Here is a 55,631-nt window from a genome sequence, read left to right on the forward strand (position 1 = left end):
GGGTGTATGACCCGCATGTGCCGCCCCGGCCATCGCCATTGCGCTGTGGTCCATGCCCATGTCGCGGTGATGTAACCGCGGGGCGTGATCCATGGCGGGAATCTCGGCCTGCCACTCACTGTTGGGGCTGAGTGTGGCGCAGGCGTAGCCGCTGCGATCGATACTCTGGGCAAACAAGGTGTAAGCGCGATCGGCACTGGGGCGAACCAGAACATCGTAGGTTTCCGCTGGTGCAATACGGAATTCGTCTACGGTGACCAGCTCGACATTCTGCCCGTCGGCAGCGACTACGGTCATTTCCAGGCCGGGAATGCGCAGGTCGAACAGCGTCATTGCCGCCGCATTGATAATGCGCAGGCGGACCGTTTCCCCTGCCTTGAACAGCGCGCGCCAATTGTCATCGGGGCTGTGGCCGTTGACCAGAAAGGTGTAGGCCAGACCGTTGATATCGGCGATATCGCTGTCACTCATGCGCATGCGATTCCACATCGCGCGATCCTGCCAGGTAGCACTCAAGCCCTTCTCCCGCAGGTCTTGCCACAGATCGCCCACGGTGCGCTCGCGGCGGTTGTAATAGTGACTCTGCTTTTTCAGCCGGGCATACAGGGCTTCCGGTGCCTGATCGGTCCAGTCTGACAGCACCACCACATGCTCGCGGTCAGCCTGTACCGGGTCGGGTTCTGCCGGATCGATAACAATGGCGCCGTAGACGCCCGTCTGCTCCTGAAAGCCCGAATGGCTGTGATACCAGTAGGTGCCGCTTTGCTGCACATCAAATGTGTAGTCGTAGTAGCTGCCGGGCTTTATTCCGGCGAAGCTCATACCCGGCACACCGTCCATATTGCTGGGCAAAATCATACCGTGCCAGTGAATCGAGCTGTCGGCTGCAAGATGGTTGTGTACCCGAAGATGCACGCGCTCGCCTTCTTTCCAGCGCAGGGTCGGAGCGGGAAGCGAGTTGTTGACGACGGTTGCCAGCGCGTCGCGCCCGGTAATGTTCACCGACTGGTAAGCAATATGCAGATCGAAGCGTTGACCGCGCAGCTCGGGTACCTGGCCGGGCTGGCGCTGTGGCGAGCGCGCCAGCACGCTGCCCGGAGACAGGCCAAGCAAGGCCGCGCCCGCCGCCGCGCCGGTAACAAAGCGGCGGCGGGGCAGGGGAGTCGAGAGTATCTTGCTCATGATCCCTCCTATGGCTGCAGCTCGGTAATGCGTTCGTAAACGCGGTGCTGGCCATCTTTGCTGAGCAGAATGACGGCGTAGGGATCCAGACGTTCGCCCATTTCCATGCCGGGGCTGCCAATGGGCATGCCGGGTACACTCAGCCCATACGCGCCCTCGGGCGGGGCTGCCAGAAAGCGCCCGATGGTGGCGGCAGGGACGTGACCTTCAAAGACATAGCCGTCGATCGTCCCGGTATGGCAGGACTGCAGCTCATTGGGGATACCCAGTTGCGTCTTGATGGTATGCATGTCCTGACGGTTATGCAGTTCAGTCGCAACGCCCGCACGATTGATATGTTCGGCCCAGGCCGTACAGCAGCCGCAAGTCGGACTTTTATACACGGTCATGCTGGTGGTCTCGGCCAGCGAGGTATTGGCTGCCCAAAGGCATAGCAGGGCAATGAGGAATCTCGGTAGTCGTGTCATGGTATTTCACCTGTGTTGAAGCGATATGTTGGTTTTGCGCTCAGGGCGCGGGCAATCAACCAAACAGGTGAATAGGCGGCCTCAGTCGGCGAGTCGGGGGGACATGCTTCAGGGCATCTGGCGGGCGGTTGAACTTCGCCTGAATGACCGCCTGCCCGGGAATTGTCATCGATGACAGCAAGCTCAATTGACAGCCGATACTGCACTGACAGTTGTCTTCACAGCAGCTGTTGTCCTGAGTGTGCTCTGAACTGTGGGGCGCCATAGCGTGAGACATTGTTCCATCGCAGCAATCGTGTGCGCTGGCCGCATGCGTATCGCCCATCCTCATCGCGGATGCCGGTGCCTCGTCATGGGCATGCATAACATGTGCGTGACTCGCAGGCACCAGCGCCGCCAGTAGGGGCTGGCAGAGCAGAAGCAAGATACTGAGCAGGGCGATACGAGGCATTGTGAAAGTATACGTCAGCAGCAAAAAAATAGTTGCGAATCGAGTGCCGAGTGTAGGCCTTGAGTCCACTTCAGGGTCAAGTCCTGTTTTCTACTGGTTTTTGTCGCGCAATTACGGCAGCGTTACCGCTCGTCAAAACAATAACAGATAAGGTTGATTGAGATGCGCATTTTACTGCTGATTCCCCTATTGCTACTGGTGGCGTGCTGGGAGCGACCGCGCCTGATCAGCGACTGCGAAGACGTGGGGGATCGCCTTGCGCTCTGTGGTTGGCAGAAGCCCGAAGACATGGAAGTACTGGGGGATCGTCAGACATTAATCGTGAGTGAAATGGAAGCCCACGGCAGCGGCAAGCCCGGTGCGCTGGCGCTGTTCGATACCGGGAGCGGGGAAAAGCGTCGCATCGACCTTGGACTGGCGGTGAAGACGCCCAGCGAACCCTGGGGGAGTGCGGAATGCTCCGCGCCCGATATCCATCATTTTGCCCCTCACGGTATTTCCCTCTCCGAGCGCCCTGATGGCCGACAGCAGCTGCTGGTCATCAATCATGGCGGCCGGGAATCCATTGAATTTTTCGAAATCGAGGGTAGAGGCTTGCAAAGCCAGTTGCGCTGGCAGGGCTGTGTTATTCCTCCTGAGGGCAGCAATCTCAACGATGTTGTCGCGTTGCCGGAGGGCGGTTTTATGGCCAGCCATATGTACCCCCGTGGCGACACCCCTGTGGGTGAATTGGGGTGGCAGGAAATCACCGCGCTTGCAGGCTTCAACCCGGGCCGCATTCTCCATTGGGATGGACAGGATTTCAGTGAACTGCCCAACTTCAAGGGTGACTACCCGAATGGCATACAGCTGTCAGCCGATGGCAAAAGCCTGTTCATCAACCTGTGGGCGGGCTCGCGTGTACAGAAGCTCGATCGCTTCACGGGTGAGCTTTTGGGCGAAGCGGAAGTGAAGAGCCCCGACAACAGCGAGTGGGATGCCAGCGGCAAACTGCTGATTGCCAGCCACGACCTGAGTCTATGGGACTTTGTTATCTGCCTAGGGGCCGAGCAGGGGGCTTGTCCGGCCAAGTTCCGTATTGTGCGACTTGATCCGGAAACCATGCAGACCGAGGTCGTCCTCACCCAGCAGGGCGCGCCGATGGGAGCGGGAACGGTTGCTCAGCAGGTGGGAGATCGCCTTTACATCGGCTCCTTCATCGGCGACCGGATGATGAGCGTCCCGTACGTGGCCAAGTAGCGGGCCGCATTGCTCAAATCTCGTACAAGGCGAGGATTTTTAAGCTTTTTTTAAAAAATGCGTTGACAGCAAAATGGCCCTTGAATATAGTACGCCACCTCGACGCGCTCGTAGCTCAGCTGGATAGAGTACCTGGCTACGAACCAGGCGGTCGGAGGTTCGAATCCTCCCGAGCGCGCCACTATTTAAAAACCCGGCCTTGTGCCGGGTTTTTTTATGGCTGAATACTTCTCTCTCCTTACGTCCATCCTGATGTATGACCCGCACGGACATTTCTCGCGATCGGGCCGCAATCATATTGGCAAGCCCCTGTGATTTGTCACTGTTCCCAAGTCATGATTGTTGCTTGCCGACTGTCGAATTGTGACGCATAAGAATTGACCGATTGTCGATGGCATCGGACACTAGGGTGCTTTGGGTAATTCCCATTATCTTGGAGACTAAGGATGGTATTTCTAGCAAACACGAAGACACCGTTGTCGCTGCGTCATGACGACAAAAAGACTATTTTGAAAAGTACTTTCGCGATGCGGCGGCTCGCGACAGCATCGAGAGCGGCAGTATTGGGCCTGTGTCTTGCTCAGGCGGGTATGGCAAATGCCGCAAGCAGTGGTTGGCAAGTGAACTACAGTGGTGACCTGAATGGTTCAGTCGGCGGCGGCATTGTGGTGCCCGGCGGGACACCGATGGTGTCGATGGTTCGCGGTGCCAGCATGTCGAAAGACATGAAATCAATGGGAACTGCAGAGTTATCGGCGAGTATCATGTCACTACCCGGGCAGGCGCCGTCGCTTAAGCAGCTCGATGTCACGCTTGAAGACGGTACGTCCTGTCGCTTGCAGGGAGATGGCAGCGAAGCCGTCACCGTAAACAGTTTGGACCGTAAAACTTATGACGTCGCAATGGCGGCAACGTTGTCTTGCGCTGGTGGTAAGACGGTGAAGGTCGACGTTACTGCCAGAAAGTAACAGCTTCTCAAAAAACGTCAGGGCGTGACCGAGGTTGCATCCTGACGTTCCCTAGCGGGACCTACCAATCCACACTCACACTGGCAAACACACTGCGTCCCGGATTCTGGCTGGGGTTGTAGGTGCCGGGGAACAGCGCCGTATCAATGACCTGATTCAGACGGCGTTCGTCCGTGAGATTTTTGCCACCGATAGTCAGTGCCCAGCCCTGCAGGGCATGACGCAGGGAGATATTCCCGGCGTACTGGGTGGTGTCGGGAATCTCTGTGTTGGGGTCGAGGTCGGTGTCGGTGAAGTGTTCGCTGCGGTACTGGATATTCAAGGTCGCTTTCAGTTGCAGATTGCCGAAACTGTATTCCAATGACGGGCTCAGGGTGGCGCTGACTTCCGGTGCAAAGGCGAGGGTTTTTCCGCTCAGGTCCTGCTGGGCACCCATGCCCATTGTGATCGGTGCCGGGGCTGAGTCGTAGTCTTTGTAGCGGGCGCGCAGGTAGCCAATGGAGGCATCGATGCTCAGCGGTGTGTAGGGTGTCAGCCATTGAATGTCAGTTTCCAGACCTTCTGAGTAGGCGGCAGCGGCGTTATTGACGTCGAAGAACAGGCCGTTAAAGGCGAGCACTTGCAGGTCGTCGAAATCCATGCGGTACAAGGTGGCGTTAAATTTGAGGGTGTTGTCCAGCAGTTGGCTGCGCATCCCCAGCTCGATGGAGCGCGCCTGCTCCGGCTCGTATTCCAGGCCTTCGCCGGAGAAGGAGATGGCGTTTACGCCCCCGCTTTTGAAACCCATGGAGGCGGCGGCGTAAAAGGAAATGGCATCGGTGAGGTAATAGCTGAGCGACAGCTTGGGTGACAGCTTGCTCTCTTTGCGCTCAATGGTGCCCGGTGCGTAATCCTGGCCGCCGACCAGCGTGGCCGTCAGGCAGGGCAGTAGCCCTTTATTGGTACAGACTGCGGTGCCGGTGGGCGTGGATTTCTTGGTTTCCGAGTTGTAGCGCAGCCCCGGTGTCAGTACCCACTTGTCGGTAATGTCCCAGGATACCTGACCGAACAGGGCGACAGCTTCCGTGTCCTGAAAGTAGTCGAAGCGGTAGTAGTCGGTTTCATTAATCAGGTCTGTCAGCGGCGGAACGAGGCCACCGAGCAACCCGCCCAGTGGATTGCCGGGCACATCCAGGCTGCCGGTCAGCATTTGCTGGGCGTCCTTGGTGACCAGGTAGGAGGCGATGTCCTGACCCACGATAATATCGGCGATGATATTGAAGTCGGACTGAAAGTAGTAGGCACCGGCAATAAACTCGACGCTCTGCCCGAGCCCGAACAGGCTATCGGCGCTGCCACTGAAACGCCATTCCAGCGAGGTTTGGCGGTAGTCGTCCACTTCGTCCAAATTCAGCAGATCGGCAGGGGAGACATCGAGATCCTGACTTTGCTCCACGTCCAGCCATGACACCGCCGCGATAATGGTTGTGTCCAGCGCATTCAAGCCACCGACGGGGCCGATATCCCAATTTGCTTTCAGGCTCAGAGTATCGGAGCCCTGATAGAGCGTACCGGGTTCGCTGAAACTGGTCTGGAAGTCATAGGGATCGTCTTCGATCTCGGGGTCGAAGTTCTGCAGGTAGTCCCGCGTATCCTGATCCAGCGCCATCAACTGCCGGGGCCAGAAGTTGACGTGGGTATCGGATTGCTGGGCAAGCAGCTCCAGGCTGAGATCATCGCGGGGTTGCCACTCCAGTTTCAGACGCCAGGCCTGCTGATCGCGGTCGTCTTCTTTACGGTCCAAAAAGGTGTTTTCCAGTCGCCCATCGCGCTGCCAGTCCAGCACGGCGATGCGCAGGCCGAGGCTGGGCGAGAGGCGGTAGCCGAGTGCCGCTTCAAGCCGTTGTTCGCCGTATTCTTCGTGTTTATAGGCCAGTCTGCCTTCACTGCCGACGTTGGCCGGTGCGCCGCGGCTGGCGACGTTGAAGACCCCGGCAATGGTGTTTTTGCCGAATAGCGTGCCCTGGGGGCCGCGCAACACTTCCACGCGATCGAGGTCGTACATCGATTCGCTGAAATACGAGGGACGGCCGAAGAAGACTTCGTCCTGCACCAGCCCTACGGCGGGCTCAAAGCTGGGGTTGAAGCTGTTGGTGCCGAAGCCGCGGATAAACACCTGCGGCGAGGAGGGACTGGTAAATTCCACCCGCACATTGGGCACGTAGGTGGAGACTTCCACGAGGTCTCCTATCGCATTCTCCTGCATGAAATCGCCGGACAGGGCGCTGATGGAGATGGGCACATCCTGCAGGCTCTGCTGGGATTTCTGGGCGGTCACCACCACTTCTTCGATGACGCGTGCGGGTTTATTCGGCTGTGCCAGCGCCGTGCCGGACAGCGCCAGGGTGGCAACGGCCAGACTCGCCGGCACCTGTCTCAGGCGCGAGGCGCGATGGGCGGTATTCTTAGTCATGGCGTACTCCTTATTGTTGTTATCGGCCTGCGCTTACAGCGTGGTGATGATGAGCAGGGCGCCCGTCAGTAATAGCAGGGTATAGACCAGTTGCTTGAATCGGTTCTCGTTGACCCGGTGATGCAGAAATTCGCCAATCACTACACCGGCCAGCAGCACTGGCAGCATCATGCCAATGCGGGGCAGTGCTGGTAGCAGGCTGCCATCGAGTGCAAAGACCACTGTCAGCAGGCCGTTCAGGCTCAGCCAGACGCTGATGAGCGTGGCGCGAAAGGCCGATTTCGACAGTTGCGTGCCGGTCAGCGCGTAGACCAGCAGCGGTCCGCCCGAGGCGAACAGGCCGTGGGTGATGCCCGCGATCAACATCCAGCTACGGGTCCACCCGCTGCCGTGCTGACTGACCTTTAATCCCCGGATGCTGCGCCACAGTTCTCTAGCCGCAAACCAGATAACCAAGGCGCCAAACAGGATTTGCAGGGTGTTGTCACCCAGTGCCGGGCGCAGCAGATAGCCCAGCAGTGTGCCGCCCACCATCAATGGCAGAATCATTTTCAGCAGGGTCGGCCAGTGAATATGCTGGCGGTGGCGAATGGCGAGATAGCTGGTCATACAGATGTTCAGCGGCACCAGTACCGGTAGCATGGCGTCTATTGGCAGCAGCAGGGCGCCCAGTGAAAGCGCAATGACAATGCTGCCAAAGCCGGTAATGGCCTCGATGCCAAAGGCGATAAAAATACACAGGCCCAGCCACATCCATGGGTCCATTGTGGTCTCCAAGCTCAAATCTGTTGCAATTCCACCGCAAACTTGCGGCGCATCAGGGTGTGAAACAGTCCGGGGGCCAGTCGCCACAACAGGCTTGCCAGCCAGATTCCCCGGTGCGGAAAGAGCTGAGCCTGACCGCGATCCATGGCGCGCAGAATCGCCGTCGCCAGCGGGGCGGCTTCGCCTATGCCACCGATGGTGGAGCGGGCGTGTTGCGCTTTGCCGCCATCGGCGCCCAAGGCATTCTGCTCAATGGAGGTGTTCACAAAAGCGGGGTAGACCATCAACACCTTGACGCCATTGTCTTTCTCTTCCGCGCGCAGCACTTCAAAGAACTGTCCCAGCGCCGATTTGGCGCTGCAGTACGCCGCCCGGCCCAGCACCGGCATCCAGCCCGCCATTGAACCGATATTGATAATGCAGCCGCGCTGTTGGCGCAGTGCGGGAAGCAGGCCGACCGCCAGCTCAACCGGTGCCTGCCAGTCGATGGCCATGACCTTGCGAAACACTTTGGGGTCGGTATTGCCTGCCAGTGAGCGATGGGTGATCCCCGCGTTATTGATCAGTACATCCAGTTGCGGCAGCTGCTGTGCTGCGTCGAGGGTGGCGGCAATGCCGCTGGCTTCGGACAGATCCGCCACGCAGCTCAACACCCGCGTCGGATCATTGAGTGTGGCCTCGCGCTGCGTGAGCAACGCGGCATTGCGATCGACCAGCAGCAGCCGGTCGCCCCGCGCGAAACACTGCTGCGCCAGTTCCCAGCCCAGTCCGCTGGCGGCGCCGGTAATGAGGACGGATTTCGTCGGCGCTGTCATCGAAACGGCCATCAGAGTTGTCCTCGCTGGCGGGCGTGATCTAGAAACAGTTCGAAGGTTTGCGCGGAACTCAGTTGTGGCTGGTAACCGAATTCTTCTTTGAGTCGGCGGTTACTCAGTACCGGGCGGTAGCGCAGAAACTTGACCTGCACCGCAGAATAACGGCTCAGGCGCAGTGCGTGGCCAACCGTCAGCGCGGCGCGAATCAGTCCGGCCGGTAAATTAATCAGGGGCTTGCGCAGTCGCTGAGCGACTTCGCTGATGGTCAGCGCGCCGTCGCCCGCAAGGTTGTAGATGCCCTCGCGATGTTCCCGCAGACCTTTTTCGATCACGGCGACCAGGTCTTCGTCCCAGATAAACACGAAGGGCGATCGGGAACCGCGAATGCCCAGTACCCGTTTTTTCTCGAACAGATTGGTAATCTGATTGCGGGTGTTTTTGCCGAGTACGGTGCCGGGGCGCAGCACCAGTTGCTTCAGTTCCGGATGCGCTTGGCGAACCTCGGCCAGATACTGCTCCACCAGATATTTGTGCCAGGAATAGGGGATTTCGCGATTGCCGCGCAGGGCGTCCTGTTCATCCAGCCATTCCGGTGAATCGGGGTGATAGCCGTAGGCGGCGCCGGAGCTGGTGACAATCAACTGACTGACACCATTGGCAAGACAGGCTTCGACCACATTGCGAGTGCCGTTCACGTCGATATCGTAGTCGCGCTGTTCGTCGCCACTGCTTTCCAGCACCGAGGCGAGATGAACGACCTGAGTCACACCATATTCGCGAATAATATTCGTCAGCACGGCGTCGCGAATATCGCAGCAAATGACTTTGCCATAGGCCTGTTGTGGTTCGCGGATATCCACGCCCACCACGGTGTGCGTTTTACTCAGGCGCTCGGCCAGTTTGCTGCCTATATAACCGGCGGCACCGGTAATCAAGATGACGTCAGACATGTCGCCTCCGCAGTTTTTGACCAGTAGAGCGCGAGCAGCAGGCCGACCAGCAGATGCCAGAAGCTCCAGAACCCGGCAATCAGCATCATGCCGCCAGCGTTGGGGAAGAAGGTAAATATGATCGACAGCCCCAGCGCGGAATTCTGAATGCCGACTTCCATGGTGACGGCGCGGCGCTCGTTTTGAGGCAGGCGAGCGGTGCGGCTGGCAAGATCGCCGAGCAGCAGAGCGCCGAGGTTTTGCAGGGCGACAAAGATTAGTATCTCGTCGGCGTACTCCGCCGCTGCCTGCTGATTGTTGATAAAGGCAATCGCGACAAACACCACGAAGACCATAAGCGTGACGACGCGCATCGGTTTCTCCGCACGCTCGGCCCACTGCGGGTGGCGCTTGCCCACGGCCATACCCAGCAGCATGGGAATCACCAGTACCAAGGCGACCAGCGTGAGTATGCTGAGCGGCTCGAGGGAAATATCCTGTAACAGTGGCCGGGTAAGCGGGTTGAGGTAGCCGTAAAGCGCAAAATTCAGCGGTGTCATGACGATGGCCGCCAGGCTGGAGACCGCCGTCATACTGATCGACACCGGCACACTGGCGCGGCCGATCCAGGTCATGATGTTGGAGAAGGTGCCGCCGGGACAGGAGGCGATCAGGATCATCCCCAGTGCCAGTTCCGGTTCAACCCCGAACCACCAGGTCAGGAGGCCGGTGGCTGCGGGCAACAGCAGGAATTGCGCAATCAGACCAGCGACGGGGGCTTTGGGTTTGCGAATGACCCGCAACAGGTCTTCACCTTTCAGTCCCATGGACACGCCAAAGATCATGCCGGCGAGAATGCCGTTGAGAACGATCAGGTTCTGGGTGCTGAAACTGATGGGAACCGATTCATACATAACAGCGTCTCTCGCGTCTGGGCAGGGTTAAACTGCGTTTGCCGAGCGCGATGTGCGGTTATCCAGATCTGCCCTCAGCGAGGCCGTGTGTTGCTTCAGCGCTTTGCGATAGCTGTCCTTGTGAACGTAGTAAGCCATGCGCTCCAGCTTGAGATAGTTATAGCCGCCATCCAGGCGTTCGCCACCAAACTGGCGAATGCGGCTTTGCAGCGCGGCGGCAGAGGCTTTGCCGTCGCGCAGTTGGCGAATATACAGCGCAACCATTTCCGCCTGTTCATTGCGACCTTCCCATCCGAGGCCGGTGGCTTCAATCATGCCCATCAGAAACAGATTGTCGCGCTGCGGATGAAAGCAGTTCAGGTAGAGCGACGGCGCATCGCCATCGCGCCAATTGAGCAGGGCTTTGTCGATAAACGGATAATGCAGAAGGTAGCCGGTAGCCATCAGAATCAGGTCGTAGTCCTGCTGGTGGCCGTCGCTGAAGGTGACGGTTTTGCCGTTTACGCTGTCGATGCCCGAGCGTGCCCGGATATCGCCATGACCGAGGTGGTGCAATACCAAGGAATTGATGACCGGATGAGACTCATACATTTTGTAGTCGGGGTCGGGCAGGCCGTAGTCTGAGGGCTTGCCCACCACCATGCGTACCATGGCCGCATCGACTTTCTGTTTCATGGCGCGTGGCAGCGGTGTTTTGCCGCCCAGCGTGTCGGTGGGGCGGCCCGCAATAAACTTCGGCAGGAAGTAGTAACCGCGGCGCACGGAAATATCCACGCTGCTTGCACGGTGCACCGCATCGACCGCGATATCGCAGGCGGAATTTCCGCAGCCCACCACCAGCACGCGTTTGTTCGCAAAGACGTCGGCGCTGCAATACTGCGCCGAATGCATCAGTTCGCCCTCGAACTCACCGGGTAGGCTCGGCATATTGGGCTCATGCAGCGTGCCATTGGCGATCAGCACGCCATCAAAAGTCTCGGTTTTTTCAATGCCGTCTTTTGCGGAAGTCAGCGACCAGCTGCCATCGTCGTTGGGCGCCACAGACAGGACGCGGGTGTTAAAACGGTAGTCGGCATAGAGATCAAAATGTTTGGCGTAATCGCGAAAGTACTGACGCAGCTCGCTGTGATGGGGGTAGGGTGCACCATCTCCCATGGGAAATTCCGCGTATTCCGTCATTCGCCGCGACGAGATCAAATGGGCCGATTCGTACATGGTGCTGTGGGGGTTGTCGATATCCCAGAGACCGCCCACATCGGCGTGCAGCTCAAAGCCGACAAAGGGAATATGGTATTTCTTCAGATTGCGAGCGGTGGCAAGCCCCATTGGGCCTGCGCCAATAACGGCGTACATGCTGTCGACTCCGGGCAAGTTGTTATGCTTTTATGTCTCGGTTAGCGCGAGAATAAGAATACGCATTCCCGGCAGCCCTGTGATGGCTTATTCGGGACGCAGTAAGGGCGATTCAGGACAATGTTAGAACAGACATCAGTCACTCTGTCGTATACCCAGGGCATTCTGCAGGCGGCGGAACGCAACGGGATTTGTCTGCCGTCTGACTTATGTCAGCAGGCGACGGCCCAGGGGCGAACGCCCATGCATATTCAGGACGAGGTGTGGGAGCACTACTGCGCAGCGGCCGACGACTCGCTGGCGGGACTGCGGCTGGGTCTGAATCTTCAGGTTGGCCATCTGGATCTGGTCGGCATGTTGCTGATGAGTTGCGAAACGCAGGGGGAAGCACTGGACCTGCTGCTGGAGTATCACCCCATTGTTGGTGAGGGCGGCGACTTCTCTCTTCGTCACCGCGGACAACACTGCCTGTTGAGTTACGAACCCCACTACCAGATTCGCCAACGCGAGCGCGTCGACGCCGTGCTGGCCTGTGTGCTGAATATGGCGCGTTGGGTGACGGGCGGACATTTTGAAGCCGAGGCCCTGCAGCTGACGATGCCGGAGCCGCCAGCGGAAGAGAAAGCCCTCTACGAAAATTTGCTGGAGGTGCCGGTGAAGTTCGACTAGGACGGCAACGCACTGGTATTTGCTCCCGGCTTGCAAGCCACACCGCTGATACAGGCAAATAAAGCCATGCGTGATCAACTGCGATTGCTGGCCGATCAGATGCTGGCGGAGCTGGAGCGCATCGGCCTGAGCGCACAGGTCCAGAACCTGATTCGCGAGCAGCCCCGATGGGGTAAAGAGCGCATCGCCGAGCAGTTGGGGATGAGCGGTCGCCATCTTGTGCGAAAACTGCAGGAGGAGGGCACCACCTTCAAACTGCTGCGCAGTCGCCTGCTGCAGAAGATGGCAGAGGAACAGTTACTGGCGGGAGAGCCGGTCAGCGATGTCGCGTCGGCATTGGGTTTTTCCGATGAAAGTGCCTTCAGCAAAGCCTTCAAACGCTGGGCGGGGATGACGCCTGCGCAGTTTCGCTGCTGAATGCGGGTGATGGCGCTTATCGACAATCGAAAAGGAGGCGCCGGGTTTTCCGGACACCTCCTTTCTTTCAAGCACCGCAGATGCTTACTTGACGTCGGTCAGTCTCAGGTAGGGGCGCAGTTCATCCCAGCCCTGCGGGAACAGGTCTTTCGCCTCGTCGTTGCTGATGCTGGGCGGAATGATGACCTTGCCACCTGGAGTCCAGTCTGCCGGGGTGGCAATGCGCTTGGCATCGCTCAGTTGCAGCGAGTCGATGACCCGAAGAATTTCCGTGAAGTTGCGACCGACGCTCATCGGGTAGGTCATGGTCAGGCGGATTTTCTTATTGGGGTCGATGATAAACACCGAACGCACCGCGGCAGTTTCGCTTTCACCGGGGTGGATCATTTCGTACATCTGCGCGATTTTATGATCTTTGTCGGCGACGATCGGGAAACGCAGGCTGGTGTTCTGCGTGTCGTTCACGTCTTCGATCCATTTCAGGTGTTCTTCCACTGAGTCGGTAGACAGGCCCAGCGGTTTGACATTGCGGGCTTCAAACTCGCCGGAAAGCTGCGCTGTGCGGCCCATTTCCGTGGTGCAGACCGGGGTAAAGTCGGCGGGGTGGCTGAAGAAAAATACCCAGGAATCACCGGCCCAGTCGTGGAAATCAATATCACCGCTAGTGGTGGCAATCTGGAAGTTGGGGGCGGTATCACCAAGTCGTAAGCTCATTATATTCACTCCATTGTGGGTAGCATGAGTAGTGCGTGTCTGTGTATATACTTTTACGGAATATGTTAATAACCGTAAAGAATATTATTCCTATCGAAACGATAGGCGTTTGATCGGTATCAAGCATTGTGCAATGGCTGGCGTTGCACGTTAAGGCTGTGAGGTATTCCGGTATTCAGTGAGAAGGAAACGTGGGGCGCCTGTTGCCAAGGCAAACGCTTCTCGTGTTATAGACGCTGGGTGGTGTCAGTGCAATGCGACGGAGTGGTGAAGCGCTCCCCGTAGACGGGGAGCACGATATCAGCAGGTAGTTGCCTCAGAAAGTGTAGCGCGCGCTTACGGCGACGGAGCGACCCGGTTCCAGCAGTGGTTTCACCGTGGTGAATTCCTGTCCGTAACTGGCGCGATCGGTGTACGCGCGGTCTATCAGGTTATCGACCTCCAGTCGCAGCGACAAACAGGAAAGGACGGCATAGTCGGCGTAGAGATTGACGACCGTGTAGCCCTTTTGCTTGGCGCCACTGTCGCGGGTGTCGTCATTGCCCAGTGCAACTTCTGCGCTCATTCCCAGCATCAGTTGGTCCGCCAGCAGTTTGAGTTTGCCATTCAGCGTGATCAGCTTGCCGAGCGGCGCGGTAAAGTAGTTGCCGTCGTAAGAGCTTGCCGGTTCGCCATCTTTCTCAGACTCGATGTCGGCGTATTTGAGAGAGAGCTCAGTGAGCGCAGTGTTATAGCTGAGGGCGAGGTCATAGCCGTCAATGTCGAAGTCAGCGACCAGCGCAGAGCCACCGCTGTAAGACGGTACACGGCCATTTTCGATCTTGGTGCGGTAGCGGTTGGCTTCCACCATGATATCCCCCAGCAGCAGGCGCAGGCCGACGGTATAGTTGCTGGCATCAACGGCGTTCAGATCGCGGTAATCCCAGGCGCTGTTCAGGATAAAGTTTTCGGCTAAGGCTATCCCGCCCCACACCTTGGCATACCCCGCGTTGACGCTGAGCATATTGTTGACGCGATAATCGGCAAATACATTGCCGCTGCTGCCGGAGTCACTGTGATCCGAGCCGTCAGTGCCGGTAAACGACTCTCGGTCATGCCGTAGACCATAAGACAGATCCAGTGTGCCGTCTGCCAGCGTTTGCCGAAGCTGAACAAAGGCCCCGGTGTTGTCGGCCTTCTCTTCAAGGGTAGGGGAGCCGGCGGACATGAATGCCGCGCGGTCATCGTAGTAATCCAGGCCAGCAGTGATCTCGCCAAAACGGCTGTGAAAGCGGTTTTTCACGGTTGCGGACTGGCTTTCCGTCAAACCGGTGTACACCAGTGTGGTGCTGGGGGCGGCAAGCGGGTGTTCGCGCGTTTCCAGCTCCGTCTCACTTTTGGCCAGCGTAATGCTGGGGTTCCAGAGGCCGCTGCCGGTTTCACGGCTGTAGTTAAAGGTCGTGTTCTCTCTGGTGAGATCATAGACCCGTGACTCGGGGACCGGGCGCCCCGCCGTCAGTCCGACAAAGTTGGCGCGATAGGGGCGAAGTGAGTTGTCATTGACCCGCTCATGAGACAGTTCGAAGCGGTCCTGTTGCTCGGTTTCGTAGGCAACCTTTATCAGTCGACTGAGCAAGTCGGGAGCGGTAAAGCGTACCGTGTCTCCCTCGCCATTCTCATAGCTGTTGCCATTGCTGTGATTGATGAAAGCCAGTGCTTCCAGCCCCCCGCTTTTACCGTACAGCGAGCCCGCCGTGGTGAGTTGGTCGCCGTTGGACGCATAGCGGCCATTCAGAAAGCCGCCAAGCGATTGACCGGGTGTGAGCACATCGGCGACATCGACAGTTTCATATTTCAGGCTGCCACCCAGAGCGCCGGGGCCGTCGTCGGCCGCCGAGACACCCGCGGAGGCACTCGCCGCTTTTAGCAGTGCCGGATCAATCAAGTTGGTGGCGTTGTGGTGAAAGACCTTGTTGTTCTGGCGTGCGCCATCGACCGTGACCAACATGGCACTTTCTTCCACGCCGCGGACATAGACTTTCTGATTGACGGGGATCGAGCCGCCGACGGCAACGGCAGATTGATCGCGAAATACGTCCTTAATACTTTGCGGTTGCTGTGTCTGCAGCTCCTCATAGTTATAGCCGAGGGTGGTTTGGGTGCTGGCGGGGCTGGAGGCGCTGATGGTCAGGGGCGGCAGAGTCGTCGTGCCTTCCTGCGTCTGGCGAATACTGTAACCGCTGCCATCCTGTCGGGTCGCGGTAAGTGACGTTCCCGCCAGCAGACGCATCAGCGCGGCATCCACGGTGAATTCTCCTTGCAGCCCCGCGCTCTGCTGGCCGCGGACCAGCTCACTGGGAAACATCAGAACAATGCCCGCCTGGCGTCCCAGCGCATTCAATGCCTGCTCGAGTGTGCCTGCAGGAATCTGATATCGCTGGACGACCGTTTGCGCGGACGCCGCCTGGGCGGTGATGGGCAGCGCCAGAGGGGCACTTAACGCCAGCGCGATAAGCGATGGGCGAAACAGGTGCCAGTGAGAAAATTGCGATGACATGATGTGATCCTTTCGACAATGAAATAGAGGTGCTTACCTCTACTTGTCGGATGAGCGCCGAAAATGGCTCAGCGATCTCAGTATTTTTTTAAGCGGGCAGGAGCGTGATCCAGTAACGGGTGACGCGTCGTTGCCGGATAGGCAGCGCGTCACTTAATGCTTCCAGCACCTGATCGGTTTGGCTGATCGGATAGGTGCCGGAAACCGGATAGGCGGCCAGCGATGGATCGAGGCGAAGGATACCGGGGCGGTAGCGTTGCAGCTCGGCGATAAACTCGGCCAGCGGCATGTCGCGAACCACTATCATGCCGTCAATCCAGGCGGCTTCGTCCTGACGCACTGCTGTTAAAGGGGACCACTCATGCGCGGTGAAACGGGTGGCTTGGCCTGCGCTGATCAGACAACTGCTTGAGGCTTGCGCGGGGCGTAACCGTGCTTCTCCCTCATAGACTGCCAGCCGGCAGTTATCCTTGAACTGGCGTAGCGCCAACCGGGAGCCAGGAGACAGTTGAATGTGGCCGTTCGGGCTAAGCAGGTTTATTGGCTCGTCGCCGTTTGCCTTGCTGGAGACATGGATTTCTCCCTCCAACAGTGACAGCGTCGAGTGTGAGTCGTCCAGTTGAATGGCTGTGTTGCTGTTTAATACCACCGTTGTGCCATTGTTGAGCGTCAACCTGCGTTGCTCGCCGGTCGCGGTGTAGATATCTGACTGCCATTGCCGGATCAATCCGCTTTCTCGGCTGACGTAGGCGACGGAGCTGGTGATCAGTATTGCCGAGAAGCCTTTGAGAACCGTGCGGCGTGAAGGACTTGTCGCCGTCAGCGTATCTTGAGCCAACTGGGCGTGTTCGGGGTTTGCCAGCAGGCCGAAGCGACCACTGAGCTGTTCAACCTGCTGCCATGCCTGCAGGTGCTCGGGGGAAGCCGCGCACCAGTTGGCGATGTCTGCCCGGATTTTTTGAGGTTGCTGCGCGTCCTGCAGGGCCAGAATCCACTCAACCGCTTGCTGGACAACGTCGGGCGCAAAGTCATTTCGGATATGGCGGCTCCCTGGCGATTTCTGTGCTTGCATCAGTGGTCGCTGTCCAATGCGAAATAACATTGCGTATAGGCGCGGACCAGATGGCGCTTGACGGTACTCAGTGATATTTCCAGCTCCTCGGCGATCTGGTGCTGTTTGCGCCCGCTGAGTTGTGCCAGTAAAAATGCCCGTTTGACGACGATGGGCAGGCCGGACAGACGTCGATCTATCTCTACAAGGGTTTCCAGCAACAGGTGCTTCTCTTCCGGTCCGGGAGCGTATTCGTCGGGCCGGTTTGCCAAGGCTTCCAGATAGGCTTTTTCAATGTGTTCGCGGCGCCAGTGATCAATCAAAACGCGCTTGGCAATGGTTTGTAGGTAGGCGCGTGGCTGTTTTAAAGGCGTGTATTCCCCTCGCGTCAGCAGGCGCAGGAAGGTGTCGTGCATCAGGTCGGCGGCTCTGTCGCTGCATCCCAGCTTGCCACCCAGCCAACGCTGTAACCAGTTGTGGTGGTCGCTGTATAGATCACGAACGTTGGCAGTTATGGTGGCATCGGTGCCCGGCACAGCGGCTTCCTCTGAAGATCTTTTTAGATGATAATGATAATAAGTCTCATTATATGGCTTGGGCGTGTACCGATGCAATCGCTGTCGTTTCTGCAGGGAATGGCCCGAATGCAGAAGCCCGCGGGCGAGAGCCGTTGAGGCGCGGCTAGCGCTGGGCGGTGATGGCTGCGCACTATTGGGTCTGATACAGTAAAAACAACGGTGCAGAGGGAGTCTGCGCCACAGTGTGCTGACAGGGATGTGATGATTTTGATACCGCTTCTGCGTATACCCCGCTTATTGATTCTCTGCTTTCCCTTGGGACTGTTAGCCGCTGAGACGCCTGCCAGTTGCGAGTCCTACGCGCACCCTCAAGCCCTTACCGCCACACTCCAATACACTCAGCGACTCGCCATGGATAAGCAGTTTGACGCGGCAATCGGTGAACTTGATCGCGCGGTGCAAGCCGCGGATTCGCCGAATACGGAAGCCTCGCTGCTGATGTTTGCCGGCAGTCTGTCTCGTGCATCTGGCGACTTGGCGCGGGCTCACGAGTATCTGGCTCGGGCGATGGCGCTCGCGACGCCCTCGAATATGCTGCGACACCAGATTCTGGCAGAGCAGGCTAATGTACTGCTGGACAAAGGGCAGTACGCTGCAGTGCTTGATCTGTATGAAAATGCCGCTGTTTGCGACGGGCCTTTCGTCAAACCCTCCTTCGAGTTGGGGCTGGCCAAGTTGTATCTGCAGGATTATGACGGCGTTAAGCGCATCACCCGGCAAGCCTTCAACTACTTGGAGTCGGTCATGCCGACGCTTCCCTTAGTGCTGGATGCGCCATTTGAGGAAGAGCGCAGATGGGGTGTGCTGGCCATGCATGCAGACTGCTATGGTGAGGCGAAAGCGGCCTGCGCACAGAGCTGGTGGCGTGTTTTACATCTGGTGAATCGCGGGCCGAAAAGTGAATGGGCGAGGGCGTCACTGGAAGATCATGTGCAGCGTTTGGCGTCCTGGCCAGAGGGTGATGCGGCAGTGAGGCGGGCTCGGGCAATCCAATTTTTGGATGGTGAGGGGAAACTGGTTCCAGACAAGCTGCCGCTCGTGCCCCAGACAGATTTTGACGTGAAGTCCTTCAGAATTCCGACGTTACCGCGCAGAGTGGCGAGCGGGGAGAGCTGGGGCTGGGTCGTGCTCCATGTGCTCGTGGACCATAAGGGGCAGGTGGATGACACCGAGGTGATCTTTGCTCGCCCGGCGGGAAAAGGCTTTGAGCGGCCGTCAGAGCGAGCTGCCAGAACCACCACGCTGCGTATGGTGAAGCCCGTGGCGGAGGGTGAAACGGTGCGGGTACTGATGGCGATCATCTATAACCCCGGAGGGGTTATGGTCTGGCCCGCACAGTGACTTCCCTGCTGTTTGATTCGCCGAATCAGCGAATATAGACCGCCTCAAAGCGCGCCAACGGTGCCATGCGCGCGCGGTTAAGGCTCAGTGTTTCGTCGCTGATACTGAAGTTGTCGATACTGCGGAGCATATCCATGAATGCGGCTTCAGTTTCCCGGCGGTCGGGACAGGCCATCATGGTCGATGCCAACTGGGTAAAGCGCAGTCGTGACGCGGCGGCATCCAGCTCATAGCCACCGAAGAAACGGTTGCAGCCAGCGTAGCCCGTGATCCGTCCGGTTTCACTGTCCAGCGAAAAATACGGCGTTTGGGGCGATGGTTCCAGGGCTTTGCCATTGAGTTCCACTAGAGTCCAATAGCGCCCGGTAACGCCATCGGCAAGCTTGTTCAGCGCGTATTGATTGGCAAGAGTCCCATGAATGCCTGCGCCATTCTGATTGAGGTGAAGCAGGCGATTTTCAGCCACGAAATAGCGGACGTCCTGCTCGGGCAGTGTGATGGTGTGACCGGCTTTGTTCCACTCGATGCGCCCCTGAGCCGAGAAAATGTCATCGCTCCGCCCCAGATATTTTGACTGGCTGGTGTAGTGACCGTCGCTGCGCAAAACGACGACAGTTTCTATGCCCTCACAGTCGGCGCAGGGCAGTACGCCGCGATAGACACCCATCCAGTCCAGCGCATTGCGGGCATTGTGCGCCGAGTCGGGGTATTGCTCAGGCGTATTGCTGCAGGCGCTGATCAGCAAGGTGACTGCGATGAAAAGGGATAGAAGAGAAGTGCGTGTTGTCATGGTGAAGTCAGTCTCGAAATGGAATACAGCAAAGTCTATCAATGATAAACGGCGCTTACAGTGACAATCCTGTCGCAGGCGGGTTCCTGCTGGAGCGTGCGGTTTTGATGGTGAGCGGTCGCGTACTTACAATGCGTGAACACGGTGATAGAGAGTCAGGCATAAGGTGAGCGTAATGATGTTAAACGTACTCGTTGTCGGTCTGCTTGTGATGACATCGGCCTGGAGCCAGGCCGATGAAAAGGCCACGGTCGGGTGTCCCACCACGCAGTATGTGTTTAGCTGGAATCTCAGTGGCCCCTGTTTTGACGCCCCCCGTGGCGGCACCACACAGGGAGCGCCGGTGACACTGTCAACTGAGCCAAGTGCAGCCTGGAAGGCGTTGCAGGCACCCGGCTTAAGCGATTTTGAGCGGGATCGCCGGGCCATTCTGGCAATGACAGGGGGCTATCGCGCCAGCTTCGAGTTTGTTGAAACCATGGGATTTAGTGCTGATTACACGCCGGCGCAGCCATATCAAAGCTGGGGAACAGAATATGTCTACGTTGTGGAAGATCGCGGCGACTTCATTAGCCTCCAGCACATCATGGTGATGGTGTTTCAGAATGAGGAAGGTCGTCTCAGTGAGTCGATGGTCATGAAGCACTGGCGTCAGGACTGGCAGTATGAGGGACGAGAGCTGTTGGCCTATGTGGGGAAAGCGCGCTGGCAGCGCCAGCGCCTGAGTCGCTCAGAGGCCAGGGGTCGCTGGGTGCAGAGTGTGTATCAGGTCGATGATTCACCGCGCTATGCTTCGGTGGGACGCTGGCAGCATACCGGTAGTTTTTCCGCCTGGGAGAGTGAGACGACCTGGCGGCCTCTGCCGCGTCGTGAATCGAGTGTGCGGAGTGATTACCAGGTGCTGGAGGGCGTCAACCGACATGTCATTCTGCCAAGCGGTTGGGTGCAGGAAGAAGAAAATCTGAAGCTCGTTCTGGGCGACAAGGCGCAGCCTGCCGCGTATCTCGCCAAAGAACTGGGCAATAATCGATATCAGCGAATAGTAGACTTTGATTTCAGCGAGGGTGATCGCTATTGGCGGGAAACCGGCGCCTATTGGCAGTTAGTGAGACAGCAGTGGACGCAGATGTTTGATGCACATCCGGGCTTCTCTTTGCGCAAAGTGAAAGACGGCAAGCCACTGTTTGCGGCGTTATTTGAATTGGCTGATAAGTATAAGGGCGACGCTTTTTCAGAAGCGCCAGCCCAACGAGCGGTTGCTCAAATACTGGATGATTACCGGCGGGAGTAAGTGCGAGCTATTGCGGGGGGGCTTTTTCCGGCCATCGCCACAGCCAGATTAATACGGCGGCCATACACAGCAGCGTGACGACCACACTGATGCGGTGCGACACGGTCAGCACCAGAACCAGTGCGGCGATACTCATAGTGAAGGTGGTCGCCAGTTTTACTTTGCGAGGCAAATAGCCTTGCTGCCACTGTTCGAGAATCGGACCGAATATCCGGTGCTGCGTAAGCCAATTGTGAAATCGCGGTGAGCTGCGCGCAGCAGCCCAGGCGGCAATCAGCAAAAACTCCGTGGTAGGCAGACCCGGCAAGATCACACCCAACATGGCAATACACAGGCTGACGATGGCCAGCAAGAGCAGCAGGTAGCGCAGCGGACCTTTTGCCTGGGGCGGTGTCACTTCTGGGGTAACCTCAGTTGTCATGATATCGGGCAATAGCGCTCCACGTAGGATAATACCTGAGTGAATGCCGCTTCGGCGCCATTGTTAGCGCGTTGTTGTTCTTTATCGTCCAGCTCAATGGCATCCAGTTGCTGCATAAAGGCGCGCCAGCTAGGCGCTCTTCCTTCAGGATGTGGCGCCAGATGCCGGGCGCCGAAGTCGGCGCTGAGATCCAGTTTGCCCGCCATTTTAAACAGGATGGCGCCACCGAGGTTGGAGCCTTCTTCGACATACAGCCAGCCAATAGCCGTAGGGAGATCGATTTGCTCTCCGAATACCGGGGGCATTTCCGGCTCAGGTAATGTCTGCCCGAGATCTTTCAGATCCTGTGCGACAGCGGCAAATCGTCCCCGTTCTTTGAGACCGGGTAACAGAGTGTTGAGCGAGGTGTTGTCAAACAGGGCGGCAACATCCCGGTGAAAACAGTACTGCACTTTAAGAAAAGCCGCATAGCGCTCGCGGTCCGAAAAGGGGCTGTATGCCATGATGCGCTTGTCCAGCACATCGTGAGTATCGTGGGTCAGGGCGCGGAAACGAGCACAGTGGCCCGGGCTTACAGTGGTGGTCATAGCATCTTCCTGTGATGGTGAAATAGACACTCGCCGAGATTGATTGCGGTCGTGTGTGGATAGCGGTGTCTCAAAAACAGTAAACGAGCGAGTGCGCCGTATTTTTCATCGCATGGATTGCCGTACTGCGGCAGCAGTCCGGTCAGGAGTGGCGCGCGCATCGGTCGCGAGGTACAGCACAAGGTACTGGCTGGTCCGGAGGTCTTTGGACATGGTGAATCAATAAATAGGTATAAAGGATAAAATGAGAATCAATTTCATTTTAGGGTTTGGCTTTCGCAAATGCAAACGGTTTGCGCGGTGTGAAACAGTGCTCTCGTGAAGCCTCGGCAGGCTATTGCCGGTGAGCTGGGGGTATCTCGCTGGTGAGGGGGATAAACGAAAGAAGCAGTGACTTGGCACTGCTTCCGGGAGAGAGGGGCTCTGTGGGCGTTTTCGGTGGGGATTACACCAAAAGCCCGGTCAGACGCCTTGCCTGAACAGGGCCAGTACCAGCAGCAGTGCGAGGAACAGAACGACCCACGCCACCATGCTGCCAATACTTGTGTTGCGCGCCAACAATCCGCTATCGCTGTTCAGCGTGGCAACGCGTTGCAGGAAAGCGCGGAGCCATTGCATGGCGGTGGCGCGGATTCCCTGATCCAGTTTTACGACGACGCTACCCACGCCACTGACGACTTTCGGGGCCAGGCGGCGGTACAGCCAGTCGCTGTCCAGATTTACCGAACGTATTTCCGGCGGGTACCAGCCCTTGCGTATCAGTACACAGAAGGCCAGCGCGGCAAACATCAGCAGCTGCAGCTGGGTGATGACGTGGTAGCTGGTATACGGGGCGTAATCCACCGGGTAGGGCAGAATCGCGTACAGTGGCTCCGGCCAAATGCCGATGCCAATACACAGAAAGGCGGTAATCCCCATCGCCAGCAGCATGTTGAGTGGCGCTTCTTTCACCCGGTGACCCGCATCGTGATAGAAGAAAGAGAAGAACGGCACCTTGATGCCCGAGTGGTCCAGTACCCCGGCTGAGGCAAAGAGCAGCACGCCCCATACCAGCCAATGGTGCTCGGCGGCCGCCGCCGTGAGGATCATTGATTTGGTTACAAAGCCGGAAAACAGCGGGAAGGCTGAGATCGACATGCCGCCGATAATGCAGAATACGGTAGTCCAGGGCATGGACTTGTAGAGACCGCCCAGCTCGCTTGCTTTAACGGTACCCACGCGCAGCAGCACGGCGCCCATCGACATGAACAGCAGTGCTTTGTAGAGGATGTGGGCAAAGGCGTGAGCCGCCGCACCATTCAGTGCCATCTCGGTGCCCAGTCCGACACCTACCACCATAAAGCCGAGCTGGTTGTTCAGGCTGTAGGACAGCACCCGCCGCAGGTCATTTTCGATGACGGCGAAGAAGATCGGGAAGGCGGTCATCACTGCGCCGATGGTGATCAGTATCTCTTCCCCGGCAAAGCCGCGTGCCAGTGAATACACCGCCAGTTTGGTGGTGAAGGCCGACAGCACAACCGTGCCGGTGACGGTAGCCTCAGGGTAGGCATCCTGCAGCCAGTTATGCAGCAGCGGGAAAGCGCACTTGATCCCGAAGGCCAGGAAAATCAGCCAGGCACCGGGGGCATTCAGGCCCAGATGATCGAAGGCCAGCGAACCGGTTTCCCGGTAGTAAATAATCGCCCCGGCCATCAGCAGCAGGCCGGAAATCACTTGAATAATCAGGTAGCGCAGGCCCACCTTGTAGGCGCGCGGTGTGCGATTGGCCCAGATCAGCAGCACCGAGGACAATGCGGTCAGTTCCCAGTAAAGGAACAGGGTCAGCAGATCGCCCGCCAGTACCGCACCGATGGCAGCACCCGCGTATATCAGCGCCGCAGACTGTTGCATCCGGTCTTTTACATGCCAAGCGTAAAGTCCCGCCAGCATGGCGGCAATATGGAAAATCACTCCCCAGACGAAACTCAGACCATCGACTCGCAGAGTGGTCAGGGCCATGCCGTACAGTGTTACGGCACCGTGTTCGCCCTCGGGCAATTGCCAGAGCATCAGCAGGCCCAACGCCGGCGTGACAATCGCCAGCGGTCCCAGCAGGCGCGCGGGCAGTCGAATCGCCAGCAGGCCCGCCAGCATCATCAGCAAGGCGGGGTTCATCAGCCAATCATTCACCATAGTAGTCCTCGCTGCGTTTCAGCAGGCGACGCAGCGCCTTGGCAGAGAACACGATGAAGCAGTAGGCCAGAAAGCCATAACCGGCGTAGAAACCGAACCAGCTCTCGGCCGCAAAATGGGGATGCTTTTCGTAGAAGAACTCGGCCAGTACCAGCAGGCCACAGATGATCCACACGGCATAGACAATCTTGTCGACATTGGCGGGCTTCTCGAACCAGCCCGGCCCGTTGGGCGTTTTCATCAGAGGTTCATCCCTTGCAGAAATTGCTGGATCGCGCCGGCATAGAAAAACAGCAGCAGGCAGCTCAGTGCGGTAAAGCACAGCGCCAGTAACGATGGCCACGGCGCTTCACCGCCGTGATGGTCGTCGTGCCCTGCAGCGGGTTCGCGCAAAAAGGCGCGGGCCGGCAATTCCAGCAGATACACAATGTTCAGCAGAGAACTCAAGGCCAGCACGGCGATAACGAACAGGTGACCGCTGTCCACAGCGCCGAGCATCAGTGTCCACTTGCTCCACGTACCGCCCGTGGGCGGCAGACCGATAATCGACAGCGCGGCAATGCTGAAAGCGGCAAAGGTATAGGGCATCTTTCTGCCAAGGCCGTCGAGTTCGCTGACCAGGGTTTTGTGGGCGGCGACATAAATGGCACCGGCACAGAAGAACAGGGTAATTTTGCCCGCGGCGTGCATGGCAATATGCATGGCGCTGCCGATGACGCCGGTAGCGCTGGCCAACAAGACGCCCAGCGTGATGTAGCCCAGTTGGCTGATGGTGGAGTAGGCCAGTCGCGCCTTGATATTGTCCTGCCGCATCGCGACCAGCGAGGCCAGCAAAATACCGGCGGCGGCCAGGTACAGCAGGTAGTCGGTCATTGCCAGTTCGCTGAGGGTGTCCAAACCGAACACATAGACCAGAATCTTCACGACGCTGAACACCCCGGCCTTCACGACAGCCACGGCGTGCAGCAGGGCGCTGACCGGCGTTGGTGCGACCATGGCGGCCGGCAGCCAGCGGTGGAAGGGCATCATGGCGGCTTTACCGATGCCGAATACAAACAGCGGTAACAGCAGACTTAGCAACCAGACGGGCGCGTCATCCGGCAGAATGCCGCCGGGCGTAAACGAGACAGTGCCACTGATAAAGCTGGTGATAATGATTGCGGGCAGGAAGAAGGCGATAGAGGTGCCCATCAAAATGCCCAAATATACCCGTCCGCCGTGGCGGGCTTTGTCGGTGCCCGCATGGGTGACCAGCGGATAGGTCGCTAACGACAGCACTTCGTAAAACACAAACAGCGTCAGCAGGTTTTCGGCATAGGCAATGGCCATGACGGCCGACAGCGCCAATGCAAAACAGGCGTAGAAGCGCGTCTGGTTCTGCTCGTTGTGACCGCGCATATAGCCGATGGCGTAAATCACCGTTACCGGCCACAGGGAGCTGGCGACCAGCGCAAACAGCAGGCCCAAGGTTTCCACCTCAAAGCTCAGGCCCAGGCCCGGTAGCATGTCCAGCCAATGTGCAGCGGGGGCAGGGCCCTGCTGATGGGCTTGATACAGTGCGATATTGACAGCGAGCAGCGCGATGCCGCTGAGCACCGATACGGCTTCGCGCAGGTTCGGGAAGCGCCCGGTGGCGGCGATTCCCACTGCGGCAAATACCGGCAGTGCTATAGCGAGGTTGATCAAATCTGCGGGGCTGAACATTATGGCGTTCCTCCCATCAGCGTCATCGCCGCTTCAGCCGTAATCACCACCGGCAGACGGGTATCGATACCGAAGTAAAGGTTGCCGATAATCAGCAGCCAAATCGGCAGCAAAAATGGTAGCGGCGCCTCTTTGACAGTGAGTGCGGTTTCGCTGGGCTTCTGGAAATACAGGGTTTCCACCACGCGCCAGATGTAGGCGATGGCGAGCAGCGAGCCGAATACCACCAGAAACGCGACAGGCCAGCGGCCCTCTGCTACGGCGGCGCTCACCAAATACCACTTGCTGACAAAACCGACGGTAAGGGGTACGCCGATCAGGCTCAGACCGCCCAGCACAAAGCTCATGCTGGTCCAGGGCATTTGTTTGCCCAGCCCTTTCATGTCGCTAAGCTGCGCACTGCCTACGCGATAAATCATCGCCGCCAAGGCCATAAACAGAGCCGCCTTCATTAATGCGTGATTGAACAGGTGCAGCAGCGTGGCTTGCAGTCCCATCGCGGTGCCCAGGCCAAGGCCAATAATCATGTAGCCGATTTGACCGATACTGGAGTAGGCGATGGCGCGTTTGATATTGCCCTGATAGATGGCTGCTGCAGAGGCCATAAAGACTGCCAGTACACCCAGTGCGACGAAGATGTCATACAGGGGGAAGTCCCCGGCGCGGAAGTTGGCAGGGAAGACCGTGTACGTGAAACGAATCAGCAGGTAGACCGCCACCTTGGTCGAGCTGGCCGCCAGAAAGACAGTGACAACCGAGGGGGCCTGACTGTAGGCGCCGGGCAGCCAGTTGTGCAGCGGGAACAGCGCCAGCTTCAGGCAGATGCCCACGATGATAAAGGCATACGCTGCGACGACGGTGTAGGAATCATTGATGGCCGGCAGTCGCTGGGCCAGATCGGCCATGTTCAGTGTGCCGGTCATCATGTACATGAAGCCGATGCCGATCAGGATAAACGTCGCGCCGATGGTGCCAAGAATCAGGTAGCGGAATGCGGCCCAGAGGGCTTTGCGGTCCTTGCCGAGTGATACCAGTGTGTAGGTCGACAGCGAGGAAATTTCCAGAAAAACGAATACGTTGAAGGCATCGCCAGTGGCCAGAATCCCCAATAGTCCGGCCAGGCAAAGCAGCCAGGCGACGTAGAAAAAGACCTGCTTTTCCGCGGCGATTTCCCGGCTGATGCTTGTCTGCGCAGCAAGAAGTGCCAGAGTACTGCTACCGGCAACGATTAACAGCAGCCAGGCGTTGAGCAAGTCGATGCGGTATTCAATTCCCCAGGGGGCATCCCAGCCACCGAGCGCATAGCTGATGGTTCCGGTGTCGTAGACCTGCAATAGCAGCAGTGCCGCCATGAATAGGCTCAACATGCTGACCAGCAGCGAGAATGCCCAGGCCAAACGGGCCCGGCCTAGAATAAGGCAGGCAGGTGCGCCCAGCAGGGGCACAATAACCTGAAGTATGGGTAAATGGCTTAACACGAAGGATCTCGCCGTTGAATGTCGTCTTCTTCAATACTGCCGTAGGCTTTTTTAATGCGCAGCACCAGGGACAGGCCCAGTGCGGTGGTCGCGATGCCGACGACAATGGCGGTAAGAATCAGTACATGGGGCAGGGGGTTTGAGTACAGCGCCACGCTGTCGCTGAGAATGGGAGCACTGCCCCCCGACACCTTGCCCGCACTGATATACATGATGAATACAGAGGTCTGGAAAATGTTCAGGCCAATCAGCTTCTTCACAAGATTGCCTTGTGCAATGACCACGAAGAAGCCGATCATCATCAGGGCGATCACCACCCAGTAGTTGTAATGCGTCAGAAACTGGCTCATTGCGCGGTATCTCCGCTGTCTTTATTGCTGAGCTGTCCGATGAAACTGTAGAAAATCAGCACCATCACCGAGGCAACGGTGATGCCGACACCCGCTTCAATAACGATAATCCCGAGATGCTGGCCGGCAATGGGATCTGCCAGCAGCACGTTGTAGTCGAGGAAGTTGCCGCCACTGAGCAGAGACACCACGCCCACCGAGCCATAGAGCAGCGCTCCCATTGCCGCGAGAACGCGCAAGAGGTTTTCCGACAGTACCTGACGGGCCAGGTCGATGCCGAAAAACAGGGTATAGAGAATCACCGACGCCGCGAAAATGACCCCGGCCTGGAAGCCGCCGCCCGGACCGTAATCGCCGTGAAATTGAACATAAAAAGCAAACAGCATGATGGGCGGAATCAGAATCTTGCTGACGACGCGCAGAATTGTGTGGTGCCGGGCACCGTCGTCGCGGGGGCCGCTGGCGGGTTGCGCGCCAATACTCAGCAGTGACATCACGCCAATACCCGCGGCAAACACCACCACGACTTCGCCGAAGGTATCGAAGGCCCGGTAGCTGGCCAGCACTGAGGTGACGACATTGGGAATGCCGATCTCGCCGTAAGAAGCTTCAAGGTAACGGGGGGCAACATGCTGATGAACGGGGGCATCGGCGGTGCCGAAAGCGGGCATGTCGATGGTGCCGACAATCAGCAGACCGCCGGTGATGAGTACCAGAATCAGCGCCGGCAAGCGGTAGCTGCGCTGGCAGGTTTCGTAGCGACCGACCATGGCCAGCGTCAGCAGCATCAGCAGCGGTGAAATACCGGACCCTACAGCGGCTTCGGTGAAGGCAACGTCTACGGCGTCCATCAGGACAAAGAAGCTGGCAGACAGGAAACCATAGATCCCGGTGAGCATCACTGACACCAGCAGGTCGCGACTGACGACAATGCCGATGGCGGTGGCCAGCAGCAGGCTGAGCAGTGAGATATTGATAAACAGTTCCACGTCGCTATTCCTTGTCGCCGTCGTTATGGCCGCGATGGCGCCATGCTGCTTTGGCGAGTGCGTGGCTCGCTGTCGGGCTGGTAAACAGCACGAAAATCAGAATAAACAGCAGCTTGAGCAGAACCAGTCCCCAGCCAGCCAGCAGCATCAGCCCGGCTAGCAACAGAGAGGTGGCGAGAGTTTCAGTAATACCGGCAGCGTGCATGCGACTGAATAGATCGGGGAAGCGCAGTACCCCCAGCGCACCGGTAAACATCAGAAAGCTGCCCAGGGCCAACAGAATGCCGCTGATGATAGGAATGATCTCGCTCATGAGGCGTCTTTGCCCTCGCTGTATTCCACGTAGCGCAGCAGGGCTATCACGCTGATGAAGTTCATTAGCGCATAAACCAGCGCGATATCCAGAAACTCAGGGCGACCGAATAGAAAGCCGAGTACGGAGATCAGCAATACGGTCTTGGTGCCGAACAGATTGACCGCCAGAACGCGATCGAAAAACGTTGGGCCGGCGAAGGCGCGGATCATTGCCATCAGCATGACCAGTACGAGAGTGATTGCACAAACTGCCAGCATCATTTTTCCAGCTCACAGGCCCGGCGGCTCATTTCGCCGGTTTCCAGGTCGTTGATGTTGGCCGAGGTCAGCGCATGAACCAATACCGTGTCATCGTCCAGTTCAACGGCCAGTGTTCCCGGCGTCAGATTAATCGAGTTTGCGTAGATAACCCGTCCCAAATCGGTCTTCTGTGCGACCGGCAGGGTTTTCATTTGCGGGTCGATACTCGCATTGCCGCGCCAAATGCGTTTTACCACATCGATATTGCTCAACAGGATTTGCCAGGCCAGCCAGCCGTAGTAGCGGGGAATATTGCGGGTAAGGTGCACAGGCTGTGATTCGTGATCTACCACGTCCATGCGGTGGCAGATCCACACGACAAGCGCCACTGACAAGGCACCAAGGCTGAGCAACAGACCGTTATAGTGGCCCGAATTGGCCAGCCAGATAATGCTGAGTAGTAGAGAAAGACTGATGGTGTGGCGCATTGCGGTCTCAGTTGATCCGCGCTAGCGCTGTGCTCACGCGGTCTATTCTTTATAGGTTTTTGCAGGGGTAGTGTGCTTTCAGCACCGCCTCCAACAGCGAGCTGGCATCGGCATCCCTGGCATTCTGCTCGGAATCAATAATCTGTTGGGCCAGTACCTCGGTACCCACGCCCTCGGGTAAACAGTACCGTGACATTTTCAGCGTGTCGATATCTGTTGAACCACCGGGTGCGCGAGTTCTCAAAGCGCGCTCCATAAATTCTGAGCGCGGTGCGGCAACCGATACCTTGGTGCTGCCACTCACAAACCCCTGGAGGTAGGCTTTACACACTTCGCCATAAACGTCCCCGCTTTCGTTCAGCATGCGGGTACAACTTCCGCGCAGTGTATTCGCTGACATCTCTTCAACAGCCACCGCAGGGAGCATGAGAAGTGTACAAAAAAACCCTACAAATATACGGGTTAGGCGCTTGCTTGGATCCTGCATCGCGCGGCACCTCCTTCTGGTTTGCGCCCAGCATGTTGGCATTGTCGTCGAGAAAAGTATTGTCAGATTTGTAAAAAAGTGTGGCGAGACCGCTAAGAACGACGGTTATCTGCATGCTAATAAAGCTTGTCAATGCGCAGTGCTTTTCGACAGACTATGGCAAATTTTAGGAAACCAGCCTTCTCGTATGAGTATTGAACCTCAGTCCTGTATTTTGCTTGTCGACGACAATGCCGATATCCGGCATTTGGTGTCGGAATTGTTGGAGACGGAAGGCTATCAGGTGATGACCGCCGAAGACGGCGAAGAAATGTTTGCCTGCCTGTCGCAACAGCAGGCGGATCTGATCCTGCTGGATGTAATGTTGCCCGGTCAGGACGGCTTTGCGCTGTGCAGGAAGCTGCGCTCAGACCCGGAGATGCCGCCGATTATTATGCTCAGCGCCAAGGACGAAGAGATTGATCGCGTCGTCGGTCTGGAGCTGGGGGCCGATGACTATATCGCCAAGCCCTTTGGGCGCCATGAGTTGGTCGCGCGAATTAAAGCGGTGTTGCGCCGGGTAAATGGGGTCAACAGCCGCCGCGGACAATTCGCCTATCGCTTTTCCGGCTGGCACTTCAAACCCGCCCGCATGGAGCTGCTGGATGCTGAAGGCACGGTCATACAGCTTTCCACCAGTGAGAATGACCTGTTACTGGCCTTTGTTCAGAATCCGCAGATTCCCCTTTCCCGCGACCGACTGTTGAGTCTCACCAAGGGACGCAACAGTGCCGCCTTTGACCGCAGTATCGATTCCCACGTCAGCCGCCTGCGCCGCAAACTCCGCGAGGATGCCAAGCAGCCGGAAATTATCAAAACAGCCTGGGGATCGGGGTACCTGTTTTCCTGTCCTGTCGACACGGTGTGATGCCGCGCCTGCCCGATACGCTCAAAGCCCGCAGCATGTTGCTGCTCAGTGCGGTGTTTGTACTGTCGCATCTGCTCAGTCTGTGGCTGTTTGAGCAGCACCGTAACGAGAGGGTATTGCTCGCCGAAGCGGCGGATCTTGCCCAGCGTATCAGCGGGATTGTCGATTTAGCCTACGGTTTTCCGGCTGCCGAGCGCGGCAAGATTCTGGCGGCTGCGCAAACGGGTTTTCTGGCCGCATACGATGATTTGCAGAGCACGGTCGACGACGCCTGCCTGAAAAATACCTTCGCGAACGATGTGGCGTTGAATATCGATAAGGCGTTTTCCCAGCACCCTGACTACGATATTCGCGTCTGTCTGCGGGGTGCCGACCCGGCATTGCGGGGAGAGTGGCGCGATGACATCGATATGCTGGTGAACATTCGTTTTCCCGATGGAGAAACCGCCGCTTTTCGTGCGCGCTTGCCCGAAGCGGGCTCCTTGCTGCACGAGCCCATTGCCCTCTATCTGCTATTAGTCATGGCGCTGTCTCTGCTGCTGGCCTGGTTGTTGATCCGGCGGCTGATTCGCCCCCTTGAGCAGTTTGGCGAGGCGGCTTCGCGCTTGGGGAGAAACCTGGATGCGCCGCCGCTGGTGGAGCAGGGACCAAAGGAATTGGTACAGGCATCGAAAGCGTTGAATACCATGCAGGCCCATGTGCAGCGCCTGCTGAAAAGTCAGGCAGAGATGGTGGCCGCCATTTCCCATGATCTGAAGTCGGCGCTGACCCGTCTGCAACTGCGCACGGAACTGCTCAGCAACGACCGCGAACGAGAGGGATTGGAGCGGGTGGTGGTGGATATGCGCACGATGGTGGCTGCTATTATCGATTTCGTGCGGGGCAATGCCAGCGGCGAACAGCCTCGCCGCACCCAGTTGGATAATCTGGTTGAGAGTCTCTGTGATGACTTGGCCGAGGAGGGCTTGCCGGTCAGTTATGTCAGCCGCGGCACCGGCACCGTCGAATGCCGTCCGGTAGCGCTGCGAAGGGCCCTGCAGAATCTGATTGACAATGCCTTGCGCTACGGGGGACGGGCCGTGGTCAGCCTTAGCCGCGATGATTTGTTTTTTTACCTCGATGTGGAAGATGAGGGACCGGGAATCCCCGAGGCCATGCTGGGCGAAGTCTTGCGCCCTTTTGTGCGGGTCGATGCCTCACGCAGTGAGCGCAGTGGTGGTCTGGGGCTGGGGCTGGCCATTGCGCAAGGCATTGTGCAGGGCCATGGCGGAAGTCTCACGCTCTTTAACCGTCACGGCGGCGGCTTGCGTGCACAAATTCGCCTGCCTGCCAGCGAAGGAGTCGCCCGGCCCTGAGGCCGGGCAACGATTCAGGCGCGACGTTTCTCCACGACCAGCGGCAGACCATCTTTGATCTTGGGCATGGGGATATAGGTGAACGCCACCTTGTAGTCGTCCGGCAGGCGGAATTCATATTTTCGCAGGAACTGGTGCATAAACAGCTTCGACTGCATGGCGGCGAAATGCATGCCGATACATTTGTGGGCGCCGCCACCAAAGGGCATAAAGCAGAAGGGGTGGCCTTTCTGCTCAGCGCGCTCCGGGAAGAAGCGTTCGGGGTCGAAACTGTGTGGATTTGTCCAATAATCACTCATGCGATTGGTGAACATGGGTAGCTGGAAAATCATGGTATTGGCGGGAATCCGGTGTCCGGCCAGCTCGCATTCGCGAATGCTGCGGCGTACCAGTACGGTCACCGAGGGGTTGAGGCGCTGGGCTTCATTGAAAGCGGCGTCGAGCTCCACCACATTTCCCAGATCCTCGTAGTCCAGATAGTCCTTGTGCTGCGCCGCGCCCTCGTCGCGAAGCCGCTGCTGCCAGTCCTGATGTCTCGCGAGGTAGTACATCAGATGGTTGAGTGTGCTGGTGGTGGTGTCGTGGGCGGCAAACAGCAGAAAACTGGCATGATCGACAATTTCTTCATCGCTGAAGTAGCTGCCGTCAGGTTTGGTTTCTTTGCACATATGGCTGAGCATATCCTGCCCGTCACCGGCGCGGCGAATCGGAATCAGCTTGGTGATGTAGTCGCGCAGGAAGCGCTGTCCGTTTTTGCCGGTGTGATATTTCAAGCCGGGCAGATCCAAACGAATGATGCCTTCCTGAGCATCGAGAATGTCAACAAAGGCCTGGGCCAGTTCGTCAGAGCCCTCATCGTGTTCCTCAACACCATAAAATACTTTGCAGGTCATGCGCAGCAGCAGGTTCTTGACGCTCTCGTAGAAGCGGAAGCTATCATCGAAGACCCAGGCGTCCATGCCACGCTCAAGAATCGGGTTCATGATTTCCACATAACTGCGCATGGACGGGGTTTTGAAACTGGTCTGCATAATCCGACGTTGGAACTTGTGCTCGTCGAAATCCAGGCAAAGCAGGTTGTCGCCATAGAAGGGGCGCAACGCGTAATCGTAGCCCATGCGTGTGGAAAAATTGCGATCACCGTCCAGCAACAGGGTCTGAGCCATGTCCGGACCCAGTGCCAGTACGCCGGGCTGAGGGCCAAAGTGAACCCGTGAAATGGGACCGAATTCTTTCCAGCGGGTCTCCGCCAGCTTGAAAACGTCGTTGCGCAGTTCGGGCAGTACGCCGATGATCGGCCATCCGTTTTTGCCGGGGATGTGCTTGAGTTTGCTGTTGTTGGGTTGACGAGTGTAATCCGGGCGATGGTCGCTCGCCGCTGCGCTGGCATTGCTCATGGGGCAGTCCTGTCTGGTTAATTATTATTCGACTTCTGATGGTAGCGGTTGGCCCACCTTCCGCCAACTGGCTTTACATTGCGGTTGGTTAATAATTCATACCGTTGGCACTAAGTGTCATCAAAGGCATTAACTTGTGACGAAGGTCTATCGGGTGGGAGGGAGTTGACTTCCCCATAATGGTGCATGCATTGTGTCGCGCTGTAGCGACGAGATGAGTATGACAATAAAACGGTAATACGCCCGTCGGCCGACGTACTGGCAAGTGGTCCTAAGCGCGTTATGCATCTGCAACACAATAATGAACCTGATCTCATCCAGACACTGTACAGTGCCCTCACCGATAGGGATGGTTTTCACCGATTCCTTGAGCAGCTCACTCTTTATATTGGCGGGGATGCGGCTGAGTTGCTTGTCATCAATCGCAAGCCGCTGAGAATTGAGCACGTCTGGTATTACGGCCTTTCTGAAGAGCTTCTAAGTTGGTACATCGACAGCAATATGGTGGCTGTTGATGTGGTGATTAACACCGCAATTCGGCACAAGCCCGGCACATTCCAGACGGCACTTTCGTTTGTCGAAGAATCCAATCCTGATGAGGGCTCTATTCGTTGGGAAGAAGAGCAGGGAATGCTGGATGCCGCCTGGCTTGTTGTCGAGAGTTCGGAAACCAGCAGTGTTGTGCTTACCATCCAGAGGACGGTGGAACAGGGTCCGTTCCAAGAAAGTGAAATTGCGGCTCTGGATCGCCTCGTTCCCTACATACGGCAAGCCGTTGCGTTAAATCGCCAACTGGCATCGCGCAGTGAGGCGGCATCGTCGCTGGCGGCCGTGATTGATGTGCTCCCTGACGCTACCTTGGTGCTCGATAGCTATTCCACCGTGCTGTACTCCAACAAAGCGGCGCAGTTGTTGCTCGACCGGGAGCGCAGTCTGGCGATTCGTGATGAGCGCCTGAGTTTTTCGGAGAATGAGCTGCAATCAGCCTTTTTTCTGGCATCGACTCAGGTGGTGCGCGCCAGTATCGGCCGCGAGGGCCACTACACAGAAACGCTGTTCCTTAAACGGCGGGGCCGCCAACCCCTGATCTTTGTATTGCGGCCTATCGAAAGCAGCGAGCTTTTGGCGGGTGGCGCGCTGGTGAGCATTTATGAACCGGGCAGTCGTGAATTGCCTAACGCAGAGCAGATAGCCGGGTATTTTGATTTGACCTGGGCTGAAGCGCAGGTGTGTGAGCAGTTGGTGGCGGGAATGGATTTGCAGCATATTGCCGATACGCTGGGACGCAAGATCAGCACGGTTCGATACCAGCTCAAACAGGTATTTCAGAAAACCGCCTGCACGCGGCAGGGAGAGTTGGTCAGTACCATCCTGTCAGCGCTGCTGCGCTAGATTGACCGGCCAAAAGAAAATCCCTGCAGGCAGTGGAATTGCCCACTCCCTGCAGGGTCCGGCGTTATTTAACTTGTACGACCTGGTCGGGTTCGCTCAGTTCGCTGATAAAGAACCCACTCAGGTGTTGGGTGTCACCGTCGACGTGGGAAAAGGTCACCAGCACGATATCCTTGCCGTTTCGATCCTTGAGCGGAGCAAAGACCCAGTGGCCGGTTGAGCCGTCTTCCATGGTTTCGTAGTAGTCGAGAGTGCCCGCCGTGTTCACGCGCCAGCCATTCTCGATGTTGCTCGTTTCTTCGCCGAAGAAGTCCACCGTGCCGGAGCCATCGGCGTTCAGGTTCACCTGAATGAAGCCTTCCTCCGTCGGCAGCTCGTAGCGGAAAGACGTGGCTTGGCCCTCGGCAAAACGCTCACTGGCGCTGCGCTCTACTGTGGCGGTTTTGCTGTAAATGCGCTCGCCATCGTCGTCGAACATGCGCAGTTCAACGGGGAATCGTCCGACGCGAAACAGTCTGAAATCCTCGTCGCCATCTTCACAGTTCAGTTCTCCCCATTCAACGGCGGAGCAGTTGGCCGTCATATCTGAGAGACCGCCGTCGCCGTCCGTTTCCGAGGTGATGGCCGTTACCGAGAAAACGCCATTGTCGAGCTGGTAGTCACCCCACTCCGAGGTGGCGGTGTCCTCCGTCAGCGAGGCGTCGCCCCCATCGCGGTTGTTGTGGCTGACTAGGTAAGTGCCGTCATCCATAATCACCACAACGTTGAACATCTCGTCGTCGTCGGCTTCGGCCAGATACCAGCTTCCCACTACCGCAGGATCTGTGGTTCGAATGGCGGTAAACGGCACGGTGGCATCGGCTTCGCTACCCAGATGCAGCTCGTCGTTGACCAGGCGAACGGTATCTTGGCCGCAGCCTTCGCCAAGTTCTTCGCAAAGACCGCCGTCACCGTCGGATTGTCCGACCGCACTGAAGGTGATATCGCCGGTGTTCGGGTTCCAGTCGTAGTAACCCCATTCCGCCGTTGCGGTGCCCTGATCGTCGTTACCGTACTTGTGAGCGACGATATAGCGATCACCCTCGAGGAAGGTGAGCACATTCACTTCTTCGCCGTTGGGGCCTTTGCCATTGCTGCTTTCTCCGGCCGGTTCGACGAATAGCCAGCTAACGCGCAGATCGGCCTGCCGCGAGGCGTCAAAATGGGCCTCTGCCTCTTCGGCGCTGATCAGCGTTTTCTCTGTTGGGGTGCCCACTGCTGAGGCGTACTCGGTTTCAAAAGCGGCTTGCGATTGTCCGAGCGTCAGCGTCGCACTTTCCAGTGCAGTGTGAATCCCTTCACTGATCGTGATGCCATTGTCGGGATTGCCGTCGTCATCCAGCGACTGGAGCAAGCGCAGGATATTGCTGACCTGATCAGCCTGTTCGGTGCTGGCCATATCGGCCGGTGTAATGCGTCCGGTAGCGGTGACCGCAGGCAGTGAGATGCCGCCGATACTGAATGTGACCGTATCGCCATCCAAGTAGTCGTATTCGCCCAGCGCCGTCGTTGTGCCGCTTTTGTTGCCCGGCGATGTTTCATAGCGAATGCCGGCAACCGCGCTGTCGGTAAACACGCCGACGTTGGCCGCGGCGGGTGTTTCCGAACCGCTACCTCCTGATGATGAGCCGCCGCCTCCGCAGGCGGTGAGGACCGCTGCCAGAGCCAGCGAAGAAAGTCTGTACGGGTTCATGTTTACCTCCAGTGCAACAACATAGTGTTCAAGGAGGCAAGGGGACCACAGCGCTGATGCGTCCTCATCTCCCAAATAGGGGATACTGGGGCAACGGTTCCTGACGGCGGTGAAGACTTACGTTCCGCAGAAGGTCTGGTCTACGCGTTCTTCGTCCTTTGCTGGCAGGGCATAATCACGCCATTCCGGGCGATACTCGAAGGGCTGACTCAAGACCCGATTCAGGGTAATAAAGCCTTCCATGTCGCCCTGATACGCGGCGGCGATGGCGGCTTCCACCTGGTGGTTGCGGGGAATAAAGACCGGGTTGGCCCGGCGCATTATGCTGTCGCGTTCACTCGCTGACATCGAATCTTGATCAAGGCGCTGTTGCCAGTCGGCGAGCCAGTCGTCAAAGGCAGCGGGCAGGGTAAACAGCTCGTCAATCGCATCGTTGACGGTCAGACCGCCGATCTGCGCTGCGCGATCGCGCAGGGCTCGGAAGCTGAGGGTGAAGTCGCTGTCGTGATCCTGCAGCAATTGTAAAAACGCCTGATAGCGCTGTTCGTCGGCCTCATCCGCGTGGCTCAGGCCCAGTTTGCTGGCCATATGCTGTCGATAGGCGCTGAAAAACTGCGAGGTAAAGGCATTCAGGCTGTTCTGTGCGCGCTCCACGGCGGGCTTGAGGTCGCTCTCTCCTTCACGGCGCAGTATCGGCAGTATGGCCTGTGCCAGTTGTACCAGATTCCACTGGGCAATCGCGGGTTGGTTACCAAAGGCATAGCGACCCTGATGGTCGATGGAACTGAACACGGTGCCGGGGTGGTAGGCCTCCATAAAGGCGCAGGGACCGTAGTCGATGGTTTCACCGCAGAGCAGCATATTGTCGGTATTCATGACACCGTGGATAAAGCCCAGCGACTGCCAACGGGCAATCAGCGCGGCTTGTGCCGCGCTAATGTCATCGAGAAGTTGCTCATAGGGATAATCGGCCTCGGCGGCAGCGGGATAGTGCCGGGCAATGACATAGTCGAGTAATTGGCGCAGGGCTCCCTCGTCGTTGCTGGCGGCAAAATACTGCACGGTACCCACGCGGATATGGCTGCTGGCGACCCGGCAGAGAATACCGCCGGGCAGTGCTCGCTCGCGATACACCTTGTCGCCGGTACTCATGGCTGACAGTGCTCGAGTGGTTGGTACACCCAGCCGGTGCATGGCTTCGCTGAGCAGATATTCGCGAATCACCGGCCCCAGCGGGGATTTACCATCGCCGCCACGGGAGTAGGGCGTGGGGCCAGACCCCTTGAGTTGCAGGTCACGGCGCCGGCCCTGCGTATCGATCACCTCGCCCAGCAGCAGTGCCCGGCCATCGCCGAGCTGAGGGTTGTAGTTGCCAAACTGATGGCCTGCATATACGCAGGCGATAGGGTCGCTGCCGTCGGCCACGGCATTGCCTGACAGCACCGCTACGCCTTCCGGGCTGCGCAGCCAGTCGGGATCTATCCCCAGTTCCTCTGCCAGCGCAGTATTGAGCAAAATCAGGGCCGGATCGGGAGTGCGGCTGGCGGTCTGGCGGTGATAAAAGCGCAGCGGCAATTGCAGGTAGCTGTTGTCGAAGGCGATGGGAACGGCGCTCATAGCGGGGCCTTTTGTGTTGGTGTTGGGCAAATACTTTGTCACGAAGCACCCGTAGATTGTACGCGGGGCCCTGTGCACTTGCGATGTGCGCAGAGTGAAATTGCTGCTAACAGGCGACGCGGTTGCTGTTGGCAGGGTAAAATTGCCGCGCATTGATTATTCAGACCGGGTGCTCAGCTGTTGAGACATCGGGCAAGCCACTGTGGGAAGCGACACATTCATGTCCTGGTATACCAAGCTGTTTTTCATGTTCTGCCGCCTGGTGTCAACGCCGGTACTGGCGCTGGTAAGGCCCAATATTGTGCAGGTCGACGATGGCTTGCGTGACGCGGTGGAGGGGCGTCCCGTGTGTTATGTGTTGCGCACCTATAGCTGGACGGACCGGTTTCTGCTGGAGCGGATTCTGCGCGCCGAGGGGCTCACCCCGCTGCACCGTACGCCCGGCAAACTGCCTGTGGCGGAAAAGGCGGGCTGCCTGTATTTGCCGGTAATTGCCGGAGATCGCGGTGCGGATCGCAGCACTGCGACCATGGAAACGCTGATGGCCGGGCAGGGTGAGCAGAGCTTGCAGATCGTGCCCGTGTCGGTATTTTGGGGACGTGACCCCGGCAGCGAAACCTCGTTTCTCAAACTGTTGCTGGGCGACGGTGAGCGCGCCGGTGCCCTGCGCAAGCTGCTGGTGATTATTGCCCAGCGCAAGAACGTGATGCTGCACTTTGCCTATCCCGTTAATTTCCAGAAGCTGGTGGCGCGCACGCAGGAGCCGCAGGCGGCCGCCGTGCTGCTGGCCCGCACCCTGAGTTTCTACTTCAGTCGCCGCAAAACGGCCTCTCTGGGCCCCAGTCTGCTGTCGCGGCATGAGATCATCAATCTGGTACTGCGTCGGCCCGCTGTGCGTGAAGCCATGCAGGAGGAGCAGGCCGAAGAAAAACTCAGTGCCGCAAAAATCGAGAAAAAAGCCCGCAAGATGGCCAATGAAGTGGCGGCCAATTTCGACTCGCGGATTTTGCGGGTGCTGGATCTGATTCTTAGCTGGGTATTTCGCAAGATTTTCAGCGGCATTCGCCTGCACCATGTCGAGCGTCTGAACCGCACTGCCAACGATCGGCAATTGGTGTACATGCCGAGTCACCGCAGCCACCTCGATTATCTGCTGATTTCCTACGGCCTCTACACGCAAGGGTTGGTGCCGCCACATATTGCGGCCGGGGTGAACCTGAACTTTTGGCCGGTAGGCGGTCTGCTGCGCCGGGGCGGTGCTTTTTATATTCGCCGCAGCTTTGCCGGACAGAAACTCTATAGTGCGGTGTTTCGCAGCTATCTGGATGTCATTCTGGGGCGGGGCTACCCCGTGGAGTTTTTCCCGGAGGGCGGGCGTTCCCGTACCGGTCGTCTGCTGCCACCTAAAAAGGGCATGCTGGCGATGACGGTGGAAAGCTTCCTCGCCCAGCCGGCGCGGAAGGTCGCGCTGGTGCCGGTGTATGTGGGCTACGACAAGCTGGTGGAAGGCGCGTCCTACGTGAAGGAACTGCGCGGTGCCGCCAAGCAGAGCGAATCAGCGGGCGGTCTGCTCAAGGCCACAAGGATTTTCAAGTCGTCTTACGGCAGCCCCCATGTGGCCTTTGGTGAGCCGATTGCGCTGGAAGACTGCCTGAGCCACATCGAGCCGGAGTGGCGCAGCAAGCTGCAAAGCGGCGACGAAAGCTTTATCCCTGCGGTTGTCGACCACATCGCCCAGGAAAATATGGAGCGGGTGAATTCGGCGGCTGTCATTAACCCCATCGGTCTGGTGGCGATGATTCTGTTGTCCAGCCCCCAGCGTGCCATGGCCGAAGATGAGCTGCTGAACCAGATCGACGCCTTTGTCGCGCTGCTGAAGCGCCTGCCCTACAGTGCGGATGTCACCTTGCCGGAGGGCAGCGCGCGGGAAATTCTCGACGCTGCAGCACGCACGGCGGGGCTGTCGCGCATCGATCACCTTTGGGGGCCGATTATTACCGCCACAGGTAAAGAGGCGGTGATGCTCACCTATTACCGCAACTCGGTGATGCATGTGCTGGCGATGCCCAGTCTGATCGCGCGTTTCTTCCGCCACAGTGAGCAGGTCAGCATCGATGAATTGCGCGAATCCTGCATGCAGTTGTTGCCCTTCCTCAAGCGCGAGTTGTTTTTGCGGGTCGATTTAAACAACTGCGATGATGTCGTGGACCGGCATATCGACAATCTGGTCGAGCAGGGCTTGCTGCTGCGTCGCGGCGAGTCAGTGCTGGCTCGCCCGGAAGTGGGCAGCAATGCCTACGCGGTGCTGACCGGTCTGGGGAGGATTTTGCGTGAGACCTTTGAGCGCTACACCATGAGCAGTCTCCTGCTGGTGCATGAGCCCGGAGAAACCGCCGCGCCGCGCAGTGCCGTGGAAGAAAACCTGATCGTTATGGCCCAGCGGCTGTCGATTGTCAGCGGACGGGAAGCGCCGGAATACTTTGATAAAAACCTGTTCCGGGTATACCTCGATACCCTGATTGCCCAGAATTTGCTGTATGAGGAAAATCGTGACGGCGAGCGCTGGGTACGCTGCGATGCCCGCCTGCAACTGTTCAGCCAGCGTTGGGTCGCCCTGCTGGGGCCCGATGTCCAGCAAAGTATGTTGCAGTTAATCCGCCAGCCCACCATGAACCGCGACAGCTGAACGACGCCTTGCCCACCGCCGGTTCCGGTGGGCAAGGTTGTCATAAATCTGCCTCAGAACCGTCCCGCCTTTGTCATCGTTGCGCTCTAGCCTGTCATCAATTTAACGACAGAGGCGCCCGGTGTGACCGAGCAAGTAAAACGCTACAAAACGCTATGGCTTTCCGATATCCACCTCGGCTTCAAGGATTGCCGCGCCGAGTACCTGTTGGACTGCCTGAATCACATTGAATGCGACACCATTTATCTGGTGGGCGACGTGGTCGATCTCTGGGCCATGTCCCGCACGCTGTACTGGCCTGCCAGTCACTACGAGGTGTTGCGCACCCTGTTTCGCAAGGCCAATAGCGGCACTCGGGTGGTTTACATTCCCGGTAACCACGACGAACCGTTCCGCGACTATGTCGGGCATATTTTCGGGCCTATCGAAATCCGCAAAGAAGCGGTTTACACCACCCTCAAAGGCAAGCGTCTGTTGATGTTTCACGGCGACTGCCTGGATGAACACATGCAGCTCAGCCGCTGGGAGAATCTGGTCGGCGATGCCGCTTACGATCTGCTGCTGTTTCTCAATCGCTGGGCCAATTTCTTCCGCCGCCGCTTTGGCCATCACTACTGGTCGCTGGCGACCTATATCAAGCAGCGTATCCCCAATGCCCGTCAGGTGATCGACGTGTTTGAAGCCGCGGCCGTGCAGGAAGCCAAAAAGCGCGGTCTGGATGGCGTGATCTGCGGACATATCCACCAGCCTGCACTCAAGGATATCGACGGACTGTTGTACTGCAACGATGGCGACTGGATTGAGAACTGCACGCTCTTGGCTGAGGGCGAGGACGGTGAGCTGGAATTACTGCAGTGGACCGAGACCCGCCAGATGTTGGCAAGGGTTGGTGAACCCGCTGCAAAACCCGTGGCAGACGTGCTGCCGCTGCGACGGGTCGGATAACAACGAGGTGACAATATGATTTCCGTAGATTCGGTTATCGACGAACGTTTTCCCCGTATTGCCAAGGGCAATCCCCATATTAAACGCACGCTCACTGCGCTGCTGCGTTACCTGTTTCACGAGGCCGAGTTCAAACAGTTCGAGCGGGATTACCCGCATCTGCGTGGCAGGGACTTTGTCGAGCAGGTGCTGAACTATTTTGATTTTGGCTACGCGGTCAGTGCCCTCGACAAAGAGCGTATTCCGGTCACGGGGCGCGTGGTGATCATTGCCAACCATCCTATTGGCAGCCTCGACGGACTGGCCCTACTGAAGCTGGTATCTGAAGTGCGCGGCGATGTGAAAGTCGTGGCTAACGAAGTGCTGTATGCCCTCAAGCCGCTGCGCAGCATGTTGCTGCCGGTGGACAATATGAGTGGTAAACGCAATCGCCGGGAAAATCTTCAGGCCATCCACGAGCACCTGGAAGGCGATGGCGCGGTGATTATTTTCCCGGCCGGTGAAGTCTCGCGTTTCAGCCCGTCGGGCATTCGCGATGGTCGCTGGCGGGCGGGCTTTATCAAGTTTGCCGAGCGGGCCAATGCGCCGATTCTGCCAGTGCACATGAACGCCAGGAATTCGGTGTTTTTCTATGCACTGTCGCTGCTGGCCAAGCCGCTGTCGACACTGTGGCTGATCCGCGAAATGTTCAAACAGAACAACCGCACCGTGCGCGTCAGCATCGGCCCGGCTATTGATCCTTCTCTCTACCGCGATCTGCCGCTGACCACGCAGGCCAAAGTGCGCCTGTTCAAGCGCCACCTTTACAAGATCGGCAAGCGCCGCCGTCGTGGTGAGCCCTGCTTTATGCCCGAGGCGCAGCCGGTAGCGCACCCGGAGGACCGACGGGAACTGCGCAGCGCCATTCGTGACTGCGAACACCTGGGCAGCAACCGCGATGGCATGGATATTTATCGCTACGAGTACAGCGGCGACTGCTGCATCATGCGTGAGATCGGTCGCCTGCGCGAAATCAGCTTCCGCGCGGTGGGCGAAGGCACGGGTCTGCGTCGCGACGTAGACGCCTACGATGCCTATTACGACCACATCGTGCTGTGGGACGACAACCAGCTTGAACTGGTGGGCGCCTATCGCCTGAAGCGTGTCGCGGCATTGGAGCCGGGGCAGACGCTCTACAGTGCCAGCCTGTTTGACTACCAGCCCGATGCGGCGAACGCCGTGTTTGCGCAGGGTGTGGAACTGGGCCGCAGTTTTATCCAGCCTCGCTACTGGGGGCGCAATGCCCTGGATTACCTCTGGCAGGGTGTGGGCAAATACCTGGCTCGCTACCCCGAGCTGCGTTATATGTTTGGCCCCGTCAGCCTGAGTGATGAACTGCCTCGCGCCGCCAAAGATGCCCTGTTGGAATTCTATAGCTGCTATTTTTCCAGCGAGTCCGGCGCGGTCGATCCTGACTGGGCCAGCGCAAAAATGCCTTACCGCAGCGAGTCGGCGGTTACGCGTTTCAAGGGCGACGACTACCGGCGGGAATTTGCTGAGTTAAAGGCCATGCTGGCCGAACTGGGCTGCTCGGTGCCGACGCTGTACAAGCAGTATACTGAGCTTTGTGAGCCCGGTGGTGTCAGCTTTGCCGATTTCAATATCGATCCGGATTTTGCCGACTGTATTGATGGTCTGGTGCTGGTGGATATCGAGAAAATGAAGCCAGCGCGTCGCAAGCGCTATCTCGGCCAGTAGAAGCTGTGCCCGAAGGCGGCCTGTCTGGCCGCCTGCTTATTCCTTCCCCGCAATATCTTCAAAGCGCTGGATTAGCCAATCCGGGTCATCCAGCGGCAGGTCGTGTCCGGCGCTCTGGTGCAGCGCAACAGGCGCCTGGTAGCGGTCGGCGAGTTGCTGGCTGCACTGCCAGCTCACCATGTGATCAGCGCGGCTGGCGAGAAACAGCAAGCGATCGGCGGGCAATGTGTGTGGCGCGCGAAAGCGACTGGCAGCCCAGAGTTGGCGCAGCACATTGCGGCGCTGGATGGGGTGCTGGTTGCGCAGCTCGACGTAGCGACTGAGCAGCGCGGCGTTGTTGCCGTGCCGGTTGCTGACCATTTTCAGAATGGCCTGCTCCTGAGTGCTGGCGTGTCTCGAGACCAGACCGCGAAAGACCTGGGGTAGTGCGCGGGGCTGAAGTCGCTGCCATACCGGGCAGTCACCACTGCTGCTGTTAATCAAAATAAGCTGGCGGATGCGTTGGGGTTCCGTGTGCAGCCAGTCCAAGGCGACCATGCCCCCCAGCGACAGCGCGACAATCCCGAAGGGCTCATCGTCGGGCAAGGCGAAGCGTTGCTGAAGATCGCTGCGGATCTCTGCAATGGTCAACGGGGACCTGCGTTGATGCTCACTGCCAAAGCCGGGCAAGTCCAGCGTGTGACACTGCCAGCCCAAGCGCGCAGCGCAGTCATCCACAAAGGGCTGCCAGTGGCCGCTCTCGCGGGACAGGCCGCGCAGGAACAGCCAATGCCGGGGCAGCGATAGCTCAGTCATCGAGTTGTCGATACCAAAGGCTTTGGGCGATCTGGCGAAGCTGCATTTCCTGTTCGCCCCGTGGCTGCCATTGTTCGGTATTGCGGCAGGCCGCCAGCATAAAATCCAGTAGCAACAGGTGGCCGCGCAACACCCGCGCATGGCGGTGGGGCACCGTAGGATTGAACAGCCCGGCAAAACTGAACAATTGTCGGGGGTGTTTCTTCACCCACAACCAGCTTCCCATTTCCAGTGTCAGTGGCAGCAGCTTCACACCTTGTTCGCGACAGCGCAGATAAAAGTAGTCCCACATATCGCCGTGACTGAGATAGTGCATTGCCTGGGGGCCGAAGGCGTAATTGTGGTGGGGGAAGTTGCGCTCCCAGAGCAGTTTGAGCGCCACGTAGCTGCCGATGTCGTCGATGGCTTCCTTGCGGTAGGCATGGGGAATCCACAGATGATCGCGAAAGCCGAAACCGGAGTGGAAGTCGATCGCAATCATCGTTCTGCCTGCTTGGCTGTGTCGGCGAATCAGTGATTCCAGTACCTGAAACTCCGGTTCAACCTGTCGGTCATAGCGTCCCCGATACCATGGCAGGCGGCGCCAGAGGCGCTGCCCGCCGACCAGAAACGGGACCCGGTCTTCGGCGTCAATCGGCGCGTGCCGGTTGAGATCGACGCTGTTGGCATTGCAGCGCGAGTTGCGGAGCATGCCCGCGGGGTTGACCAGGGGCAGGGCGATGATCGCCACTTCGTCTTCAAATTGTGATCGCCAGTGGCGGTCCCAGCGGCAGCGCTCCAATGCGGTTTCCAGCCAGGCGATTAATACCTGGGTACCAATGCGCTCGACGCCGTGCACACCGCCGGTGAGCAGCAGGCAGTGTTTGGCGGTTTCAGGTTTGCCCAGCGTCAGGGAGATGAGGGGGAGCTTGAAATCGTCGACGTCGATCAGGGCTTCGCAGCGGCTGCTCAGTAAGTCGCCGCCGTGCCGACAGAGCTGTTCAACATTGAGAAGCTCCGGCAGGCGCCGGTGCAGGCGACCGCGATAGGGGTCGAGAGCGCTGTGCACGTCCAGCGGTGGCGGTCCGAAAACAGCGTCTTCGTCACTGGGGGGTAAGTGATTCGTCAAGGCTTAGGCGCAGTTCAGTCGAGCGGAGGCATCGCGCTGCTGCCAGAGCGAGGCGACCAGCGCGTCCCGGTTTTGCCAATCACCTTTCAGCAACCAGTCGCAAATCGCTGCCGCGACATCGGGGTAGTTCTGGGGCGCCGGTGCGCGGCGTTGTTCCAACCAGTTTCCAACCGCTTCGCTATCGAGGTGGGTCATGATGCTGGCGAGTTCGAGTTGACGAAGAGTGGCCGCGTTACCCAGTTGTTCCGACTGGCCCGCGACGGGCTTGGCCAGTACCGGCAGGCCGATATGCAGGCATTCGCTGATCAATTCAAATCCCGCATTGCAGATCACGCCATCGGCGCTGCGCAGATCCTGCTTGAAGCCGTGCAGACTGGTTTTGCGCAGCATGACGTTGCCCTGCTGCTGATCACTGAGCGTCGGGGCATACTGAATAAAGCGTTGCCCGGGGAACTGTCGCAGCAGCCCGGTGACGCGGCTCTGGTCTTCAAAGGGCAGATACACCACCGTGTGGCCTGCAGAAGGCAGGCGGCTTTCCTCCGGGTTGATGATCGGCGGCACGATCGGGCCGTCAAAGTGGTGCCAATGCAGGCCCAGGCCATAGCGTACGGGGGCAAACAGTTTCATCACCAGACGATTGCGTAGATCAACACCGTCCTCGGGCACTCCGGGGTGACCGAAGGCATATTGGTGGCCGACCCCGACAACGGGTTTGGCTTTCAGTCGCCCCGCCCAGGCGGTGACCGGTTCGAAGTCTGTCAGCACCAGGTCGTAAGGCGTCAGGTCGAGTTGCTTAACGTCTTTGATAAATTGCAGAGGGCGCGCATCGCGCAGGGTCTGAAGGGTATTGATGCGGCCGTCGACCGTGGTGAAACTCAGGCCATGACGGATTTCGTAGCGGCCAAAACAATCCATGTCGAAGTATTGTTCGGCAGGTCGACCGCTGAATAGATAGTCCACCTCCACATTCCTGTCGGCGAAATGTTTGGCCATCATGCGGGCGCGCGAAATATGGCCGTTTCCGGTGCCTTGCACGCCGTATAAAATTTTCATCTGTCTGTGTTTGACTCGTTCAATGAGTGGAATGGGTATCCCGGTGACTACAGTGTCACCAGGTAATAGCCCAGATGTGCGATGGCGACGCCAAGTCCGGCACCCGCGACGGTATCGGTGGGGAAATGGACGCCGAGTAAGACGCGGGAGGCACCGACGGCGGCGGCCCAGACAAACAGGCCGGCGGCGACAGCGCCGAAGCTCAGCACCGCAAGGGTGGCCAGCAGAAAGGCGGCGGCGGTGTGCCCCGATGGGAAGCTGAATTCGTCGGAGGCAATGATCGACGCACTGAACTGCGGGATGGCGGCAGGTGGGCGGCGGCGACGGCAGGTGTTTTTAAGCACCCAGTACAGCGGCAGCCACACGGCAAAGGAGATTGCCACGGCGGCGGTAAAGTAGCCGCTGCCGGGCACATTCAGTGCCAGCAGGCCCAGTGGCAAAAACAACTGGGTGTAGCCGTCACCGCTTTTGGAAACGCCGAAGGCGACGCGGCAAAGCTGTTGCTGATGGCGGGTGTTGACGCAAGCCAGAAACATCCGCACATCGAACTGATTAATTGATTGAATCAGGCGCATAGTTTCATCCTCTCGAATGTCACCCTACGCCTCGGCGTTTGCAAATTCGTGACACTGTCATTGCAGAAATGCGACAGTGTGGCGGGGTCAGCGATTCTCCAGTCGCAGAACAAACCCCCGGTGATGGCGCTGGCTGCAGGCTTCGACAGGCAGCAGCTCGGCGTAAAAGTCGTCGACACAGGCTTCGGCGACGGCCAGGAAGGGCGGCCGTCCGGGATCGCTGAGCAGGATTTGTCCGCAACCTGCGTCGACGGCGCGGGCAATCATCTGATAGACCGCCTCGGCCATATCGTCCCAGAAACAGATGTCGCTGCCGATCAGGCAATCGCTCCGAGCCAGCTCCGCGTCAGGGATGTCCTCAAATGCCCAGGGTTGGCAGTCGACGGTGACGTTATTGACGGCTGCTTGTGCCTGCAAGAAGGGGAAAACGGCAGAGTCGGCGTCGCTGGCGATGACGCTCGCGTCAAGGTGTTTCGCACAGTAAATGCCGCCCAGGCCCCAGCCGCAGCCGACATCCAGTACCCGGCTGTGGGGCGCCAGTGGGTGCTGCTGGAGATAATCCATCAGCAGAAACGCGGCGCCCCAATTTTTATTGCCGTGTAACTGGGTGCTGCCCGCTGCGCGCAGACGACGCATAATGGGGTGGCTGGCAAGCAGGTAGTCAATGCCGTAATGCTGCCGCTGTTTTGGGTGGGGGTGTTTATCAAGGCCTGACGATACGGACATGGCGCCTTTCCTGAAAGCCGGTAATGGGCAAAAAAACTCTGTGCCGACCAAGGTCGAATGCCCCTGTTGGCGATGGGCGGGTAGTATACTGCTTTGGCGGAGTGTTTCCCCTCGCTCCTGTGTCCTTGGGCTCTATAAGGAGGATTGGCGTGGCCGATTTCGATTTTGACGTGCTGGTAATTGGCAGTGGTCCGGCGGGGGAGAGCGCGGCGCTCAATGCCGTGAAGCACGGCCAGAGTGTCGCCGTCGTCGAAGAGCAAGACCAGGTCGGCGGGGCCTGTACCCATCAAGGGACGATTCCTTCCAAGGCCTTGAGGCATATGGTGCGTCAGGCCATCCGTTTTAATCGCACGCCGATTTTTCGCGATATTGGCGACCCTCGAACACTGACGTATCCCCGTCTGCTCAGCCACGCGAACGAGGTTATTGCCCGTCAGGTGGCGATGCGCAGCCGCTTTTACAATCGCAACAATATCCGCATTATTCGCGGCCATGCCCGTTTCGCCGACGCGCACACATTGACGGTGACCTGCAGCGATGGGCGCGAGGAACGTTTTACGGCCGGGCGAATTATTATCGCCACCGGTTCGCGCCCTTACCGTCCGGCCAATATCGACTTTTCCCATCCGCGGGTTTATGACAGCGACAGCATTCTCAAAATGACCAATACCCCACGTAAGATCATTATTTATGGTGCGGGGGTGATTGGCTGCGAGTACGCGTCAATTTTTTCGGGCATTGGTGCCAAGGTAGAGCTGGTCAATACCCGCGACCGACTGTTGGAATTCCTCGACGATGAAATTTCCGATGCCCTCAGTTATCACCTGCGCTACCTAGGGGTGATGATTCGTCACCGTGAGGTGTACAGCGAGGTGGAGGCCAACGACCGCGAGGTGGTGGTCAAACTGGAAAGTGGCAAGCGGCTGCATGCCGATGCGCTGCTGTGGTGTAACGGCCGCAGTGGCAATACCGACCAACTGGGTCTGGACTCCATTGGCGTAGAGCCGGATCACCGGGGCCAGCTTCAGGTGGACGAACACTACCAGACCAGCGTGGCATCTATTTACGCCGCTGGTGACGTCATTGGCTGGCCGGCACTGGCCAGCGCCGCCTACGACCAGGGGCGCGCCGCATCGGCATCGGCAAGGGGTAAAGAGCACTGCCGTTTCGTCGACGACGTGCCGACAGGCATCTACACCTTGCCGGAGATCAGTTCCGTGGGGCTGAACGAGCGCGAGCTGACTGAACAGAAAGTGCCTTACGAGGTGGGGCGTGCCTTCTTCAAGGATACCGCCCGCGGGCAGATCAGCGGCGAGACGGTGGGAATGCTCAAGCTGCTGTTTCACGCCGACACGCTGGAGATTTTGGGTATTCACTGCTTTGGCGCCGAGGCCGCCGAAATCATCCATATCGGCCAGGCGATCATGAAGCAAAAGGACGGCGGAAATAGCCTGCGCTACTTCCTGAATACCACCTTCAACTACCCGACGATGGCCGAGGCGTACCGCACGGCAGCCCTGAATGGCTTGAATCGTCTGTAAGCCCCAGCTCATGAGGGCTGGAGGCGAACGCACAGATCGCAAAAATAGGTATAAATTTTCATTGACAGCGGGTCGTTCTGGGCATAAATAGTGCCCTGAACAACCGCGCTAACGCCGCTGGTTGCTTCCGTATTTGACCGTGCTGGAGTGAGCAGGATATGGCAAGAGATATGGCAGTATCGGAAAGCGTCGAAGATCTGGACGACGACTTCTTTGACGACAGCAGTGCGAGTTATGACGACAACCCGAATATGGGTGGCCGCGATAACAGTATTCGCCGTCGTATCGAAGAGCGGCTGGAGCGCAAACGCCTGATGGAAGAGCTGGATATGCTCGACGATTTCGACATCTGAACGTCTCGGTGACGGTGTCTCTCAGCGCCCGGTGTTCTATCGGGCGCCGCTTTTTAGCCTCCTAATTATCCTCCTGAAATTGTAAATTGCTGCGTAGCCGTGTCGGCCTGTTGCCGGGGCTCGCCAGCGGGGCTACCATGTCGGGCAACGTCATGCCCCGCAGTTGCTGTGTTATACCTCCGCGCGGCGCTACGATGAGTAAAATACAAAACAGGGATACCCAATGAACTGGAAAGTTATTTCCGCGATTGTTGTGCTGCTGGTTGTCGCCGGCTTCGTCTGGTTTGTCGTTGATCGCTCGGCCAACAGCGATTACAACGAGCCGGTCAGTGAGCAGGACCTCGAGCCTTCGATGTCGCCCAAGGTCGGGCAAGTGAAAGAAACCCTGGCGGTTGAGTCCGAAGAGGACTACCAGGAAGAAGCGGACAAGGCACCTGCGCCTCCCAAACAGATTGACGGCAGTGATCAGCAGGTTCGCGAAGCTGCAGGGGAATTGTCCCCGACGGTGGCGGACTGGCTGGTACCCCAGCATCAGGTGCGCAAGTGGGTAGCGATGATCGATCAGATGGCGGGGTTCCGCCTGCCCAATAAAAACCTGCCGGTGCAGTATCCCAAAGAGCCGTTTCTGGTGATCAAAACCGAAAAGGGTATTGCCAATGATCCGGGCAACTATCGTCGCTGGGATCCTCTGGTGAGTGCGGTAACCGCGCTGAATCCGAAAAAAGTGGCGATTTACTACAAAAAGTGGTCGCCGTTTCTGGAATCCAGCTACAACGAACTGGGCAACCCACAGTCCTTCGACAACCAGCTGAGAGCGACCATTGAGCACCTGCTGATTGTGGAACCGATTCCGGTGGATACCGAGCTGCGCAGACCCAAAGTCTTTTATGAATACGCAGACCCAGTACTGGAGAATGCCGATCCGCTCAGCAAGTGGATGTGGCGGTTGGGCCCCGAGAACATGAAAAAGCTTCAGGACTGGCTGAAGCGTCTCGAAAGCTACCTCTAACGTCATCTGCTAACCGAGCAACCGCCACCCGTTTGGAGGGTGGCGGCCTCATCCCCTCGCGCTACACTCGCCTCTAAATACTGATAACGAGGCTGTGATGTCATTAACTCCTGTAGATCTCTCCGGTAGCCGTGTGCTGATTGCCGGCCCCGGTGGCCAGGTGGCGCAACCCATTGTTCAGGCCCTGGCGCCGATTTGTGAATTGACCGCGGTGGCGCGTTTCTCCGATGAAAGCCAGCGCCAGCAACTGGAAAAGCAAGGGGTGCACACCGTACGTGGCGATCTCGCCGATCATCAGAGTCTACGTGACTGTCCCGCCGACGTGGATTACGTGATCAATCTTGCAGTGGTGAAAAGCGGCAACTTCGACTACGACCTGCGTGCCAATGCCGAAGGGATCGGCAACCTCATGAGTCACTGCCGGTCGGCAAAGGCTGTGCTGCATTTTTCGTCCACGGCCGTCTATGAATATGCCGGCCATGAGCCGCGCCGGGAAGATGCGCCGCTGGGTGACAATCACCGTTCCATGTTCCCTACCTACAGTCTGTCGAAAATCGCCGCGGAGTCCGTGTGTCGATTCGTTGCCCGTCAACATGCGATTCCCACGACCATTGCGCGCCTCAGTGTGCCCTATGGGAATAATGGCGGCTGGCCCTTCTTCCATCTGTTGATGATGAAAGAAGGCATGGAAATCGACATTCATCCCGAGGGGCCGAATGTCTACAATCTGTTGCACAGCAGCGATTACCTCGACAAATTGCCCTACCTCCTGGCCGCGGCAGATACTGACGTCTGCACCGTAAATTTTGGCGGCTCTCAGGCCGTCAGTATTGAAGAGTGGTGCGCTTATCTGGCCGAGCTAAGTGGTTTTCAGCCTCGCTTCAAAGAGAATGCCAGCGCCTTCGGCAGTCTGCAGATCGACACCGAGAAAATGCACAGCCTGATCGGTCCGACGCAGAAGGACTGGCGAGACGGGATTCGGGAGATGGTTGAGCAGCTCGCGCCGGAGCTGCTCAAGGCTTGATCGTCAGCTCAGGCGGCCGAGCAGGTGAGGGCGGCCGCTACGCGCGTCGCGTAGTTCAAACACCGTGGTATCGCCGTCATTGTCGTAACACAGCAGGGTGTCGGCGGGCAGAAAAACCGGGGTTTTGAATTCCACTTCACAGTGCAGTTGTTCACGGCTTTCATGGTCAGCCAGCTTGGCAATACAGGCGGCCTTGCTCCACATGCCGTGAACGACCATTTTGCGGAAACCCAGCAGTTTGGCGCTGAGGTTGTGCAGGTGAATGGGGTTAAAGTCTCCCGAGGCGAGCGCGTAGCGGCGGGCCGTCATTGCTGCTATCGCTAAGGGCTGCTGCTGTGTATAGCTGCGTGGCTGAGCATGCTTCTTCGGCGTTTTCTTTCCGCCTTTACTGGCTCGGCGTGACAGGTAAAGGCTGTAGTCTTCCCATACACATTCATTGTTGGCATAAGCACGGCAGCGAAAGGCAAATTCAATCCCGCGATCGGTGTCTTCATGGCCAGCCAGTTCGCAATCAAGCCTCAGAGTTTCGTCGAGACGAATACCGCGATGCTGGATGATGGTATTGCTCAGGTGTACCGAACCCATTGGCGCCACGGGAAAATCCTTGCGCAGCATCAACTGCATTTGCAGGCGAAATGCCAAGGTGTGCAGATAGCTTGGTGGCAGGGTGTCCCGGTCTTCTGAAAAGCCGCAGGCGCGGGCGTAACGGCGTATCTGGCGCGGGCTGCAACGCAGCGACGGCAGGCTGATTCGAACCTCCGGAAAGTCCCTGGCCTGGCGGCGGCGGGGCAGGGCGGCGCGCAACAGCAGTGGTGCCATGGCGGGAAGGCGTTTGATTTGTACTTCCTGAGCGGCGCTCATGCTACTCTATCTCCATCTTTTGTCCGGCGGCACAGTATAATCAATGCCTTGGCACAGGGGATTTGCTGCGGTGTCACTGTTAATAGTGCGCTGCGGCCAATTGCCGGGAACAACGCGCAAGCCATAGACAGCGAGTGTAATGAGCGATTCCAACGAAAAACGGTTTTCAGAACTCAGCGATTCCAGTTTTTTAATCCAGCTGGCCTACCCGGCCCTGCAGGAGTTGGGGCTGGATGTGGAGCGGATAGTTAGCGAGTGCAAAATCTCCACACAGCTGCTGCGCGACCGCACCGCGCGTTTTCCCCACGCCGCGCAGGTGCAGTTCTGGCGGGTGTTGGAAGAGGTTAGCGGCGACAAGAATATCGGGCTGCATCTGGCGAACGTGGTGCCGGTGTATCGAGGTCAGGTGCTGGAATACCTGTTTTTGAGCAGCCAGAACTTCGGCGACGGTCTGCGTCGGGCACAGAACTATCAGCGGCTGGTGACTGATGCCATGCAGTTCAAGCTGAATGTCGAGGGTGACGAAGCGCGGGTAGTGCTCAACTTTTGCGGCGATGGCGAAGTGGAATTGCGCCATCGCGACGAATGTTTTATGCGTTTTCTGCAGCGCTATTTCGACGCCGTTACCGATGGTGCTTTCGAAGCCAAAGAGATTAACCTCAGTCACGAGGCGCAGGGTGATATTGACGAATACCTGCGCCACTTTAACTGCCCGGTGCATTTTGGCGCCGCTGAGCAGAGTCTGGTATTCGACAGCCAGATTCTTTCCACGCCTTCCAGTCACGCCGAGCCGGATTTACTGAAGCTGCACGAAAAAATGGCCAGCAAACAGCTGGAGCGCCTGTCCCGTCAGGATGTGGTGGGTGAAGTGAAACAGGTGATTGCCGAGGTGCTGGAGCTGGGCCAGCCCAGTCTTGAAAGTGTTGCCGAGCGGCTGGGAATGAATGAGCGGGTGTTGCGTTCGCGGCTGACTGAAGCGGGCACCAGTTTTAACCAGGTGCTGGCAGACTATCGCTGTGTGTTGGCGAAACGACTGCTGTCCCGGACTGATGAAAGTATTGCGGATGTGGTGTACCTGACGGGTTTTTCTGAACCCAGTACCTTCTATCGCGCCTTTAAACGCTGGACGGGGCTGACGCCCATCGAGTATCGCCAACAGAAGCAGCAGCGCAACGAGCCGGGTACAAACGACTAACCCGGCTCGTTAATCCCACTGACATTCACCTCTTCGCTTTTCTCGATCTGCCAGAAACCATCTGCAACGAAACGATCTCTGATAAAACGAATAGCGCCGCGTGAAGTGATGCCGTGGGAAGGCGGCGCCCGATCAGGCGCCGAACCAGCTTTGTCCACACACACGCAGCGTATTGCCGTTAACACCGCGCGACAGCGGGTTGCCAAAGAAGGCAATAGCTTCGGCGACATCGACCGGCAGACCACCCTGAGACAGGGAGTTCAGACGACGGCCGAACATGCGGGTGAGCAGCGGGATAGCTGCCGTCATGGCGGTTTCAATAAAGCCGGGAGCCACGGCATTCACGGTGATGTTGCGGGCGCGCAGTTTTTCATCGTGCTGCATGAAATCCACATAGCCGATAACTCCGGCTTTGGAGGCCGAGTAGTTGGTCTGGCCGCGCTGACCGGCAATACCGTTCATCGACGACACGCCGATGATGCTGCCGCCGTCGCGGATCAGGCCATCTTCCAGCAGCTTCGCGGTAATGCGTTGCGCTGAAGCCAGGTTGATATCCAGCGTCATTTGCCACTGTTGCTCGCTCATATTGGCAAGCATTTTATCGCGGGTAACACCGGCGTTGTGTACGATCAGGTCAACACCACCAGCGGCTTTGGCCGCTGCGGCAATTTTTTCACCGGCGTCTGCCGCAGTAATATCGGCGACGAGTGGCTGACCGTTGAGGCGGCTCATTACCCGTGCCAAATCCACTTCCATTGCACCGACGTCAACGCCGATAACGGTCGCGCCATCGCGCGCCAGTGTTTCGGCAATGGCTTCACCAATCCCCCGCGAGGCACCGGTGACGATAGCCGTTTTACCGGCCAGCGGTTTGTGCCAGTCGGCTTCGCCGACTTGCTCGGCGGCACTGACGCGCAGTACCTGGCCGCTGATATAGGCCGACTTGGGTGACAGAAAGAAGCGTAGCGCTGCGCCGAGGTTTTGCTCCGCGCCGTTCGCAACAGTAATCAGCTGCGCGGTGCTGCCGCGGCTGCCCAGTTCTTTAGCCAGTGACCGGGTGAGGCCTTCCAGCGCGCGCTGGGCTGCGGCCTGTTCTGCGGTGGCGCACTGCAGGTGCGGGCGGCCGAGGAGAACAATGCGGCCGCCGTTTGTCAGCTGGCGGATATTGTCGTGGAAGAAGCGATAGGCCTGCACCAGCTCCAAACCGTCTTTCAAACCGCTGGCGTCAAATACCAGCGCCGCGTAGCGGCCTTCATCGGCGGCGTTGTTCAGTGCCGGGCACTGCTCCAGGGCAGCGGGTTCAGCCAGTACTTGAGCGTCGCTGGCCTGAATGACCTCGGCGGCGGCGTTGAGCAGCTCGGCACCGTTGGCGGCTCCCAGCAGCAGACGGCCCGAGAAAAAGCTGTTTTGCTGCGGCGAATAGCGCTTCAGTTCAACGGGAGCGTTAACACCCAGTGCGCCGAGGACTTT

At 58.1% G+C, this 55,631-nt stretch carries 52 protein-coding genes and 1 tRNA gene (1 of these 53 running past the window's edge); 18 read left to right on the top strand and 35 right to left on the bottom strand.

All coding sequences use genetic code 11. From position 1 onward, the window contains the following. Nucleotides 1-1,182 (bottom strand): copper resistance system multicopper oxidase (locus AC5DB9_RS09445; RefSeq protein ID WP_491732045.1); only part of this gene is annotated, 1,182 nt, incomplete at its 3' end. A gap of 8 nt (nucleotides 1,183-1,190) precedes the next feature. Further along, complete coding sequence (locus AC5DB9_RS09450) at nucleotides 1,191-1,649, bottom strand: DUF411 domain-containing protein (RefSeq protein WP_272991344.1); 459 nt, start codon at nucleotides 1,647-1,649, stop codon at nucleotides 1,191-1,193. Nucleotides 1,650-2,262: 613 nt separating this feature from the next. Between AC5DB9_RS09450 and AC5DB9_RS09455 the strand changes: the two genes are divergently transcribed. The 3 genes from AC5DB9_RS09455 to AC5DB9_RS09465 all read left to right on the top strand — a co-directional run bounded on the left by AC5DB9_RS09455 (nucleotide 2,263) and on the right by AC5DB9_RS09465 (nucleotide 4,307). Next, the gene (locus AC5DB9_RS09455; protein WP_157581110.1) at nucleotides 2,263-3,339 is read left to right on the top strand and encodes a YncE family protein; all 1,077 of its coding nucleotides are present in this window, start codon (nucleotides 2,263-2,265) and stop codon (nucleotides 3,337-3,339) included. Nucleotides 3,340-3,443: 104 nt separating this feature from the next. Further along, nucleotides 3,444-3,520 (top strand) — tRNA-Arg (locus AC5DB9_RS09460). Between the two features lie 265 nt (nucleotides 3,521-3,785). Further along, a complete protein-coding gene (locus AC5DB9_RS09465; RefSeq protein ID WP_272991343.1) occupies nucleotides 3,786-4,307 on the top strand; it encodes a hypothetical protein in 522 nt (173 codons plus the stop codon). 61 nt (nucleotides 4,308-4,368) lie between these two features. On the opposite strand, the gene AC5DB9_RS09470 is transcribed toward AC5DB9_RS09465, so the two are convergent. From AC5DB9_RS09470 to AC5DB9_RS09495, 6 genes are read right to left on the bottom strand one after another with little or no spacing between them, the layout of a single operon-like run. Further along, a complete protein-coding gene (locus AC5DB9_RS09470) occupies nucleotides 4,369-6,759 on the bottom strand; it encodes a TonB-dependent receptor (RefSeq protein WP_272991342.1) in 2,391 nt (796 codons plus the stop codon). 33 nt (nucleotides 6,760-6,792) lie between these two features. Further along, entirely contained in the window at nucleotides 6,793-7,524 is a 732-nt protein-coding gene (locus AC5DB9_RS09475) for a sulfite exporter TauE/SafE family protein (RefSeq protein WP_272991340.1), read from the bottom strand. Nucleotides 7,525-7,538: 14 nt separating this feature from the next. Then, nucleotides 7,539-8,351, bottom strand: a complete 813-nt coding sequence (locus tag AC5DB9_RS09480; protein ID WP_272991339.1) for an SDR family NAD(P)-dependent oxidoreductase — start codon at nucleotides 8,349-8,351, stop codon at nucleotides 7,539-7,541. Then, complete coding sequence (locus AC5DB9_RS09485; protein WP_272991338.1) at nucleotides 8,351-9,289, bottom strand: SDR family oxidoreductase; 939 nt, start codon at nucleotides 9,287-9,289, stop codon at nucleotides 8,351-8,353. The genes AC5DB9_RS09480 and AC5DB9_RS09485 overlap by 1 nt, the downstream gene beginning before the upstream one ends. Next, nucleotides 9,271-10,182 carry a bile acid:sodium symporter family protein gene (locus tag AC5DB9_RS09490; RefSeq protein WP_272991337.1) on the bottom strand — a complete coding sequence of 304 codons (912 nt, stop codon included), beginning with the start codon at nucleotides 10,180-10,182 and terminating at the stop codon, nucleotides 9,271-9,273. Before AC5DB9_RS09490 ends, AC5DB9_RS09485 begins: the two co-directional genes overlap by 19 nt. Before the next feature lie 27 nt (nucleotides 10,183-10,209). Then, complete coding sequence (locus AC5DB9_RS09495) at nucleotides 10,210-11,535, bottom strand: flavin-containing monooxygenase (protein ID WP_272991336.1); 1,326 nt, start codon at nucleotides 11,533-11,535, stop codon at nucleotides 10,210-10,212. A 120-nt stretch (nucleotides 11,536-11,655) separates the two neighbouring features. Between AC5DB9_RS09495 and AC5DB9_RS09500 the strand changes: the two genes are divergently transcribed. Continuing rightward, a complete protein-coding gene (locus tag AC5DB9_RS09500; RefSeq protein WP_272991335.1) occupies nucleotides 11,656-12,204 on the top strand; it encodes an AraC family transcriptional regulator ligand-binding domain-containing protein in 549 nt (182 codons plus the stop codon). 66 nt (nucleotides 12,205-12,270) lie between these two features. Beyond that, nucleotides 12,271-12,621 carry a helix-turn-helix transcriptional regulator gene (locus tag AC5DB9_RS09505; protein ID WP_272991333.1) on the top strand — a complete coding sequence of 117 codons (351 nt, stop codon included), beginning with the start codon at nucleotides 12,271-12,273 and terminating at the stop codon, nucleotides 12,619-12,621. 84 nt (nucleotides 12,622-12,705) lie between these two features. Here the strand turns inward: AC5DB9_RS09505 and AC5DB9_RS09510 are convergent, their stop codons facing one another. The 4 genes from AC5DB9_RS09510 to AC5DB9_RS09525 all read right to left on the bottom strand — a co-directional run bounded on the left by AC5DB9_RS09510 (nucleotide 12,706) and on the right by AC5DB9_RS09525 (nucleotide 17,458). Beyond that, nucleotides 12,706-13,335, bottom strand: a complete 630-nt coding sequence (locus AC5DB9_RS09510; RefSeq protein ID WP_272991332.1) for a peroxiredoxin — start codon at nucleotides 13,333-13,335, stop codon at nucleotides 12,706-12,708. A 316-nt stretch (nucleotides 13,336-13,651) separates the two neighbouring features. After that, nucleotides 13,652-15,871, bottom strand: coding sequence for a TonB-dependent receptor (locus tag AC5DB9_RS09515; RefSeq protein ID WP_272991331.1), 2,220 nt, complete (start codon nucleotides 15,869-15,871; stop codon nucleotides 13,652-13,654). Between the two features lie 88 nt (nucleotides 15,872-15,959). Continuing rightward, on the bottom strand, nucleotides 15,960-16,943 hold the full coding sequence (locus tag AC5DB9_RS09520; RefSeq protein WP_272991330.1) for a FecR domain-containing protein: 984 nt from the start codon (nucleotides 16,941-16,943) through the stop codon (nucleotides 15,960-15,962). After that, a complete protein-coding gene (locus AC5DB9_RS09525; RefSeq protein WP_272991329.1) occupies nucleotides 16,943-17,458 on the bottom strand; it encodes a sigma-70 family RNA polymerase sigma factor in 516 nt (171 codons plus the stop codon). Before AC5DB9_RS09525 ends, AC5DB9_RS09520 begins: the two co-directional genes overlap by 1 nt. Nucleotides 17,459-17,851: 393 nt before the next feature. Between AC5DB9_RS09525 and AC5DB9_RS09530 the strand changes: the two genes are divergently transcribed. Next, nucleotides 17,852-18,841, top strand: a complete 990-nt coding sequence (locus AC5DB9_RS09530; protein WP_272991328.1) for a tetratricopeptide repeat protein — start codon at nucleotides 17,852-17,854, stop codon at nucleotides 18,839-18,841. A 25-nt stretch (nucleotides 18,842-18,866) separates the two neighbouring features. Here the strand turns inward: AC5DB9_RS09530 and AC5DB9_RS09535 are convergent, their stop codons facing one another. Then, on the bottom strand, nucleotides 18,867-19,631 hold the full coding sequence (locus AC5DB9_RS09535; RefSeq protein ID WP_272991326.1) for an META domain-containing protein: 765 nt from the start codon (nucleotides 19,629-19,631) through the stop codon (nucleotides 18,867-18,869). Nucleotides 19,632-19,806: 175 nt separating this feature from the next. Between AC5DB9_RS09535 and AC5DB9_RS09540 the strand changes: the two genes are divergently transcribed. Further along, on the top strand, nucleotides 19,807-20,922 hold the full coding sequence (locus AC5DB9_RS09540) for a DUF6607 family protein (RefSeq protein ID WP_491732046.1): 1,116 nt from the start codon (nucleotides 19,807-19,809) through the stop codon (nucleotides 20,920-20,922). A 7-nt stretch (nucleotides 20,923-20,929) separates the two neighbouring features. On the opposite strand, the gene AC5DB9_RS09545 is transcribed toward AC5DB9_RS09540, so the two are convergent. From AC5DB9_RS09545 to AC5DB9_RS09600, 12 genes are all read right to left on the bottom strand, one after another. Next, entirely contained in the window at nucleotides 20,930-21,319 is a 390-nt protein-coding gene (locus AC5DB9_RS09545; RefSeq protein WP_286846074.1) for a YbaN family protein, read from the bottom strand. 20 nt (nucleotides 21,320-21,339) lie between these two features. Continuing rightward, nucleotides 21,340-21,930: a biliverdin-producing heme oxygenase gene (locus AC5DB9_RS09550; RefSeq protein WP_272991323.1), complete on the bottom strand. Its 591-nt coding sequence runs from the start codon at nucleotides 21,928-21,930 to the stop codon at nucleotides 21,340-21,342. A gap of 462 nt (nucleotides 21,931-22,392) precedes the next feature. Further along, the gene (locus AC5DB9_RS09555) at nucleotides 22,393-24,102 is read right to left on the bottom strand and encodes a Na(+)/H(+) antiporter subunit D (protein ID WP_272991322.1); all 1,710 of its coding nucleotides are present in this window, start codon (nucleotides 24,100-24,102) and stop codon (nucleotides 22,393-22,395) included. After that, a complete protein-coding gene (locus AC5DB9_RS09560; RefSeq protein ID WP_272991321.1) occupies nucleotides 24,092-24,343 on the bottom strand; it encodes a hypothetical protein in 252 nt (83 codons plus the stop codon). The genes AC5DB9_RS09555 and AC5DB9_RS09560 overlap by 11 nt, the downstream gene beginning before the upstream one ends. Beyond that, on the bottom strand, nucleotides 24,343-25,806 hold the full coding sequence (locus AC5DB9_RS09565; RefSeq protein WP_272991320.1) for a proton-conducting transporter transmembrane domain-containing protein: 1,464 nt from the start codon (nucleotides 25,804-25,806) through the stop codon (nucleotides 24,343-24,345). The genes AC5DB9_RS09560 and AC5DB9_RS09565 overlap by 1 nt, the downstream gene beginning before the upstream one ends. Continuing rightward, a complete protein-coding gene (locus tag AC5DB9_RS09570) occupies nucleotides 25,806-27,284 on the bottom strand; it encodes a monovalent cation/H+ antiporter subunit D family protein (RefSeq protein WP_022957767.1) in 1,479 nt (492 codons plus the stop codon). Before AC5DB9_RS09570 ends, AC5DB9_RS09565 begins: the two co-directional genes overlap by 1 nt. After that, a complete protein-coding gene (locus tag AC5DB9_RS09575) occupies nucleotides 27,278-27,634 on the bottom strand; it encodes a cation:proton antiporter subunit C (protein WP_022957766.1) in 357 nt (118 codons plus the stop codon). The genes AC5DB9_RS09570 and AC5DB9_RS09575 overlap by 7 nt, the downstream gene beginning before the upstream one ends. After that, nucleotides 27,631-28,623: a DUF4040 domain-containing protein gene (locus tag AC5DB9_RS09580; protein ID WP_272991318.1), complete on the bottom strand. Its 993-nt coding sequence runs from the start codon at nucleotides 28,621-28,623 to the stop codon at nucleotides 27,631-27,633. The genes AC5DB9_RS09575 and AC5DB9_RS09580 overlap by 4 nt, the downstream gene beginning before the upstream one ends. A 4-nt stretch (nucleotides 28,624-28,627) precedes the next feature. Beyond that, the gene (gene mnhG / locus AC5DB9_RS09585) at nucleotides 28,628-28,936 is read right to left on the bottom strand and encodes a monovalent cation/H(+) antiporter subunit G (protein WP_272991317.1); all 309 of its coding nucleotides are present in this window, start codon (nucleotides 28,934-28,936) and stop codon (nucleotides 28,628-28,630) included. Continuing rightward, a complete protein-coding gene (locus tag AC5DB9_RS09590; protein ID WP_028968111.1) occupies nucleotides 28,933-29,199 on the bottom strand; it encodes an MrpF/PhaF family protein in 267 nt (88 codons plus the stop codon). The genes mnhG and AC5DB9_RS09590 overlap by 4 nt, the downstream gene beginning before the upstream one ends. Continuing rightward, nucleotides 29,196-29,666 (bottom strand): Na+/H+ antiporter subunit E, encoded by a 471-nt coding sequence (locus AC5DB9_RS09595; protein WP_272991316.1) that lies wholly within the window; start codon nucleotides 29,664-29,666, stop codon nucleotides 29,196-29,198. The genes AC5DB9_RS09590 and AC5DB9_RS09595 overlap by 4 nt, the downstream gene beginning before the upstream one ends. A 49-nt stretch (nucleotides 29,667-29,715) precedes the next feature. Next, nucleotides 29,716-30,066 carry a Rap1a/Tai family immunity protein gene (locus AC5DB9_RS09600; RefSeq protein WP_272991315.1) on the bottom strand — a complete coding sequence of 117 codons (351 nt, stop codon included), beginning with the start codon at nucleotides 30,064-30,066 and terminating at the stop codon, nucleotides 29,716-29,718. Between the two features lie 274 nt (nucleotides 30,067-30,340). On the opposite strand from AC5DB9_RS09600, the gene AC5DB9_RS09605 reads away from it, so the two are divergent. Together AC5DB9_RS09605 and AC5DB9_RS09610 are read left to right on the top strand one after the other, a co-directional pair. Continuing rightward, entirely contained in the window at nucleotides 30,341-31,060 is a 720-nt protein-coding gene (locus tag AC5DB9_RS09605) for a response regulator (RefSeq protein ID WP_022957760.1), read from the top strand. Then, nucleotides 31,060-32,415 (top strand): ATP-binding protein, encoded by a 1,356-nt coding sequence (locus tag AC5DB9_RS09610; protein ID WP_272991353.1) that lies wholly within the window; start codon nucleotides 31,060-31,062, stop codon nucleotides 32,413-32,415. The genes AC5DB9_RS09605 and AC5DB9_RS09610 overlap by 1 nt, the downstream gene beginning before the upstream one ends. Before the next feature lie 14 nt (nucleotides 32,416-32,429). Here AC5DB9_RS09610 and AC5DB9_RS09615 read toward each other — a convergent pair whose 3' ends face one another. Beyond that, the gene (locus AC5DB9_RS09615) at nucleotides 32,430-33,812 is read right to left on the bottom strand and encodes a cytochrome P450 (protein WP_272991313.1); all 1,383 of its coding nucleotides are present in this window, start codon (nucleotides 33,810-33,812) and stop codon (nucleotides 32,430-32,432) included. Nucleotides 33,813-34,094: 282 nt separating this feature from the next. On the opposite strand from AC5DB9_RS09615, the gene AC5DB9_RS09620 reads away from it, so the two are divergent. After that, nucleotides 34,095-35,204 carry a helix-turn-helix transcriptional regulator gene (locus AC5DB9_RS09620; protein WP_272991312.1) on the top strand — a complete coding sequence of 370 codons (1,110 nt, stop codon included), beginning with the start codon at nucleotides 34,095-34,097 and terminating at the stop codon, nucleotides 35,202-35,204. 64 nt (nucleotides 35,205-35,268) lie between these two features. Here AC5DB9_RS09620 and AC5DB9_RS09625 read toward each other — a convergent pair whose 3' ends face one another. Then, complete coding sequence (locus AC5DB9_RS09625) at nucleotides 35,269-36,936, bottom strand: hypothetical protein (RefSeq protein ID WP_272991311.1); 1,668 nt, start codon at nucleotides 36,934-36,936, stop codon at nucleotides 35,269-35,271. A 117-nt stretch (nucleotides 36,937-37,053) separates the two neighbouring features. Further along, nucleotides 37,054-38,553 carry a protein adenylyltransferase SelO gene (locus tag AC5DB9_RS09630; protein WP_272991310.1) on the bottom strand — a complete coding sequence of 500 codons (1,500 nt, stop codon included), beginning with the start codon at nucleotides 38,551-38,553 and terminating at the stop codon, nucleotides 37,054-37,056. A gap of 220 nt (nucleotides 38,554-38,773) precedes the next feature. Between AC5DB9_RS09630 and plsB the strand changes: the two genes are divergently transcribed. The 3 genes from plsB (at nucleotide 38,774) to olsF (ending at nucleotide 43,921) form a co-directional block, all read left to right on the top strand. Further along, nucleotides 38,774-41,239 carry a glycerol-3-phosphate 1-O-acyltransferase PlsB gene (gene plsB, locus AC5DB9_RS09635; protein WP_272991309.1) on the top strand — a complete coding sequence of 822 codons (2,466 nt, stop codon included), beginning with the start codon at nucleotides 38,774-38,776 and terminating at the stop codon, nucleotides 41,237-41,239. A 123-nt stretch (nucleotides 41,240-41,362) separates the two neighbouring features. Then, nucleotides 41,363-42,184, top strand: a complete 822-nt coding sequence (locus AC5DB9_RS09640) for a UDP-2,3-diacylglucosamine diphosphatase (protein WP_272991308.1) — start codon at nucleotides 41,363-41,365, stop codon at nucleotides 42,182-42,184. Between the two features lie 15 nt (nucleotides 42,185-42,199). Then, complete coding sequence (gene olsF / locus AC5DB9_RS09645) at nucleotides 42,200-43,921, top strand: bifunctional ornithine lipid synthase OlsF (protein ID WP_272991306.1); 1,722 nt, start codon at nucleotides 42,200-42,202, stop codon at nucleotides 43,919-43,921. A gap of 36 nt (nucleotides 43,922-43,957) precedes the next feature. Here olsF and AC5DB9_RS09650 read toward each other — a convergent pair whose 3' ends face one another. From AC5DB9_RS09650 to AC5DB9_RS09670, 5 genes are all read right to left on the bottom strand, one after another. Continuing rightward, nucleotides 43,958-44,716 carry an alpha/beta fold hydrolase gene (locus tag AC5DB9_RS09650; protein WP_272991305.1) on the bottom strand — a complete coding sequence of 253 codons (759 nt, stop codon included), beginning with the start codon at nucleotides 44,714-44,716 and terminating at the stop codon, nucleotides 43,958-43,960. Further along, complete coding sequence (locus AC5DB9_RS09655) at nucleotides 44,709-45,824, bottom strand: DUF2817 domain-containing protein (RefSeq protein ID WP_272991304.1); 1,116 nt, start codon at nucleotides 45,822-45,824, stop codon at nucleotides 44,709-44,711. Before AC5DB9_RS09655 ends, AC5DB9_RS09650 begins: the two co-directional genes overlap by 8 nt. Nucleotides 45,825-45,827: 3 nt before the next feature. Then, nucleotides 45,828-46,877, bottom strand: a complete 1,050-nt coding sequence (locus tag AC5DB9_RS09660; RefSeq protein WP_272991303.1) for an MJ1255/VC2487 family glycosyltransferase — start codon at nucleotides 46,875-46,877, stop codon at nucleotides 45,828-45,830. Nucleotides 46,878-46,924: 47 nt separating this feature from the next. Next, nucleotides 46,925-47,452, bottom strand: a complete 528-nt coding sequence (locus tag AC5DB9_RS09665) for a phosphatase PAP2 family protein (protein ID WP_022957750.1) — start codon at nucleotides 47,450-47,452, stop codon at nucleotides 46,925-46,927. Between the two features lie 87 nt (nucleotides 47,453-47,539). Next, nucleotides 47,540-48,178, bottom strand: coding sequence for a class I SAM-dependent methyltransferase (locus AC5DB9_RS09670; RefSeq protein WP_272991301.1), 639 nt, complete (start codon nucleotides 48,176-48,178; stop codon nucleotides 47,540-47,542). A gap of 149 nt (nucleotides 48,179-48,327) precedes the next feature. Between AC5DB9_RS09670 and sthA the strand changes: the two genes are divergently transcribed. The 4 genes from sthA to AC5DB9_RS09690 all read left to right on the top strand — a co-directional run bounded on the left by sthA (nucleotide 48,328) and on the right by AC5DB9_RS09690 (nucleotide 52,105). Beyond that, complete coding sequence (sthA, locus tag AC5DB9_RS09675) at nucleotides 48,328-49,719, top strand: Si-specific NAD(P)(+) transhydrogenase (protein ID WP_272991300.1); 1,392 nt, start codon at nucleotides 48,328-48,330, stop codon at nucleotides 49,717-49,719. Between the two features lie 158 nt (nucleotides 49,720-49,877). Further along, the gene (locus tag AC5DB9_RS09680) at nucleotides 49,878-50,072 is read left to right on the top strand and encodes a PA3496 family putative envelope integrity protein (protein WP_157581106.1); all 195 of its coding nucleotides are present in this window, start codon (nucleotides 49,878-49,880) and stop codon (nucleotides 50,070-50,072) included. 223 nt (nucleotides 50,073-50,295) lie between these two features. Then, nucleotides 50,296-51,081, top strand: a complete 786-nt coding sequence (locus AC5DB9_RS09685; RefSeq protein ID WP_022957746.1) for a DUF3014 domain-containing protein — start codon at nucleotides 50,296-50,298, stop codon at nucleotides 51,079-51,081. A gap of 97 nt (nucleotides 51,082-51,178) precedes the next feature. Further along, entirely contained in the window at nucleotides 51,179-52,105 is a 927-nt protein-coding gene (locus tag AC5DB9_RS09690) for an NAD-dependent epimerase/dehydratase family protein (RefSeq protein WP_272991299.1), read from the top strand. 3 nt (nucleotides 52,106-52,108) lie between these two features. Here AC5DB9_RS09690 and AC5DB9_RS09695 read toward each other — a convergent pair whose 3' ends face one another. Further along, nucleotides 52,109-52,966 (bottom strand): MaoC family dehydratase, encoded by an 858-nt coding sequence (locus AC5DB9_RS09695; RefSeq protein WP_272991298.1) that lies wholly within the window; start codon nucleotides 52,964-52,966, stop codon nucleotides 52,109-52,111. Between the two features lie 139 nt (nucleotides 52,967-53,105). On the opposite strand from AC5DB9_RS09695, the gene AC5DB9_RS09700 reads away from it, so the two are divergent. Beyond that, complete coding sequence (locus AC5DB9_RS09700; RefSeq protein WP_272991296.1) at nucleotides 53,106-54,161, top strand: AraC family transcriptional regulator; 1,056 nt, start codon at nucleotides 53,106-53,108, stop codon at nucleotides 54,159-54,161. Nucleotides 54,162-54,293: 132 nt separating this feature from the next. Here the strand turns inward: AC5DB9_RS09700 and AC5DB9_RS09705 are convergent, their stop codons facing one another. Continuing rightward, nucleotides 54,294-55,631 carry the 3' portion of a 3-oxoacyl-ACP reductase gene (locus AC5DB9_RS09705; RefSeq protein WP_272991295.1) on the bottom strand. The gene runs 45 nt beyond the window's last position, so 1,338 of the gene's 1,383 nt are visible here — the last part of the coding sequence; its start codon lies off the right edge, out of view — the gene reads right to left on this strand; it ends in the stop codon at nucleotides 54,294-54,296.

This window comes from Spongiibacter sp., assembly GCF_984394615.1.

What these genes read in the sequence shown, in the direction of transcription:
- AC5DB9_RS09450 (WP_272991344.1), bottom strand. Translation starts at nt 1,649, where the DNA reads ATGACACGACTACCGAGATTCCTCATTGCCCTGCTATGCCTTTGGGCA.
- AC5DB9_RS09455 (WP_157581110.1), top strand. Translation starts at nt 2,263, where the DNA reads ATGCGCATTTTACTGCTGATTCCCCTATTGCTACTGGTGGCGTGCTGG.
- AC5DB9_RS09465 (WP_272991343.1), top strand. Translation starts at nt 3,786, where the DNA reads ATGGTATTTCTAGCAAACACGAAGACACCGTTGTCGCTGCGTCATGAC.
- AC5DB9_RS09470 (WP_272991342.1), bottom strand. Translation starts at nt 6,759, where the DNA reads ATGACTAAGAATACCGCCCATCGCGCCTCGCGCCTGAGACAGGTGCCG.
- AC5DB9_RS09475 (WP_272991340.1), bottom strand. Translation starts at nt 7,524, where the DNA reads ATGGACCCATGGATGTGGCTGGGCCTGTGTATTTTTATCGCCTTTGGC.
- AC5DB9_RS09480 (WP_272991339.1), bottom strand. Translation starts at nt 8,351, where the DNA reads ATGGCCGTTTCGATGACAGCGCCGACGAAATCCGTCCTCATTACCGGC.
- AC5DB9_RS09485 (WP_272991338.1), bottom strand. Translation starts at nt 9,289, where the DNA reads ATGTCTGACGTCATCTTGATTACCGGTGCCGCCGGTTATATAGGCAGC.
- AC5DB9_RS09490 (WP_272991337.1), bottom strand. Translation starts at nt 10,182, where the DNA reads ATGTATGAATCGGTTCCCATCAGTTTCAGCACCCAGAACCTGATCGTT.
- AC5DB9_RS09495 (WP_272991336.1), bottom strand. Translation starts at nt 11,535, where the DNA reads ATGTACGCCGTTATTGGCGCAGGCCCAATGGGGCTTGCCACCGCTCGC.
- AC5DB9_RS09500 (WP_272991335.1), top strand. Translation starts at nt 11,656, where the DNA reads ATGTTAGAACAGACATCAGTCACTCTGTCGTATACCCAGGGCATTCTG.
- AC5DB9_RS09505 (WP_272991333.1), top strand. Translation starts at nt 12,271, where the DNA reads ATGCGTGATCAACTGCGATTGCTGGCCGATCAGATGCTGGCGGAGCTG.
- AC5DB9_RS09510 (WP_272991332.1), bottom strand. Translation starts at nt 13,335, where the DNA reads ATGAGCTTACGACTTGGTGATACCGCCCCCAACTTCCAGATTGCCACC.
- AC5DB9_RS09515 (WP_272991331.1), bottom strand. Translation starts at nt 15,871, where the DNA reads ATGTCATCGCAATTTTCTCACTGGCACCTGTTTCGCCCATCGCTTATC.
- AC5DB9_RS09520 (WP_272991330.1), bottom strand. Translation starts at nt 16,943, where the DNA reads ATGCAAGCACAGAAATCGCCAGGGAGCCGCCATATCCGAAATGACTTT.
- AC5DB9_RS09530 (WP_272991328.1), top strand. Translation starts at nt 17,852, where the DNA reads ATGGATAAGCAGTTTGACGCGGCAATCGGTGAACTTGATCGCGCGGTG.
- AC5DB9_RS09535 (WP_272991326.1), bottom strand. Translation starts at nt 19,631, where the DNA reads ATGACAACACGCACTTCTCTTCTATCCCTTTTCATCGCAGTCACCTTG.
- AC5DB9_RS09540 (WP_491732046.1), top strand. Translation starts at nt 19,807, where the DNA reads ATGATGTTAAACGTACTCGTTGTCGGTCTGCTTGTGATGACATCGGCC.
- AC5DB9_RS09550 (WP_272991323.1), bottom strand. Translation starts at nt 21,930, where the DNA reads ATGACCACCACTGTAAGCCCGGGCCACTGTGCTCGTTTCCGCGCCCTG.
- AC5DB9_RS09555 (WP_272991322.1), bottom strand. Translation starts at nt 24,102, where the DNA reads ATGGTGAATGATTGGCTGATGAACCCCGCCTTGCTGATGATGCTGGCG.
- AC5DB9_RS09560 (WP_272991321.1), bottom strand. Translation starts at nt 24,343, where the DNA reads ATGAAAACGCCCAACGGGCCGGGCTGGTTCGAGAAGCCCGCCAATGTC.
- AC5DB9_RS09565 (WP_272991320.1), bottom strand. Translation starts at nt 25,806, where the DNA reads ATGTTCAGCCCCGCAGATTTGATCAACCTCGCTATAGCACTGCCGGTA.
- AC5DB9_RS09575 (WP_022957766.1), bottom strand. Translation starts at nt 27,634, where the DNA reads ATGAGCCAGTTTCTGACGCATTACAACTACTGGGTGGTGATCGCCCTG.
- mnhG (WP_272991317.1), bottom strand. Translation starts at nt 28,936, where the DNA reads ATGAGCGAGATCATTCCTATCATCAGCGGCATTCTGTTGGCCCTGGGC.
- AC5DB9_RS09590 (WP_028968111.1), bottom strand. Translation starts at nt 29,199, where the DNA reads ATGATGCTGGCAGTTTGTGCAATCACTCTCGTACTGGTCATGCTGATG.
- AC5DB9_RS09595 (WP_272991316.1), bottom strand. Translation starts at nt 29,666, where the DNA reads ATGCGCCACACCATCAGTCTTTCTCTACTACTCAGCATTATCTGGCTG.
- AC5DB9_RS09600 (WP_272991315.1), bottom strand. Translation starts at nt 30,066, where the DNA reads ATGTCAGCGAATACACTGCGCGGAAGTTGTACCCGCATGCTGAACGAA.
- AC5DB9_RS09605 (WP_022957760.1), top strand. Translation starts at nt 30,341, where the DNA reads ATGAGTATTGAACCTCAGTCCTGTATTTTGCTTGTCGACGACAATGCC.
- AC5DB9_RS09610 (WP_272991353.1), top strand. Translation starts at nt 31,060, where the DNA reads ATGCCGCGCCTGCCCGATACGCTCAAAGCCCGCAGCATGTTGCTGCTC.
- AC5DB9_RS09615 (WP_272991313.1), bottom strand. Translation starts at nt 33,812, where the DNA reads ATGAGCAATGCCAGCGCAGCGGCGAGCGACCATCGCCCGGATTACACT.
- AC5DB9_RS09620 (WP_272991312.1), top strand. Translation starts at nt 34,095, where the DNA reads ATGCATCTGCAACACAATAATGAACCTGATCTCATCCAGACACTGTAC.
- AC5DB9_RS09625 (WP_272991311.1), bottom strand. Translation starts at nt 36,936, where the DNA reads ATGAACCCGTACAGACTTTCTTCGCTGGCTCTGGCAGCGGTCCTCACC.
- AC5DB9_RS09630 (WP_272991310.1), bottom strand. Translation starts at nt 38,553, where the DNA reads ATGAGCGCCGTTCCCATCGCCTTCGACAACAGCTACCTGCAATTGCCG.
- plsB (WP_272991309.1), top strand. Translation starts at nt 38,774, where the DNA reads ATGTCCTGGTATACCAAGCTGTTTTTCATGTTCTGCCGCCTGGTGTCA.
- olsF (WP_272991306.1), top strand. Translation starts at nt 42,200, where the DNA reads ATGATTTCCGTAGATTCGGTTATCGACGAACGTTTTCCCCGTATTGCC.
- AC5DB9_RS09650 (WP_272991305.1), bottom strand. Translation starts at nt 44,716, where the DNA reads ATGACTGAGCTATCGCTGCCCCGGCATTGGCTGTTCCTGCGCGGCCTG.
- AC5DB9_RS09660 (WP_272991303.1), bottom strand. Translation starts at nt 46,877, where the DNA reads ATGAAAATTTTATACGGCGTGCAAGGCACCGGAAACGGCCATATTTCG.
- AC5DB9_RS09665 (WP_022957750.1), bottom strand. Translation starts at nt 47,452, where the DNA reads ATGCGCCTGATTCAATCAATTAATCAGTTCGATGTGCGGATGTTTCTG.
- AC5DB9_RS09670 (WP_272991301.1), bottom strand. Translation starts at nt 48,178, where the DNA reads ATGTCCGTATCGTCAGGCCTTGATAAACACCCCCACCCAAAACAGCGG.
- AC5DB9_RS09680 (WP_157581106.1), top strand. Translation starts at nt 49,878, where the DNA reads ATGGCAAGAGATATGGCAGTATCGGAAAGCGTCGAAGATCTGGACGAC.
- AC5DB9_RS09685 (WP_022957746.1), top strand. Translation starts at nt 50,296, where the DNA reads ATGAACTGGAAAGTTATTTCCGCGATTGTTGTGCTGCTGGTTGTCGCC.
- AC5DB9_RS09690 (WP_272991299.1), top strand. Translation starts at nt 51,179, where the DNA reads ATGTCATTAACTCCTGTAGATCTCTCCGGTAGCCGTGTGCTGATTGCC.
- AC5DB9_RS09695 (WP_272991298.1), bottom strand. Translation starts at nt 52,966, where the DNA reads ATGAGCGCCGCTCAGGAAGTACAAATCAAACGCCTTCCCGCCATGGCA.
- AC5DB9_RS09700 (WP_272991296.1), top strand. Translation starts at nt 53,106, where the DNA reads ATGAGCGATTCCAACGAAAAACGGTTTTCAGAACTCAGCGATTCCAGT.